This window comes from Streptomyces sp. NPDC058257 (assembly GCF_042881845.1).
Taxonomy (GTDB): Bacteria; Actinomycetota; Actinomycetes; order Streptomycetales; family Streptomycetaceae; genus Streptomyces.
Window position 1 is genome coordinate 54536 of sequence record NZ_JBHVXJ010000012.1, and the last position, 56953, is coordinate 111488.

46 protein-coding genes (2 of these 46 cut by a window edge) are annotated in these 56953 nt (G+C 70.4%); 19 read left to right on the forward strand and 27 right to left on the reverse strand.

Features of this window, described 5'->3' with window-relative positions; genetic code table 11:
* Together ACFVXC_RS26560 and ACFVXC_RS26565 are read left to right on the forward strand one after the other, a co-directional pair.
* Positions 1 to 691, forward strand: partial view of an endonuclease/exonuclease/phosphatase family protein gene (locus ACFVXC_RS26560; protein ID WP_389909559.1) — the 3' portion only. The gene continues 332 nt to the left of window position 1, outside the view; the window shows 691 of its 1023 coding nt (coding positions 333-1023); the start codon falls outside the window, past its left edge; the stop codon is at positions 689 to 691.
* Between the two features lie 331 nt (positions 692 to 1022).
* The gene (locus tag ACFVXC_RS26565; protein WP_389909562.1) at positions 1023 to 2240 is read left to right on the forward strand and encodes an MFS transporter; all 1218 of its coding nucleotides are present in this window, start codon (positions 1023 to 1025) and stop codon (positions 2238 to 2240) included.
* A gap of 99 nt (positions 2241 to 2339) precedes the next feature.
* Here the strand turns inward: ACFVXC_RS26565 and ACFVXC_RS26570 are convergent, their stop codons facing one another.
* The 3 genes from ACFVXC_RS26570 to ACFVXC_RS26580 all read right to left on the reverse strand — a co-directional run bounded on the left by ACFVXC_RS26570 (position 2340) and on the right by ACFVXC_RS26580 (position 6528).
* Positions 2340 to 4094, reverse strand: a complete 1755-nt coding sequence (locus tag ACFVXC_RS26570) for an NAD+ synthase (protein ID WP_389909564.1) — start codon at positions 4092 to 4094, stop codon at positions 2340 to 2342.
* Between the two features lie 91 nt (positions 4095 to 4185).
* Positions 4186 to 5877, reverse strand: coding sequence for a multicopper oxidase family protein (locus tag ACFVXC_RS26575; RefSeq protein ID WP_389909566.1), 1692 nt, complete (start codon positions 5875 to 5877; stop codon positions 4186 to 4188).
* Between the two features lie 153 nt (positions 5878 to 6030).
* A complete protein-coding gene (locus tag ACFVXC_RS26580; RefSeq protein WP_389909568.1) occupies positions 6031 to 6528 on the reverse strand; it encodes a hypothetical protein in 498 nt (165 codons plus the stop codon).
* Between the two features lie 70 nt (positions 6529 to 6598).
* On the opposite strand from ACFVXC_RS26580, the gene ACFVXC_RS26585 reads away from it, so the two are divergent.
* Both ACFVXC_RS26585 and ACFVXC_RS26590 read left to right on the forward strand, forming a co-directional pair.
* Positions 6599 to 7360 carry a DUF998 domain-containing protein gene (locus ACFVXC_RS26585; RefSeq protein WP_389909570.1) on the forward strand — a complete coding sequence of 254 codons (762 nt, stop codon included), beginning with the start codon at positions 6599 to 6601 and terminating at the stop codon, positions 7358 to 7360.
* On the forward strand, positions 7357 to 8196 hold the full coding sequence (locus ACFVXC_RS26590; RefSeq protein WP_389909572.1) for an alpha/beta fold hydrolase: 840 nt from the start codon (positions 7357 to 7359) through the stop codon (positions 8194 to 8196). Before ACFVXC_RS26585 ends, ACFVXC_RS26590 begins: the two co-directional genes overlap by 4 nt.
* A 259-nt stretch (positions 8197 to 8455) precedes the next feature.
* Here ACFVXC_RS26590 and ACFVXC_RS26595 read toward each other — a convergent pair whose 3' ends face one another.
* From ACFVXC_RS26595 to ACFVXC_RS26610, 4 genes are all read right to left on the reverse strand, one after another.
* Complete coding sequence (locus ACFVXC_RS26595; RefSeq protein WP_389909574.1) at positions 8456 to 9532, reverse strand: LacI family DNA-binding transcriptional regulator; 1077 nt, start codon at positions 9530 to 9532, stop codon at positions 8456 to 8458.
* A 128-nt stretch (positions 9533 to 9660) separates the two neighbouring features.
* A complete protein-coding gene (locus tag ACFVXC_RS26600) occupies positions 9661 to 11298 on the reverse strand; it encodes a sugar ABC transporter substrate-binding protein (protein WP_389909577.1) in 1638 nt (545 codons plus the stop codon).
* A gap of 67 nt (positions 11299 to 11365) precedes the next feature.
* Positions 11366 to 12229, reverse strand: coding sequence for a carbohydrate ABC transporter permease (locus ACFVXC_RS26605; protein WP_389910018.1), 864 nt, complete (start codon positions 12227 to 12229; stop codon positions 11366 to 11368).
* A 104-nt stretch (positions 12230 to 12333) separates the two neighbouring features.
* On the reverse strand, positions 12334 to 13188 hold the full coding sequence (locus ACFVXC_RS26610) for a sugar ABC transporter permease (protein WP_190081452.1): 855 nt from the start codon (positions 13186 to 13188) through the stop codon (positions 12334 to 12336).
* 431 nt (positions 13189 to 13619) lie between these two features.
* On the opposite strand from ACFVXC_RS26610, the gene ACFVXC_RS26615 reads away from it, so the two are divergent.
* Entirely contained in the window at positions 13620 to 14591 is a 972-nt protein-coding gene (locus ACFVXC_RS26615; RefSeq protein ID WP_389910021.1) for a hydroxyacid dehydrogenase, read from the forward strand.
* Between the two features lie 231 nt (positions 14592 to 14822).
* Here the strand turns inward: ACFVXC_RS26615 and ACFVXC_RS26620 are convergent, their stop codons facing one another.
* Positions 14823 to 15446 carry a DUF305 domain-containing protein gene (locus tag ACFVXC_RS26620; RefSeq protein ID WP_389909579.1) on the reverse strand — a complete coding sequence of 208 codons (624 nt, stop codon included), beginning with the start codon at positions 15444 to 15446 and terminating at the stop codon, positions 14823 to 14825.
* The gene (locus tag ACFVXC_RS26625; RefSeq protein WP_389909582.1) at positions 15443 to 16108 is read right to left on the reverse strand and encodes a DUF3105 domain-containing protein; all 666 of its coding nucleotides are present in this window, start codon (positions 16106 to 16108) and stop codon (positions 15443 to 15445) included. Before ACFVXC_RS26625 ends, ACFVXC_RS26620 begins: the two co-directional genes overlap by 4 nt.
* A 315-nt stretch (positions 16109 to 16423) precedes the next feature.
* Between ACFVXC_RS26625 and ACFVXC_RS26630 the strand changes: the two genes are divergently transcribed.
* From ACFVXC_RS26630 to ACFVXC_RS26640, 3 genes are all read left to right on the forward strand, one after another.
* The gene (locus tag ACFVXC_RS26630; RefSeq protein WP_389909585.1) at positions 16424 to 17785 is read left to right on the forward strand and encodes a glutamine synthetase family protein; all 1362 of its coding nucleotides are present in this window, start codon (positions 16424 to 16426) and stop codon (positions 17783 to 17785) included.
* Positions 17786 to 18022: 237 nt separating this feature from the next.
* Positions 18023 to 22531, forward strand: a complete 4509-nt coding sequence (locus ACFVXC_RS26635) for an RHS repeat-associated core domain-containing protein (RefSeq protein WP_389909587.1) — start codon at positions 18023 to 18025, stop codon at positions 22529 to 22531.
* Between the two features lie 10 nt (positions 22532 to 22541).
* Positions 22542 to 23096: a hypothetical protein gene (locus ACFVXC_RS26640; RefSeq protein WP_389909589.1), complete on the forward strand. Its 555-nt coding sequence runs from the start codon at positions 22542 to 22544 to the stop codon at positions 23094 to 23096.
* A 135-nt stretch (positions 23097 to 23231) separates the two neighbouring features.
* Here ACFVXC_RS26640 and ACFVXC_RS26645 read toward each other — a convergent pair whose 3' ends face one another.
* Positions 23232 to 23669 carry a VOC family protein gene (locus ACFVXC_RS26645; protein ID WP_389909592.1) on the reverse strand — a complete coding sequence of 146 codons (438 nt, stop codon included), beginning with the start codon at positions 23667 to 23669 and terminating at the stop codon, positions 23232 to 23234.
* A gap of 99 nt (positions 23670 to 23768) precedes the next feature.
* On the reverse strand, positions 23769 to 24281 hold the full coding sequence (locus ACFVXC_RS26650; protein WP_389909595.1) for a pyridoxamine 5'-phosphate oxidase family protein: 513 nt from the start codon (positions 24279 to 24281) through the stop codon (positions 23769 to 23771).
* 118 nt (positions 24282 to 24399) lie between these two features.
* Between ACFVXC_RS26650 and ACFVXC_RS26655 the strand changes: the two genes are divergently transcribed.
* Complete coding sequence (locus tag ACFVXC_RS26655; RefSeq protein WP_389909598.1) at positions 24400 to 27393, forward strand: bifunctional [glutamine synthetase] adenylyltransferase/[glutamine synthetase]-adenylyl-L-tyrosine phosphorylase; 2994 nt, start codon at positions 24400 to 24402, stop codon at positions 27391 to 27393.
* Positions 27394 to 27413: 20 nt separating this feature from the next.
* On the opposite strand, the gene ACFVXC_RS26660 is transcribed toward ACFVXC_RS26655, so the two are convergent.
* Positions 27414 to 28163 carry an alpha/beta fold hydrolase gene (locus tag ACFVXC_RS26660; protein ID WP_389909601.1) on the reverse strand — a complete coding sequence of 250 codons (750 nt, stop codon included), beginning with the start codon at positions 28161 to 28163 and terminating at the stop codon, positions 27414 to 27416.
* Between the two features lie 112 nt (positions 28164 to 28275).
* On the opposite strand from ACFVXC_RS26660, the gene ACFVXC_RS26665 reads away from it, so the two are divergent.
* Entirely contained in the window at positions 28276 to 28824 is a 549-nt protein-coding gene (locus tag ACFVXC_RS26665; protein ID WP_389909604.1) for a TetR/AcrR family transcriptional regulator, read from the forward strand.
* Between the two features lie 13 nt (positions 28825 to 28837).
* On the opposite strand, the gene ACFVXC_RS26670 is transcribed toward ACFVXC_RS26665, so the two are convergent.
* Entirely contained in the window at positions 28838 to 29314 is a 477-nt protein-coding gene (locus ACFVXC_RS26670; RefSeq protein ID WP_389909607.1) for an ATP-binding protein, read from the reverse strand.
* Between the two features lie 149 nt (positions 29315 to 29463).
* On the opposite strand from ACFVXC_RS26670, the gene ACFVXC_RS26675 reads away from it, so the two are divergent.
* Complete coding sequence (locus tag ACFVXC_RS26675) at positions 29464 to 30333, forward strand: helix-turn-helix domain-containing protein (RefSeq protein WP_389909610.1); 870 nt, start codon at positions 29464 to 29466, stop codon at positions 30331 to 30333.
* Positions 30330 to 30545, forward strand: a complete 216-nt coding sequence (locus tag ACFVXC_RS26680; RefSeq protein ID WP_389909613.1) for a DUF397 domain-containing protein — start codon at positions 30330 to 30332, stop codon at positions 30543 to 30545. Before ACFVXC_RS26675 ends, ACFVXC_RS26680 begins: the two co-directional genes overlap by 4 nt.
* Positions 30546 to 30590: 45 nt before the next feature.
* Here the strand turns inward: ACFVXC_RS26680 and ACFVXC_RS26685 are convergent, their stop codons facing one another.
* From ACFVXC_RS26685 to ACFVXC_RS26695, 3 genes are all read right to left on the reverse strand, one after another.
* Positions 30591 to 31469: a phosphatase PAP2 family protein gene (locus tag ACFVXC_RS26685; RefSeq protein ID WP_389909617.1), complete on the reverse strand. Its 879-nt coding sequence runs from the start codon at positions 31467 to 31469 to the stop codon at positions 30591 to 30593.
* 75 nt (positions 31470 to 31544) lie between these two features.
* On the reverse strand, positions 31545 to 32579 hold the full coding sequence (locus ACFVXC_RS26690) for a LacI family DNA-binding transcriptional regulator (protein WP_389909620.1): 1035 nt from the start codon (positions 32577 to 32579) through the stop codon (positions 31545 to 31547).
* Positions 32580 to 32604: 25 nt separating this feature from the next.
* Positions 32605 to 34254, reverse strand: a complete 1650-nt coding sequence (locus ACFVXC_RS26695) for a glycoside hydrolase family 13 protein (RefSeq protein WP_389909623.1) — start codon at positions 34252 to 34254, stop codon at positions 32605 to 32607.
* A gap of 511 nt (positions 34255 to 34765) precedes the next feature.
* Here ACFVXC_RS26695 and ACFVXC_RS26700 point away from each other — a divergent pair.
* The 5 genes from ACFVXC_RS26700 to ACFVXC_RS26720 all read left to right on the forward strand — a co-directional run bounded on the left by ACFVXC_RS26700 (position 34766) and on the right by ACFVXC_RS26720 (position 39881).
* On the forward strand, positions 34766 to 36391 hold the full coding sequence (locus tag ACFVXC_RS26700) for a SpoIIE family protein phosphatase (RefSeq protein WP_389909626.1): 1626 nt from the start codon (positions 34766 to 34768) through the stop codon (positions 36389 to 36391).
* 179 nt (positions 36392 to 36570) lie between these two features.
* Positions 36571 to 37497, forward strand: coding sequence for a metal-dependent hydrolase (locus ACFVXC_RS26705; protein WP_389910024.1), 927 nt, complete (start codon positions 36571 to 36573; stop codon positions 37495 to 37497).
* 1 nt (position 37498) lies between these two features.
* A complete protein-coding gene (locus ACFVXC_RS26710) occupies positions 37499 to 38569 on the forward strand; it encodes a PDR/VanB family oxidoreductase (RefSeq protein ID WP_389909629.1) in 1071 nt (356 codons plus the stop codon).
* 65 nt (positions 38570 to 38634) lie between these two features.
* On the forward strand, positions 38635 to 39339 hold the full coding sequence (locus tag ACFVXC_RS26715) for a TetR/AcrR family transcriptional regulator (RefSeq protein ID WP_389909632.1): 705 nt from the start codon (positions 38635 to 38637) through the stop codon (positions 39337 to 39339).
* Positions 39336 to 39881 (forward strand): GNAT family N-acetyltransferase, encoded by a 546-nt coding sequence (locus ACFVXC_RS26720; protein ID WP_389909635.1) that lies wholly within the window; start codon positions 39336 to 39338, stop codon positions 39879 to 39881. Before ACFVXC_RS26715 ends, ACFVXC_RS26720 begins: the two co-directional genes overlap by 4 nt.
* Before the next feature lie 4 nt (positions 39882 to 39885).
* Here ACFVXC_RS26720 and ACFVXC_RS26725 read toward each other — a convergent pair whose 3' ends face one another.
* The 3 genes from ACFVXC_RS26725 to ACFVXC_RS26735 all read right to left on the reverse strand — a co-directional run bounded on the left by ACFVXC_RS26725 (position 39886) and on the right by ACFVXC_RS26735 (position 45836).
* A complete protein-coding gene (locus ACFVXC_RS26725) occupies positions 39886 to 41781 on the reverse strand; it encodes a hypothetical protein (protein ID WP_389909638.1) in 1896 nt (631 codons plus the stop codon).
* Positions 41782 to 41823: 42 nt separating this feature from the next.
* Positions 41824 to 42318, reverse strand: coding sequence for a tetratricopeptide repeat protein (locus ACFVXC_RS26730; RefSeq protein WP_389909641.1), 495 nt, complete (start codon positions 42316 to 42318; stop codon positions 41824 to 41826).
* Positions 42319 to 42710: 392 nt separating this feature from the next.
* The gene (locus ACFVXC_RS26735; RefSeq protein WP_389909644.1) at positions 42711 to 45836 is read right to left on the reverse strand and encodes an alpha-N-acetylglucosaminidase; all 3126 of its coding nucleotides are present in this window, start codon (positions 45834 to 45836) and stop codon (positions 42711 to 42713) included.
* Between the two features lie 188 nt (positions 45837 to 46024).
* On the opposite strand from ACFVXC_RS26735, the gene ACFVXC_RS26740 reads away from it, so the two are divergent.
* On the forward strand, positions 46025 to 46453 hold the full coding sequence (locus ACFVXC_RS26740) for a hypothetical protein (protein WP_389909647.1): 429 nt from the start codon (positions 46025 to 46027) through the stop codon (positions 46451 to 46453).
* A gap of 118 nt (positions 46454 to 46571) precedes the next feature.
* Here ACFVXC_RS26740 and ACFVXC_RS26745 read toward each other — a convergent pair whose 3' ends face one another.
* From ACFVXC_RS26745 to ACFVXC_RS26755, 3 genes are all read right to left on the reverse strand, one after another.
* Entirely contained in the window at positions 46572 to 48086 is a 1515-nt protein-coding gene (locus ACFVXC_RS26745; protein WP_389909649.1) for a DUF1996 domain-containing protein, read from the reverse strand.
* A 77-nt stretch (positions 48087 to 48163) separates the two neighbouring features.
* Complete coding sequence (locus ACFVXC_RS26750) at positions 48164 to 48814, reverse strand: LuxR C-terminal-related transcriptional regulator (protein WP_389909652.1); 651 nt, start codon at positions 48812 to 48814, stop codon at positions 48164 to 48166.
* Positions 48799 to 50070: a sensor histidine kinase gene (locus ACFVXC_RS26755; RefSeq protein WP_389909655.1), complete on the reverse strand. Its 1272-nt coding sequence runs from the start codon at positions 50068 to 50070 to the stop codon at positions 48799 to 48801. Before ACFVXC_RS26755 ends, ACFVXC_RS26750 begins: the two co-directional genes overlap by 16 nt.
* Positions 50071 to 50302: 232 nt before the next feature.
* On the opposite strand from ACFVXC_RS26755, the gene ACFVXC_RS26760 reads away from it, so the two are divergent.
* Positions 50303 to 52510 (forward strand): MMPL family transporter, encoded by a 2208-nt coding sequence (locus ACFVXC_RS26760; protein WP_389909658.1) that lies wholly within the window; start codon positions 50303 to 50305, stop codon positions 52508 to 52510.
* A 153-nt stretch (positions 52511 to 52663) separates the two neighbouring features.
* Here the strand turns inward: ACFVXC_RS26760 and ACFVXC_RS26765 are convergent, their stop codons facing one another.
* The 5 genes from ACFVXC_RS26765 to ACFVXC_RS26785 form a co-directional block, all read right to left on the reverse strand.
* Entirely contained in the window at positions 52664 to 53659 is a 996-nt protein-coding gene (locus ACFVXC_RS26765; protein ID WP_389909661.1) for an NAD-dependent epimerase/dehydratase family protein, read from the reverse strand.
* Positions 53660 to 53759: 100 nt separating this feature from the next.
* On the reverse strand, positions 53760 to 54365 hold the full coding sequence (locus ACFVXC_RS26770; protein WP_389909664.1) for a winged helix-turn-helix domain-containing protein: 606 nt from the start codon (positions 54363 to 54365) through the stop codon (positions 53760 to 53762).
* Between the two features lie 432 nt (positions 54366 to 54797).
* Positions 54798 to 55817, reverse strand: a complete 1020-nt coding sequence (gene glnII / locus ACFVXC_RS26775) for a glutamine synthetase (RefSeq protein ID WP_389909667.1) — start codon at positions 55815 to 55817, stop codon at positions 54798 to 54800.
* A 178-nt stretch (positions 55818 to 55995) separates the two neighbouring features.
* Positions 55996 to 56466, reverse strand: a complete 471-nt coding sequence (locus tag ACFVXC_RS26780) for a hypothetical protein (RefSeq protein ID WP_389909670.1) — start codon at positions 56464 to 56466, stop codon at positions 55996 to 55998.
* Positions 56467 to 56615: 149 nt separating this feature from the next.
* Positions 56616 to 56953 carry the 3' portion of an ArsC/Spx/MgsR family protein gene (locus tag ACFVXC_RS26785; RefSeq protein ID WP_389909673.1) on the reverse strand. Its footprint extends 31 nt past the window's final position, so 338 of the gene's 369 nt are visible here — the last part of the coding sequence; its start codon lies beyond the right edge, outside the window — the gene reads right to left on this strand; its stop codon occupies positions 56616 to 56618.

Below are 56953 nucleotides of genomic sequence, written 5' to 3' on the forward strand. Positions count from 1 at the left end.
TTTCGGTGGCCTGATCTACGACAAGTCCGGTACGGGCGGCGATCTGACGGTCGCCACGCACAACGTGAACGCGGAGAACGGCGACCCGGCGGGCACCGCCCGTGACGTCGCCGCCTCCGGTGCCGACATCGTGGCCCTCGAGGAGCTCACGGCGAGCGCCGTCCCGACGTACGAGAAGGCTCTGGCGGGCACCTACAAGTACCACTCGGTGCAGGGCACGGTCGGCCTGTGGAGCAAGTACCCGCTGACCCGCACCAAGTCCGTCGACATCAAGCTGGGCTGGACGCGCGCGATGCGCACGACGGTCGAGAGCCCCAAGGGCCGGATCGCCGTGTACGTCGCCCACCTGCCGTCGGTACGGGTCAAGCTGGACGCGGGTTTCACCGCCAACCAGCGTGACGCCAGCGCCGACGCGCTGGGCGAGGCGATCGCCGACGAGAAGCTCTCCAAGGTCGTGCTGCTCGGTGACCTGAACGGCACGATGAACGACCGCGCCCTGAACGTGGTGACCTCGCAGATGCGGTCCACGCAGGGCGCGGCGGGCGACGGCTTCGGGTTCAGCTGGCCGGCGTCGTTCCCGATGGCGCGGATCGACCAGATCATGGTCAAGGGCGTCGAGCCGCTGTCGTCGTGGACGCTGCCGCAGACGGGCAGTGATCACTTGCCGATCGCGGCACGCCTTGAGCTCTAGCCGCTGACAGGCTGGCCGAGCTCCGGCCTCTGACCGGCTGGGGAGCGGCGGCCCCGGGTCGACGGGGCGACGGGGGGGGCAGGGGCGTGGCGGTTCCCGCCCGCGGGCCCGTCGTGGCTGCTCGCGCGGTTCCCCGCGCCCGGCCCCTTCGGACGCTCCTGTCACACAACGCACATCCGTTCCTGCCACACAACGCACATCCGTTCTTAACCTCACGGAATACTGGGCCTGAGAGACTTTGTTCCGCTAGTAAACTTACGGAACACCCGTCCCCCTCGCGGCTCTCCCGCTGCTCCCCCGCATTCCTCTCGCGCTCCCCGGAAGGTTCTTCATGCCCCTGGCCCTGCTCGCCCTAGCTGTGGGCGCCTTCGGCATCGGCACGACCGAGTTCGTGATGATGGGCCTGCTGCCCAATGTCGCCGACGACCTGGGCATATCCATCCCCACCGCCGGTCACCTGGTCTCCGCGTATGCCCTGGGCGTCGTCATCGGTGCCCCGCTGCTCGCCGCCGTCACCGCACGCATGCCGCGCCGCCGGGTCCTCATCGGCCTGATGGTGCTCTTCGTCGCGGGCAACGCGCTCTCGGCCGCGGCCCCCGACTACCACTGGCTGATGGCGGCCCGCTTCCTGAGCGGTCTCCCGCACGGCGCGTTCTTCGGCGTCGGCGCGGTGGTCGCCACCGGCCTGGTGGCTCCCGAGCGCAAGGCGCGCTCGGTCTCGCTCATGTTCCTCGGCCTGACCGTCGCCAACATCGTGGGCGTGCCCGTGGCCACGGCGATGGGGCAGCAGCTCGGGTGGCGCGCGACGTTCCTCGCGGTCAGCGCGATCGGCCTGGTGGCGATAGCGGCGCTCGCCTTCCTCGTCCCCGCCGATCACGGCCACGGCGAGAGCGGCGGCCTGCGCGGCGAGATCCGGGCGCTCGGCAGCGTTCCGGTGTGGCTCGCGCTCGGTACGACCGTCGCCGGTTTCGGGGCGCTGTTCTCCGCGTACAGCTATGTGACGCCCATGCTCACGGACGCGGCGGGCTACGCCGAATCCAGCGTTACGCTGCTGCTCGCGCTGTTCGGCGTCGGCGCGACGGCGGGCAACCTGCTCGGCGGCCGACTCGCCGACCACTCCCTGCGGGGCACGCTCTTCGGCGGTCTCACGGCGCTTGTCGTGGTCCTCGCCCTGTTCCCGCTCCTGATGGCAACGGCGTGGAGCGCCGCGATCGCGGTGACGCTGCTCGGCATGGCGGCGTTCACGACGGGTTCGCCCCTGCAGCTGATGGTCATGGAGAAGGCGTCCGCGGCCCCGTCCCTCGCCTCGTCCGCGAACCAGGCGGCGTTCAACCTCGCCAACGCGGGTGGAGCCTGGATCGGCGGCCTCGCACTGGCCGCGGGCTTCGGCGTGACGTCACCGGCGGTGGCGGGCGCGGTCCTCGCGGTGCTCGGCCTCGCCGTGGCCGCGGTGGCGTATCTGGTGGACCTGCGGTCGCCCGCGCCCGTGGTGGGCGGCGAGCGGCTCGTGGCTTCGGGGGAGCCCCTGCGGGAGCCGTCCCGCCGGTAGTGCTCCTCGTCCTCGGTTACTCGTCCTTGGGTGACGCGTGGGTGGGCGGCTGACCCGCCGCATCGCGGCGGATCTTCCCCGCCCGCCCACCCGGCACCGTCAGACGGACTCCCGCCACCGATTGGTGATCGGCAGCCGCCGGTCCTTGCCGAACCCCTTCGCGGAGATCTTCGTGCCCGGCGGGTACTGCCGCCGCTTGTACTCGGCGGTGTCCACCATCCGCAGCGTCTTGACGACCAGCTCCCGGTCGTACCCGGCGGCCACGATCGCGTCCGCGCCCTGGTCGCGGTCCACGTACATCTCCAGGATCGCGTCGAGGACGGGATAGTCCGGCAGCGAGTCCGTGTCCACCTGGTCGGGCCGCAGCTCCGCGCTCGGCGGCTTGCTGATGGAGTTCTCCGGGATCGGCGGGGTCTGCCCCCGGTCGACGGCCGCGCGGTTGCGCCACTCGGAGAGCCGGAAGATCAGGGACTTGTAGACGTCCTTGATCGGCCCGTACGCCCCGACCGAGTCGCCGTACAGCGTCGAGTACCCCACCGCGAGCTCGGACTTGTTGCCCGGCGCGAGGACGATGTGACCCTCCTGGTTGGAGAGGGCCATCAGCATTGTGCCGCGCAGCCGTGACTGGAGGTTCTCCTCGGCGAGCCCGGTCAGGCCGAGCGACCCCATGTACGCGTCGAACATCGGGCCGATCGGCACGGTCCGGAAGTTCAGCCCCGTCCGCCTGGCCAGGTCTTCCGCGTCGCTGATGGAGTGGTCCGACGAGTAGCGGGACGGCATGGCGACGCCGTACACGTTCTGTGCGCCGAGCGCGTCGCAGGCGATCGCGGCGGTGAGCGCGGAGTCGATGCCTCCGGAGAGACCGATCAGAACGCTGCTGAACCCATTCTTCGCGGCGTACGCACGCAGCCCGACGACCAGTGCCGAGTACACCTCTTCGTCGTCGTCGAGCCGCTCGGCGTACCCGCCGGTGAGCTCGGGATCGTACGCGGCGAGGGGTTCCTGCGAGACGGTGACGTGCTCGATCCGCAGACCGTCGTCCACGACGCCCGACGGCGGCTCGGCAGCGGCTGCGGGCAGCTCCAGATCGAGGACCACACAGCCCTCGGAGAACTGCGGCGCCCGCGCGATGACTTCGCCGTCCCGGTCCACGACGACCGAGTCGCCGTCGAAGACGATCTCGTCCTGGCCGCCGATCATGGCGAGGTAGGCGGTGGTGCAGCCGGCTTCCTGCGCGCGCTTGCGCACCAGCTCAAGGCGCTGGTCGTCCTTGTTCCGCTCGTACGGCGACGCGTTGATGGAGAGCAGGAGACCCGCCCCCGCGGTGCGCGTCGCCGGGACGCGGCCGCCGTCCTGCCAGAGGTCCTCGCAGATGGCGAGCGCCACGTCGACGCCGTGCACGCGCACGATCGGCAGGGTCTCGCCCGGCACGAAGTAGCGGAACTCGTCGAAGACGCCGTAGTTCGGCAGGTGGTGCTTGGAGTACGTCAGGATCGCCTCGCCGCGGTGCAGCACGGCCGCGGCGTCACGCGGGGCGCCCGCGGGCTGGCCGTACTTCGGCTTGGCCTCCTCGGTGCGGTCGAGATAGCCGACGACGACCGGCAGCTCGCCGTACCCCTCGTCGTTCAGCCGCGCGGCGAGCGTGCGAAGCGCCTCCCGCGACGCGTCGACGAAGGACGACCGCAGGGCGAGGTCTTCGACGGGATAGCCGGTCAGCGCCATCTCGGGAAACGCGACGAGGTGCGCTCCCTGCTCGGCGGAGTGCCGGGTCCAATGGACGATCGCCTCGACGTTCCCGGCGAGATCGCCGACGGTCGAGTCGATCTGATTCAGGGCGAGGCGTAGTTGAGGCACGCGGCCCAGTGTAATCGTCAGAGCGACGCGATGCCCCCCGGGGCGGGTGTGGGGCGCCCCACTGAAAGGGGGCGCCCCACCGGGGCGTCGGTCAGCCGCGGTAGCCGAGGACCGTCATCATTCCCGCCTCCGAGTGGTAGACGTTGTGGCAGTGGATCATCCACAGGCCCGGGTTGTCGGCGTCGAAGTCCACCGTCAGGGTGCCGTTCGGCAGGATGACCGCGGTGTCCTTGCGGGGGCCGCCCGCCACGTTCGCCAGGCTGAACGTGTGGCCGTGCAGATGGACCGGGTGCCACATCGCCGTCGAGTTGGCGAAGACCAGACGGACGCGTTCGCCCGCGCGGACGGGGTGGCGCCGGTCGGGGGAGTAGGGCTTCTTGTCGAAGGCCCAGTCGTACTTCGCCATCCCGCCGGTCAGCTGGATCCTGATCGTCCGGTCGGGCTTGCGGGACCGGAGGGCCACCGACCGGGCCGCCCGCAGCTTGTCCGCCGTCAGGAGGCGGCCCTTCAGCTCCTTGGGCCGGGTCGAGGCGGAGGGCGCCGCGCCGCCGCCCGTGCGCAGGACCGCGAGGCCGGACGCCTTCTTGCCCTCGGCCGCCGCGATGAGCGGGAACGCGCCGTCCTTGGCGGTGACCAGGACGTCGTAGCGCTCGCCCATGCCGAGCAGCAGCGCGTCCGTCTTCGCGTGCTCCACCGGGAAGCCGTCCGTGTGCGTCACCGTCATCTCGTGGCCGCCGAGCGCCACCCGGAAGGCCGTGTCGCCGCCCGCGTTGATGATGCGCAGGCGGATGCGGTCGCCGGGGCGGGCCTTGAAGGAGGAAGGGGCGTCCGGTGTGCGGCCGTTGATCAGGTAGTGCGGATACGCCACGTCGCCCGCGTCCCCGCCCAGGAGGTCGCTCTTGGCGCCCATCATCATGCGGGAAGGCCCTGAGGGCTTGGTGCTGGGCTTGGTGCTGGGCTTGGTGCCGGGCTTGGTATCGGGCTCGGGTGTCGCGTCGGTCCGCAGCGACATGTTGGACATGTCGTGGCCGCCCATGTCGTGACCGCTGTCGTGACCGCCCGTGTCGTGGTCGCTCATGCCCTTGCTCAGCTCGGCGAGTACGCCGTCCGGTGTCGAACCGTCCACCCCGTCGACCCAGTCGTCAAGGACGACGACCCACTCCTTGTCGTACTTCAAGGGCTCCTTGGGGTCCTCGACGATCAGTGGTGCGTACAGACCGCGGTCCTGCTGGGTGCCCGAATGGGGGTGGAACCAGTACGTCCCCGGGTGCGGCACCGCGAAGCGGTAGGCGAATTCCGCGCCCGGCCTGACGGCCTTCTGGGTGAGACCGGGGACGCCGTCCATGTCGTTGCGCAGGGCGAGGCCGTGCCAGTGCAGGGACGTGGCCTGGGGGAGGTGGTTGGCGAGCGTGAGGGCGAGGGTGTCGCCCGCGGTGACCCGGACCTCCTTGCCGGGCAGCTGGTCGCCGTAGGCCCACGTACTGACCGTGCGGCCGCCGATGTCGAGCTTGGCCGACATGGCCATGAGCTGCACCTCGCGGACCGTGCCGCCGCCGGCTCGCTTCTTCTCCGCGTCGGCGACTTCCTTGCCGGAGGGGTCGACATAACCCTCGGGACGCGCCTCGGGCTCGGAGCCGCCGCCGTGCCCGGCGTGGCCGGAGTCCTGACCGGAGCCGGAACAGGCCGTCAGGATTCCCGAACCGGCGACGGCGGTCGCGGCGCCGAGCAGGGTGCGCCGCGAAGGGGTTCGATTCGAAGGGGTGCGCAGGGGTTGAGTGCGCATGGCTGAGTACACCTCGTCGTGATGGTGCGTGCGGATGGGCGCATCTGCTGCTTCTGACACGCGGCCCGCTCGGCACCCGGAGGCTCCCGCCAATGAACTGATGACCAAGGACCACACCGGGGGCGGGCAGCGCGAAGCAGCCGGTGCGTCGGCCTAGATGCGCAGCACCGAGAGGCGGGAGAGGAGTATGCGGGGCGGCGGCGGATTGGGCCGAAGCCCGTCGAGCAGCCGGGCGAGCGGACGCGCGGGAGCGGTGAAGCCGCCGGGGCGCAGCAGTCCTGCCTTGAGGAGCAGGACGAGGGTGAGCGCGGCAAGGACGGCCAGGCACACGGAGAGCGGGTCCATCCCGCCCATTCCGGCGGGCGCGGATGCGGCGGCCACGTGAGCCGGAGTCGCTTCGGGCGTGCCTGCCGTCATCTCTGACGCCGTGCCGCCCGCGGTCATCTCATGCCGACCGGCCGCTTGTTCGTATCGGTGTTCGATCCGCCCACTTGTGCTTGTGCTTGCGCTCGCGCTTCCGCTGCCGTGGTCGGCCGAGTGGCCTGTCGGGTGGCCCAGCGTATGCATCGTCACGATGCCGAAGAGCAGCGCGGCGAGCAGCAGGAGCTGTCCGCCGTTCGCCGATCTCTTCGATCTCTTCGTGACCGCCATGGGCGGCACCTTACCCCCGGCGGGTATTCGGCGACATGCGGGCCCCGGGTACTCCACTGATCATGACCCCATGACGATTACTGACAAACCGTCACAAAAGCCCGAGCGGATCCACCCCGACCGCAACCCCCACCCCGCCTCTGTCGCCCCCGCCTCCATCGCTCGCGCCACCATCGCCGTCCCGCTCCTGCTGGCGCTCGGCGCGGTCGCCTACAGCGCGTGGGTCCTCGAACCGTTCCTCGGGACGGGGCTCTCGCCGGTGAGTTCGTACGTGAGTGAACTCGCCGCCCGCGACCAGCCGTACAGCACGCTGTTCCGCACGACCGACCTGACCGCGGGCCTGCTGATCCTCGCGGGCGCGGTGGGCGCGCTGCTGTGGCTGCCGCGCCGGTGGGGCACGGTCGTGGGATGGGCGGGGATCGCGCTCTTCGGGGCGGCCACCGTTGTCGACTCCCGGCTGCCGATGAGCTGCGCGCCGACCGCCGACGCGGTGTGCGAGGCGAGGGAGCGGGCGGGGCTCGTGCCCGCGGCGCACGCGGCGCACGTGGTGAGCAGCAGTGTCGCGGTGACGGGGGCGCTTGTGGGGATGGTGGTGCTGACGCTCGCGGCACGCAGGCATGGGGTCGTGCCCTGCCTCGCGGGCCCCCTGGGTCACCTTCTCGTACTCCTCGAACTGGCCGCGACCACTTGGACCTTGGCGGCCATCGCCGCCTTCGACGCGGGGTACGGCACGTGGGGGATGGGGGTGGGGCAGCGGCTCCAGGTCCTGCTGATCGCGCTCTGGCTTGGGCTGCTCGCGCGTGCGGTGGGCGCGGCGGCGCGGCGAGGATGAGTTTCGTACGGATCGGGGCCGGGGCCGGGGCCGGGGTGCCGCACCACGTGGAGGTGACGGGGAGCGGGCCGGTGTGCGTGCTGAGCGCGGGGCTCGGGCTCGCGTGGTTCGACTGGGACGCGGTGGTGGAGCGGCTCGCCCCGTGGCGCACGGTCGTCCGCTTCGACCGGCCGGGGGCGGGGCTGAGCGGGCACGCGCGCGTGGCGCCCACGCTTGTCGGCGAGGCCGGGCGGATCGCGCGGATCCTGGACGCGGTGGGCCTCCCCGGCCCGGCCACGGTGGTCGGACACTCGCTCGCCGGCTTCCACTGCGAGGCGTTCGCCCGCCTCTTTCCGGCGCGCGCGTCGGGCCTGGTCCTGGCCGACTCCAGCGTCGAGGAGCGGCCGGGGGCGCGGGTGCCGCGCGGGGTGCGGGTGGGGGCGGCGCGGGTGTGCGGGGCGGTGCTCGGCGGGGTGGGGCTGCCGCGGGCGGTGGGGCCTGTCCTGCGGAGGGTGGCGGTGCGGGGTGACTTGGCGGGTGACTTGGCGTCGGCGGACGCGGTGAGGCGGGTCTACGGGGCGAGTCGCGTGTGGCGGGGGTCGCTCCTGGAGTACGCGACGTACGGCGACATGGCGGCCGAACTTTCCGCCCTCCGCGGCGAGTTGCCCCTCACCGGGCGCCTTCCGGTGACGGTGCTCGCCGCGTACTCGGGGAGTGGGACGAGATGGCTCGACCGCCAGCGAGCCCTGGCCGCCTCGCTCGACGCGGACTTCCGCGTCGCGGCCCCATCGGGCCACCTGCTGATGCGGGACGCCCCGGGACGCGTGGCGGAGGCGGTGCTGGCCACACCGCGGTAGGGGCCACCGCCCCTGAGTCACCGCCCCTGAGCCACCGCCCCTGAGTCACCGCCCCTGAGCCACCGCCCCCGCGATGACTCTCCCCCCCCCGGAACGTTCGCTGCCCGGGACCCCTGGGCCACCACTCCGCGGGCGGATCTTGCGGATCTTCCCCCACACGCCCACCCGATTACCCGGCGTCAACCGATCGGGCGGGCGCGGACTCTCCGCCGCGGGGCGGTGCATTGAGGTGGCGCCCCGCGGACGCCCCCCGGGGCCACTAAGAAGCCCCGTCCTCCCGGCGGCCCCGGCTCCCCCGGAGCCCCCGTACGCTCTCCCGGATCACGATGTGCGTGCCCAGCAGGTGCCTCTCCTGGCCGGAGCGAGGCGCGCCCGCCAGCGCGAGGCGGACCGCCGTTCGGCCCATTTCCTCCGCGGGGATGTGCACGGTCGTGAGGCGGGGAGTGATGTCCGAGGCCACCGGGTCGTCGTTGTAGCCGACCACCGAGACGTCCTCCGGCACCCGGAGCCCGTACTCCCGCAGCGCGATCATCGTGGCCGCGGCCACCCGGTCGTCGCCCGCGAAGACCGCCGTGAAGTCCGGCCGGCCGTCCGCCTTCTTGAGGAGGTCCATGATCGCCTCGTACCCGTGGTTCTGCCCGAAGCCGATGCCGTGCAGGATCGCCTCCTCGCGCGGCACCCCGTGGTCGGCCAGGGCGCGCAGGTAACCGGCGACCCGGGCGTCGCCCGTGGTGTGTCCGGGCTGGTAGCCGATCAGGGCTATCTTGCGGTGGCCCGCGCCGAGCAGGTGGCTCGTGATCGCGTACGCGCCCGCCTCGTTGTCGTACTCGACGACCAGCGCGGGGACGTCCGGTGCCGGCGCCGGACGTCCGCACAGGATCAGCCGGGAGCCCGCCGCCGCGAGCGCCTCCGCGTACCGCGCCATCCGCTCGCGGTACTCGTCGTCCTCGATGACACCGCCCACGAGCACCACCGCCTCGGCTGCCTGTTCGCGCATCATCTGCACCAGGGCCAGCTCACGGGCCGGATCACTGCCCGTCGACGCGACAAGCGTGAGCCTGCCCCGCTGGGCGGCCTCCATCTCCACACCCTGCGCGACATGGGCGTAGAAGGAGCTCACCAGCTCGAACATGAGCACCGCGATCGTCTTGCGGCCCGCGCCCGCCAGGGCACGCGCGTGCGCGTTGGCGACGTAGTCGAGGTCCTTGACGGCCCGCAGCACCTTCGCGCGCGACGCCGTGGACGTCGGGTAGTTGCCCGCGAGGACCCGCGAGACGGTCGCGACCGAGACGCCCGCCCGCGCCGCCACATCGCGAATGGTGACCCGCTCACCCACTGTGTCTCCTCAAGTCCTCAAGTCCTCACGCCGTCAAGTAGCAGAATCCGGAGCCGGGTTGCCCCCCCACGGCAGCCCGCCCCCGGACCATCATCCCGCGCCCGCACGCATCACGCGCCCGCCCGGAATCAGTGCGCCGCTTCGTACTCCTTCGCGAACTCCTCGCGAGCCTTCGCGCCGCCCTGCGTCTCCCACTTCTGGTAGACGGCCTCCCAGTCGGACAGCTTCTTGCGGCCCGAGACGATCGCCGTGACGCCGTCCTCGATGACCTGCTGCATGGACGCGCCCTGCCGGTTGTACGTGTCCGACATCAGACCCCAGTGGTCGTCGCGCACGAGCTGCGGCACCACCGCCTTCTCCCATGTGTGCAGCCGCTCGGTGAGATCGGCGAAGCCGGGGAAGTACAGCGGCTGCGGTGCGTCCATGAGGTAGGCGAACGGGAGGTTCGTCCTGTTCTCCACCAGGCCAAGGGAGTTGGCGATCGGGTCGCCGTTCTTGTCGTACTCGAAGTGTGTGCCCTCGACGCCCGAGTGCATCAGCTCGTACTCCTTGGAGCCGAACGGCGACGCCAGCCAGTCCAGGACCCGCAGCATCAGCTTGACGCGGTCCTTGGAGGCCTTCTTGATGACGGTGTAGCCGAAACAGCCGCGGTTCTGCTGGTAGACGGGCGTCGCGCCGTCGACGACGTACGGCACGGCGGCGTCGAGGCTGAACTCGTCCTTGATGCCCTGCGCGTTGGAGATGACCGCGCCCCAGCCGTCCGTCATCGAGCGGACCGTGCCGTTCTGGAACTGGGTCTTGAGGTCGACCTGGGAGATCGAGGTGGCGTCGGAGTTGTACGAGCCCGCCTTGCGCATCTTGGACATGTACTCAAGGGCGGCCTTGAACTCGTCGGTCCCGTACATGTCGGCGACCTTGCCGTTCTTGATCTGCCACTGGTTCGGCGCCCCGTGCCACATCGCGTGGTAGAGGTAGCCGAAGAAGCCGACCGAGGAGGCGCCGAGCGCGTACTTCTTGTTCTGCGAGGCATCCCGGGCCATCGTCTGGAAGTCGGCCGCCGACATGCCCGGCTTGTAGCCCGCCTTGTGGAAGGCCTCGCGGTTGATGAACATCGCGCCCTGCACCTTGGCGCGCTCGACCGGAAGGCCGTAGATGCCACCGGAGACGCGGCCCATGCCCTCCCACGCGTACGTGGGGATGTTGGCGAGGTTCGGGTAGTCGTTCACCGCGTCGCCCGACAGGTGCTCCGAGAGGTCCGCGCACCGCGACTTCACGAACTGCGACTCCCGCGGCAGGACGTAGCCGCCACCGAAGTTGATCATGTCGGGCAGGTCGTCACCGGACATCAGGGTGGACATCTTGGAGCGGAAGTCCGCGTCCGGCACGACCGAGAACTCGACCTCGACACCCAGGGCCTCGTTCATCGCCTGCCAGAACTTGTTCGATCCGACCGGCTTCGGCGGGGTGCCGTAGGTGATGGTCATGACCTTGATCTTCTGCTTGCCGTTGCCCGGCTTCTCGGCCGTCGCGGTGACCAGCTTCTCGGGGTACTTGGTGAAGCCCGGCTGTACGCCCTCGGCGCTGGGCGCGAGGTCCGGCTTCGGGCCCTTGGCGGGCGTATACGTCGGCCAGGGCGTCGCCTTCTTGTTCGCGTTGCTGACCGAACCGCCGCCGCTCGAATCCGTGGAGCAGGCGGTGAGCAGGGAGGGGGCCGCGACCGCGGCCCCGCCGACGGCTATGGAGCGCAGCAGCGTACGGCGCGACATCGAGGAACCGGACACAGTGTCAACCTTTCGGACATGCTCGGACATGCGGAGTCTTGAGAGGGGTGGCTCAGCTCTTGATGGCGCCGGTGAGCACGCCCTTGGTGAAGTACTTCTGGAGGAAGGGGTAGACGATCAGGATCGGCACGGTGGCGATCACCAGGACGGCCATCTGCATCGTCTGCGGGGCCGAGACGTTCGACGCGTCGCTCAGTCCGGTGTCCGCGATCTGCGAGCCGCCCATGACGTACGTACGCAGGACCTGCTGGAGCGGCCAGTGGTCGGACTCCAGATAGATCGAGGCATGGAACCAGGCGTTCCAGTAGCTCACCGCGTAGAAGAGGCCGACCACCGCGAGGGCCGCCTTCGAGAGCGGGAGCACGACCCGCCACAGGATCTGCCAGTCGTTCGCGCCGTCGAGCCGCGCCGCCTCGTACAACTCCTCGGGCACGCCCTGGAAGAAGCCGCGCAGGACGACCAGATTGAAGACGTTGATGAGGAGGGGCACGATCAGAGAGCTATAGCTCTCCAGCATTCCCATGCCCTTGACCAGCAGGAACGCCGGGATCATGCCGGGCGGGAAGAGGAACGTGAAGAGGACGACCAGAAGGATCGGCTTTCCGCCGTAGACCTTGGGGCGGCTCAGCGCGTACGCGAGGAACGTCGTGCACGCCAGCGAGGCGAGGGTGCCGATGATCGTGACGGCGGCGCTGACCCCCAGCGCCTTGGTGACGACGCCGCCCTCGAAGACCTGCTCGTAGGCGCGCAGGGTCGGGTGCGTGGGCCACAGGACCCAGCCGCCGTTGGCGATGACCTCGCGGTTCGAGGCGAACGACGTCGAGACGATGACCAGGAACGGCACGAAGACCATGACCAGGATGGTGACGATCGCCAGGGCCTTGGCCACCTGGGTGACCGGCTTCGGCTTCTCCATCCAGGATGGGCGGGCGGGACGGGCGGGACGCGCCGGGCGTGCGGTGCGTGCGGTGCGTGCGGTGCGTATGGGGCGCGCGGGGCGTGCCTCGGCGGTTTTCGTGCTCACTTGTAAACCCCCTGCTCGCCGAGGCGATGGGCGACCTTGTTGGCCGCGAAGACGAGAATCGCGCCGACCACGCCCTTGAACAGGCCCGCCGCCGCGGCGTATCCGGTGTCGCCGCCGACGATGCCCTGCCAGAAGACGAAGGTGTCGAGCACCTCACCCGCCTCGGGCCCCACCGACTGCCGTTGCAGCAGCATCTGCTCGAAGCCGACGGAGAGGATGTCGCCGAGCCGCATGATCAGCAGCAGGATGACGACCGGCCGGATGGACGGCAGCGTCACGTGCCAGAAGCGGCGCCAGGGGCCCGCACCGTCGATGGCGGCGGCCTCGTACTGCTGCTCGTCCACCTGCATCAGCGCGGCGAGGAAGATGATCGTGCCCCAGCCCGCGTCCTTCCAGACGACCTGTGCGACGACGAGCGCGGGGTACGCGTCCGGGTTGCCGATGATGTCGACGGAGTGCAGACCCGCCTGCCCGAGCACGGAGTTGAGCAGGCCGGTGTCGGCGAGTACCTGCTGGAACAGGGCGACGACGATCACCCACGACAGGAAGTGCGGCAGATAGACCACCGACTGCACGAAGCGCCGCGTCAGGTCCGAGGTCAGGCTGTGCAGGAGCAGGGCGAGGCCGAGCGGGACCGGGAAGAAGAAGACCAGTTGGAGCACCGCGAGGAAGAGCGTGTTCCAGGTCGCGTGCCAGAAGTCCGGGTCGCCGAACATCCGGTCGAAGTTCTCGAAGCCGACCCAGGGGCTGGCCCAGAGGCCGTCGAAGGGGACGTACTCCTTGAAGGCGACGGCGTTCCCGATGAACGCGCCGTAGTGGAACACCAGGAAGTACGCGACTCCCGGCACCATGAGCAGCAGCAGGACTCGCGAGGAGCGAAACCGTTTCCATCGCTCATCACGCCTGATTTTGTTGCCATTTGGCCTGTTACTGCGCTTGCCGGGCGGCTTCACCGCCTCGGTTTCCGTCCGGTCCTTCATCACCGCTGACACGGCAGCCCCTCCGTCGTCGGAACAAGGTGACCGGAATCTAAAGCGGTTACTAAGCCTGGTCAACCCCCTTGACCCCGTGATCTCTTGACCACGGTCCTGACTTCGGCCTAGCCTCCAGGCGCTGATGAGTAACCGGTTACTACGAGGGATGGTCACGCGTGGCAGACCAGGCAGAGTTGAAGGCTCCACCGATCAGTCCGGTGATCAGCCCGGCGGCCGATTCGACGGCCGATTCGACGGCCGGTTCGACGGCCGGTCCGGCGGCCAGACCGGCGATCACCGCACTCGCCATGAGCGCGGACGTGGCGGAGCGGGTGTTCGCCCCCGACATCCGCGAACGGCTCTCCCGTAGCGTGGAGTTGGCGCCCGCCCTGCTCGCCGGGTCGCTCACCGGAGTCGACGCGCGGGCTGTGCTCGCCGACGCGGAGATCCTGGTCACGGGCTGGAACTGCCCGCCGGTCACAGCCGAGGTCCTGGCGCACGCGCCTCGGCTGCGGGCCCTCGTGCATGCGGCGGGGTCGGTGAAACCCGTGGTGACCGACGCGCTGTGGGACCGGGGCGTGGTGGTCTCGTCGGCGGCCGACGCGAACGCGGGGCCCGTCGTGGCCTACACGCTCGCCGCGATCACTTTCGCCTCGAAGGGCGCGCTTTCGACCGCGGCGGGCTACTCCGCCGGGTGGCCGCCCTTCACGGAGCGGACCGGCGCGGACGCCCGCACCATCGGCGTCATCGGTGCGTCCCGCATCGGCCGCGGTGTCATCGCGGCACTGCGTGCCTCCGACGCGGGTTGGCGGGTGCTGCTCACCGATCCGTACGTCACGCGGGAGAAGGCGGCCGGGCTCGGCGTGGAGCTCGTCGATCTCCCGGAGCTGTGCCGAAGGAGCTCGATCGTCAGCGTCCACGCGCCCCAACTTCCCCAGACGCTGGGCATGGTGAGCGAGGAGATGCTGAAGCTGATCCCGGACGGCGGCACCGTCATCAACACGGCACGGGGCTCACTGGTCGACACGGAGGCGCTGGCCAGGGAGTGCGCGTCGGGGCGCCTCGACGCTTTCCTGGATGTGACGGACCCCGAGCCGCTGCCTGCGGGCCATCCCTTGCTGGTGCTGCCGAACGTACTTGTCACCCCGCATGTCGCCGGGGCGCAGGGGAGCGAGGTGCGCAGGCTCGGGGAGTACGCGGTGGGGGAGGTCGAGCGGTTCGTGCGGGGGGAGGAGCTGCGGGGGCGGTTGCTGAGGGAGGACCTGTCGCGGATGGCTTGAGGGGGGAAGCAGGCTTGAGGGGGGAAGCAGGTCAGACCGGATGCCGAACGGGCTGGATGCCGAACGGGCTGGACGCCGAACGGGCTGGACGCCGAACGGGCTGGACGTCGGACGGGCCGGATGCCGGACGGGCTGGATGCCGGACGGGCCGGACGTCGGACGGGCTGGACGTCGGACAGGCCGGACGCCGGACGGGCTGGACATTTCAGTCCGTCCGGCGACCGGGGAAGGTCACGGCTTCGCGCCCCGCGCCTTCAGCAGATCCGCCATCAGCTCGATCTCCGACTCCTGCGAGTCCACCATCCCCTGCGCGAGCCGGAGTTCGACCCCCACCTCGCACCGGTCCACGCACCCCTCGGCCATGTGGATCCCGCCCTTGTGGTGCCTGGTCATCAGCTGGAGATACCGCACCTCGGCGGCCCGCCCACTCAGCTTGCCGAGGCCCTTGAGCTCGGTATTGGTCGCCATCCCGGGCATCAGGGCACCGTCCTCGCCCGGCGGCATGTCTCCCATCCCCATCCACTCCATCGGAGCGCCCTGGGGCACCTTCGGCAGCTCCCACAGATCGAGCCAGCCGAGCAGCATGCCCCGCTGGTTCGCCTGCGTCTGGGCGATGTCGTACGCGAGGCGCCGGATCTCCTCGTCCTTCGTGCGGTCGCGCACGATGTACGACATCTCCACGGCCTGCTGGTGATGCGTCGCCATGTCCCGGGCGAAGCCCGCGTCGGCGGACTCCGTGGACGGGGCGGACGTGCCGGACGAGCCGTGCGAGGAGGCTACGGCGACCGTGATCCCGCCGCCGGCCACGAGCACCGCCGCGGCGGCCCCCACGGCCCAGCGGGTGCGCCGCCTCACTTGGCCTTGCCACCCGTGCAGGCGGCCCCCGGCTCGGGGGTCTGCTTCCCCTGTACGTAGGTGGAGAAGAAGGAGCCGACCTTCGGATCCGCCGCGCCGGTCACCGTGCGCTGGTGGCCCCAGGCCGACAGCATGACCGGGTCCTTCTGGTCCTTGACCGGACTCATCAGGGAGTAAGGCGTCTGCTTGACCTTCTGCTCCAGCTTCTTCAGGTCTGCGGCCTTCGCCTTGTCGTTGTACGTCACCCAGACAGCGCCGTGCTCCAGGGAGTGCACGGCGTTGCGCTCGGGGAGCTCGTCCTTGTAGACGTCGCCGTTGCAGTTCATCCAGACCTGGTCGTGGTCGCCGCCCACCGGCGGGGTCATCGCGTAGCTGACGTCCTTGGTGACGTGGGTGCGGCCCAGCTTCTTCGCGTCCCAGACCTTCTCGCCGTCCGCGGTCGTCTTGAACGTCGGCGCGGACTTCCCGTCGGAGGCCGCCGTGTCGGAATCATCGGCCTTCTGGAAGAGGACGACACCGCCCACGGCGAGCGCGGCGACCACCACCGCGCTCAGAGTGATCGTGATGACGCGGCCACGGCGATCACGTGCGCGCTCGGCCTTGCGCATCTCCTCTATTCGGGCTTTGCGGGCTGCGGTGCTCGTGTTCTTGGCGGAACCCATGATGTGTCCTTCGGCGGAAACGACGGAAAGGGCGGGACGCGCGTGGCGGAACATGCGGCTCATGCGGAACGTGCGGAACATGGTGGAGCGGTTCGCTGATCGTAATGGGCGAGCCCGGCGGGCTGTAGGGGCAGTCCGGGCCGCCCGCTGTTACGGGCGCGCCGATCAGCAGGCACTATGGGCACAGGGCGGCACATGGCCCGCAACGCGCCTGAAACCGTGTGGTGGGATGCTCGAGTGCCCCGATGTGTCCTGAGGTGTGAGAACGGCACGGACACAGGCGGCCTGACCAGCAAGGATGGGTGGAAGCGGAAGATGGACAAGCAGCAGGAATTCGTGCTCCGGACTCTGGAGGAGCGCGACATCCGGTTCGTACGCCTGTGGTTCACGGATGTTCTCGGCTTCCTGAAATCGGTCGCGGTGGCTCCCGCCGAGCTGGAGCAGGCCTTCGACGAGGGCATCGGCTTCGACGGCTCGGCGATCGAGGGATTCGCCCGGGTGTACGAGTCGGACATGATCGCCAAGCCGGACCCGTCGACGTTCCAGGTCCTGCCCTGGCGCGCGGAGGCCCCCGGCACCGCCCGTATGTTCTGCGACATCCTCATGCCGGACGGCTCCCCGTCCTTCGCGGACCCGCGCTACGTGCTCAAGCGGGCCCTCGCGAAGACCTCCGACCTCGGGTTCACCTTCTACACCCACCCCGAGATCGAGTTCTTCCTCCTGAAGGACAAGCCCCTCGACGGGTCGCGGCCCACCCCCGCCGACAACTCCGGCTACTTCGACCACACCCCGCAGAACGTCGGGATGGACTTCCGCCGCCAGGCGATCACGATACTCGAATCCATGGGCATCTCGGTCGAGTTCAGCCACCACGAGGGCGCGCCGGGCCAGCAGGAGATCGATCTGCGTTACGCGGACGCGCTCTCCACAGCTGACAACATCATGACGTTCCGCCTGGTCATGAAGCAGGTCGCCCTGGAGCAGGGGGTCAATGCGACCTTCATGCCGAAGCCGTTCTCCGAGCACCCGGGCTCGGGCATGCACACGCACCTCTCCCTCTTCGAGGGCGACCGCAACGCGTTCTACGAGTCCGGCTCCGAGTACCAGCTCTCCAAGGTGGGCCGCTCCTTCATCGCGGGCCTCCTGAAGCACGCCGCCGAGATCTCCGCGGTCACCAACCAGTGGGTGAACTCCTACAAGCGCATCTGGGGAGGCTCGGAGCGCACGGCGGGCGCGGGCGGCGAAGCCCCCTCGTACATCTGCTGGGGCCACAACAACCGCTCCGCGCTGATCCGCGTCCCGATGTACAAGCCCGGCAAGACGGGCTCGGCGCGCGTGGAGGTCCGCTCGATCGACTCGGGCGCGAACCCCTACCTGACGTACGCGGTCCTGCTCGCCGCCGGCCTCAAGGGCATCGAGGAGGGCTACGAACTCCCGCCGGGCGCCGACGACGACGTATGGGCCCTGAGCGACGCGGAACGCCGCGCGATGGGCATCGAGCCGCTCCCGCAGAACCTGGGCGAGGCGATCGCGCTGATGGAGCGCAGCGAACTCGTGGCCGAGACCCTGGGTGAGCACGTGTACGACTTCTTCCTGCGCAACAAGAAGCAGGAGTGGGAGGAGTACCGCTCGGAGGTCACGGCCTTCGAGCTGCGGAAGAACCTGCCGGTGCTGTAGACGCAGGTCAGGTCGGTTTCTCACCGCATCAAGCCTTTGGGGCCGCCGGTTCTACTCCGGCGGCCCCAAAGCGTTGGGTGGGGTCTTGGGCCTCTGGGGCCGTAGGCGCCGAATCGGGGCGCCAACGTCCGCATCTGGTAACCGATCAGCCTCCGCATCCCCTCCCCACCAGCGAACCTAGTAACTTTGCACCCCGCACAGGGTGGCTTGTGGGGAACGCGTGACGGGGGTTGGGGCATGGCGGGGAATCGTCCGGCGGATTGGCATGTCCTGGACTTGGACAAGGATCCGACGCCCGGGGACCCGGACCGGGTGCGCAACCTGGCGAAGAATCTGCACGATTTCGCCGACGACGTCTCCAAGGTGTTGCGTGACATCAAGGGGATGGCGGGTGAGGACGCGATCCTGACCTGGGCGGGCAAGACCGCCGAGTCGTTCACGGCGGAGTTCGAGGACGCGCCGGGCAAGCTGAAGAAGCTCAAGAAGAGCTACGAGATGGCCGGCGACGCGCTGTCCGCGTACTGGCCGGAGCTGGAACGCTCCCAGGCCCTGGCCGACAAGGCCCTGGTCAAGGCCCGCGAGGCCCAGGGCAGCCTGTCCTCCGCCCAGACGCGTCTCACCTCGGCGGATTCCTGGGTGGACAAGGCGGGCAAGGAAGCCGACAAGTACAAGGACGACGGCGGGTCCAAAGACAAGGACGTGCCTAAGCCCGACCCCGACAAGGTCAAGGCCGCCACCCGCAACGCGACCTCCGCCGAGAAGGCCCAGAGCGACGCCAAGTCGGACGTCACCGCCGCGCAGAACAACCTGGACGCGGCGAAGAAGATGGCCGAGGACGCGCGCAAGATGCGCGAGGACGCCGCGGGCACGGCGAAGAAGAAGCTGGAGGACGCCTCCGACGCGGGTATCAAGAACCGCAAGTGGTGGGAGGAGGTCGGCGACTGGGTCACCGACAACTGGGACACCATCGTCGCCGTCTGCAAAGTCGTCGTCGCCGTACTGGGCGTCATCGCCATGATCATCGGCGGACCCATCCTCGCCGCCATCGTCCTCGTCGCCGCCCTGGTGGTCCTGGCCGACACCCTCAACAAATACGCCAAGGGGGAAGCAGGCCTTCTCGACGTGGCCTTCGCCGCCCTGGACTGCATCCCCGGCATGAAGGGCCTCACCTCCCTACGCGGCCTCGCCAAGGGCATGAAGGGCCTCAAGGCCGGGCTCAAGGGTCTTGGCAAGGGTCTTAAGGGCGGGCTGCGCAAGGGCGCCGACGACGTCGTCGCCAAGGGCAAGCCCGCCAAGGGACGTTGCAAGAACGGCGACCCCATCGACATGGTCTCCGGCGAAATGCTCATGGAGCAGACCGACATCGCCCTGCCGGGCCTGCTGCCACTCGTCCTCGAGCGCACGCACCTGTCCACGTACGGCTGGGGTCACTGGTACGGCGACTCGTGGGCCTCGACGCTGGACGAGCGGGTCGAGATCGACGACGAAGGTCTGATCTACGTCACCGAGGACGGCCAGCTCCTTTCCTACCCCCACCCCGAACCCGGCGGCGAGCCGGTGCTGCCCGCCCACGGTCCCCGCTGGCCGCTGAGCATCGACGACGCGGGCACGGTCACGGCCACCGACCCGCACACCGGCCGCGTCCGCCACTTCCTCCCGGTCGCACCCGACGCGGCGGACTTGGTGGACAAGAAGCCCACTGCCGGGGACCGGACGAACCCCCCTGCCGGAGAACGGCACGAAACCCTGCCGCTGCGAGCCATCACCGACCGCAACGGCAACCGCATCGACATCGACCGCGACCCCACCGGCACGCCCACGGCGGTACGCCACACCGGCGGCTACCACCTGAAGGTGGAGACCGACGACGACCGCATCACCGCGCTGCGTCTACTCGCCCCCGGCAACAGCACCCCTGACACCCCCGGCAGCACGCTGGTGGCCGCGTACGGCTACGACGAGGTCGGCAATCTGGCCGAGGTCCACAACTCGGCCGGGCCGAGGATGCGTCTGGACTACGACGACCGGGCCCGCATCACGTCCTGGACCGACAGCAACGACTCCTGGTACCGCTTCACCTACGACGGCGAAGACCGCTGCGTCCGTGGCGAGAGCACCGCCGATCACCTGGCCTGCACCATCGAGTACCGCCCCGATGAGCAGGAGACCCGCTACACCGACGCCCTCGGCCAGACCACCGTCTACCGCTACAACGACCTCCGCCAGCTCCTGTCCGAGACGGACCCCCTGGGCGGCACCGTCCACACCGAGTGGGACAGCTGGAACAACCTGCTCGCCCGCACCGACGCACTGGGGCGCCGCACCGAGAACACCTGGGACGAGCACGGCAATCTGACCGCGACACGTGCTCCGGACGGCACGTGCGCCAGTGCGGTGTACAACGACCTCAACCTGATGGTCGAGATCGTCGGCCCGGACGGCGCCGTCCAGCGCCAGACCTGGGACGAGCACGGCAACCGCACCGGCGTGACCGCCCCCGACGGCATGACGCACCACTTCTCCCATGACGCCACCGGAGCCGTGTCCACCATCACGGACCCCCTCTGCCACATCACCGAGCTGCGCTGCAACGCGGCGGGCCTGCCGCTGGAAGTCAGGGACCCGCTGGGCGCGGTAACCCGCTACGACCTCGACGCTTTCGGCCGCGCGCACACGATCACGGACCCGATGGGCGCGACCACGCGACTTGAGTGGACGGTGGAGGGCAAGCCGGCGCGGCGCACGGAGGCGGACGGTTCGTCGGAGTCGTGGACGTACGACGGCGAGGGCAACTGCGTCTCGCACACGGACGCGATGGGCGCGACCACGACACACGAGTACACGCACTTCGACCTGATCGCCGCCCGCACGGACCCCGACGGCGCCCGCTACGAGTTCGTCCACGACACTCAGCTCCAGCTCCGAAAGGTCACCAACCCGCAGGGCTTGACCTGGAGTTACGAGTACGACCCGGCAGGCCGCCTGGTGGCGGAGACGGACTTCGACGACCGCACACTGACGTACACCTACGACGCGGCGGGCCAGTTGGCGACCCGTACGACGGCCATGGGCGACGAGATCACCTTCGAACGGGACGTGCTGGGCCGGACGGTCACGCAGAACGTGGCAGGCTCCGCGATCACGCACTACGCCTACGACGCGACAGACAGCCTCACCGAGGCGGTGAGCCCGGACGTGACACTGACCCTGGAGAGGGACAGATCGGGCCGCCTGATCTCGGAAACGGTCAACGGCCGCACCCTGACCCACACCTACGACGCGCTGGGCCGCCGCACCGGCCGCACCACACCGTCCGGCGCGACGAGCACCTGGACGTACGACGCGGCAGGCCATCGCACCGAACTGACCACGTCCGGGAAAAGGCTGGCGTTCACGCACGACGGGGCGGGCCGGGAACTCACCCGCACGGTCGGCGAGACCCTGACACTGACGAACGTGTACGACGTCGCGGGCCGCCTGTCGAAACAGGAACTGATGGGCCCGGCCCACACACGTATCCAGCACCGTGCGTACACCTACCGTGCGGACGACCATCTGACCGGCATGGAGGACCAACTGGGCGGCACGCGACGCTTCGACCTGGACGCGGCAGGCCGAGTCACAGCGGTCCACGCGGCAGGCTGGACGGAGACCTACGCCTACGACGAGGCGGGCAACCAGACCAACGCCTCCTGGCCGGCCCGCATGCCGGGCCAAGCGGCAACAGGCCCCCGCGCGTACACCGGCACCCGGATCACCGCAGCAGGGAACGTCCGCTACGAATACGACGCGGCAGGCCGCACCACCCTGCGCCAGAAGACCCGCCTGTCCCGCAAGCCCGACACCTGGCACTACGAATGGGACGCGGAAGACCGCCTCATATCCGTGGTGACCCCCGACGGCACAAGGTGGCGCTACCTCTACGACCCCCTGGGCCGCCGAATATCCAAACAGCGCATGACGGAGCAGGGGGTGGCAGAACAGACCGACTTCACCTGGGACGACATGACCCTCTGCGAACAGACGAGCCACACCCCGGGCGCACCGGAATCAGTAAGCCTCACCTGGGACCATGACGGCCTGCTCCCCCTGGCCCAGACAGAGCGCAAACACCTCACCGACGAAGAAGTGGACGCCCGTTTCTACGCCATCGTCACCGACCTCGTCGGCACCCCGACGGAACTCCTCGACGAACATGGCGACATCGCCTGGCGCACCAGAACCACCCTCTGGGGCACCACGGTCTGGAACCGGGGCGCCACCGCCTACACACCACTGCGTTTCCCCGGCCAGTACTACGACCCCGAGACGGGGCTGCACTACAACTACTTCCGGCACTACGACCCCGAAACCGCCCGCTACCTCACCCCGGACCCGATCGGTCTCGCCGGTGGCTTCACGCCGCACAATTACGTTCCCAACCCGTTCATGTGGATCGACCCTCTCGGCCTTTCCCTCCTCGACGTCGGCAAGCACGGCGTGCAGATCGTCGTGCACGAGTACGACGTCGACTGGCCGGCGCACGCTCATGTCACCGGTGGCGGGGGCCGCGAGGTGAGAATCGGGCAGAACGGCACACCCCTCAAAAACCAACCAGAGCTCTCGCGCGCACAGCGGCAAGCGGTGGAGCATTTCAAGCCGCAGATCAGGACCGCCGTCAGGAAGCTCGGCTGGCGAAATCAGCGGGATATGCAGGAAGCAGATCGGATCAAGGCCGAGAAGGACGCCGCGAAGGGCTGCAAGTAGGGATGAAGCGATGACATTGCACTCTGATGTGGCCGAGTTGCTGGCGGAGGCCGGCATCATCGACGTGGACGTCGACGAAGCCGTCGCGGACGACCACTCCCGAACGTCCGCGTACCTACGCGTCGTCTCGGTGATCGCTTCCTCGCGGAGCCGTGACCGAGACCGCGCGATCGTGGCCACGATCCTGCGCGACCCCAACGAAATGGGGTCCAAGACGGCGGTGGTCGCCCTCGTGGACGAGATCGCGTGGAAGGTGACCGGTCCTGCCGAGTACCGGCAGTGGTCGGCGGAACTACTGCCGGAGATCGACCAGCTCCCGGTGGAGGGGTACCGCGAGTTCATCCGCCGCCGCATCGACGACTGGCTGTTCTTCCTGTCCGTCAAGGACGGCCATGTACCGACACCGGCCGAGCTGGCGGAGGTCACGGACTGGATGCAGCGCCACCTCGCCGACTGGTCGAGGTCACCGGCGGTACTCGCCGTGGTCGCCGAGTCGGCCCGCACCAGGAAGACACGGAACATCGCGAAGAACCGGGCCGGGAGCCGCGAGCTGAGAACGGAATGAGCCGGTGGCGCCGAGGGGCGGCCCGCCCATGAGCCGCGGACGCGTCCCCCGGGCCATCCGGCCGACACGTCCGCAGCTTTTCGTCGGCTGAGCGCGCCCCGCGGCGGAGCCACTGGTCGATACGGCCCCGCGCCCCTACGGCGCGCCGACGATCGCCTCGCGCAGCGGAGTCGTCGCCCGTACCCGGTACTCCTGGATCGCCCACCCATTGCCGTCCGGGTCCTTGAAGTACATGAACGTGCCGCCGTCCTGCGGTGCGTGCGCCACCGGCTCCGAGATCTCCAGGCCCCGCGCGGTCAGCTCGGCGTGCGCGGCCTTCGCGTCGGCGACGCAGAGCTGGAGGCCCTGGTAGGAACCGGGGGCCGGGGTGGGGCCTTCCACCATCGTGTCCCAGAGGGTGTCGGTGAGGGCGATGGAACAGCCGGAGCCCGGCGGGGTCAGCTGGACGATGCGCATGCCCGGCATGACCTCCTGGTCGATGTCGACGTGGAAGCCGAGCTTGTCCCGGTAGAAATCCTTCGCCCGGTCGACGTCGCTGACGGGGAGCGGGATCACCTCAAGTGTGTATTCCATGGGGCCGAGTACATCAGGGCGCCGGGCCCCTGTCAGTGTGAACGGCGGCGTCCGCTCCGGGTTCCCCGCACGCCCGCACGCCCGCACGCCCGCACGCCCTCATACGAAGCGCCACCGCGTCTGGCTGAACGGTTCGCCCTTGCCGAAGCCGAAGGCGGTGCGGGGGGCCACCTCGAAGACGTACGCGTGGCCGGGGCCGTGGTGGAAGCAGCCGTCCCGCACCTCGTAGTGCCAGAAGCTGCCGTACTTCTCCTCCCACGCCACCGCCAGGCGCCGCAGCCTGTCCTCGTCGGTGATCCGGACCGCGGCGCCCTCGACGACCAGGTCGTAGCCCTTGTCCCAGAGGTTGACGCCCGTGGTCAGCACGGTCTCGGGGTTGGCCGCCACGTTCCGTGCCTTGCGCTCCTCGGGTCCCGTGCAGAAGTGCAGCGCGCCGTCCAGCCAGACCGCGGGCAGCGGTGTGACGTGCGGACGGCCGTCGGGGCGTACGGTCGAGATCCAGAAGAGCTCGGCACCCTTGAGCTGCCGCAGCGCGTCGGTCCACGGAGTCGCGACGGCTCCCGCACTGCTGTACCGGGCATCCAGTTCTGTGCGAGGTTCCTTGCTCGGCATGGCCCGCCTCCAGGCGTCGACAGTGGTGCTCCCGTCCAAGGACGGACCGCGCACGCGGGCAGAACTCATCGGTCAGGCCGTAGGCTCGAGCCAGGAGTGATCGAACGGAGGCGCGAGGATGACGGTGCCGCAAGGGCGCAGAAGCAGTACGTTCACGCGGCTGCTGCGGCATGGTTTCACTGATCCGTCCGCCGCCGAGCGGCTGCTCGACGCTCCCGAGCTGTCCTCGGTGCGCACCGATCCGGTGCTCCTTGATGCCCTGAGCGCCGCCGCCGACCCGGACCTGGCCCTTCTCGGCCTCCTGCGTCTGGTCGAGGGCCAGCCCGACGACACCAGCCGCCGGGAGCTGCTCGACACCCTGGTCAGCGCCAAGCCGCTGCGTGACCGGCTGCTCGGCGTGCTCGGCGCGTCCGAGGCCCTGGCCGACCACCTGGCCCGGCACCCCGGCGACTGGCGGGCCCTGGCCACGTACGAGCTGGCCGACCTGCACCCCGGCGTCGAGGAGTTCGAGCGCGGCCTCGAGGATGCCACCGACCCGGACTTGCTCCGCGTCTCCTACCGTCGCTGCCTGCTCGCCATAGCGGCACGTGACGTCTGCGGCACGACGGACGTCGCCGAGGCGGCGGCCGAGCTCGCGGACCTCGCGACGGCCACCCTGCGCGCCGCGCTCACCATGGCCGAGACGGCGGCCCCGGCGGACGCCGCGCAGTGCAGGCTCGCGGTCATCGCGATGGGCAAGTGCGGTGGCCACGAGCTGAATTACGTGTCGGACGTCGACGTCATCTTCGTCGGTGAGGCGGTGGAGGGCGCCGAGGAGGGCGAGGCGGTCCAGGCCGCCACCCGGCTCGCCTCGCACATGATGCGGATCTGCTCGGAGACCACGGTCGAGGGCACCATCTGGCCGGTCGACGCCAACCTCCGCCCGGAGGGCCGCAACGGCCCCCTGGTGCGCACCCTCAGCAGCCACCTCGCCTACTACCAGCGCTGGGCCAAGACCTGGGAGTTCCAGGCGCTGCTCAAGGCCCGCCCGGTCGCCGGGGACCTGACACTCGGCGAGGAGTACGTCGCCACGCTCGCGCCCCTCGTCTGGCACGCGGCCGAGCGCGACAACTTCGTGCCCGACGTGCAGAAGATGCGCCGCCGGGTGGTGGAGAACATCCCGGCGGGCGAGGTCGACCGCGAGGTGAAGCTGGGCCCGGGTGGTCTGCGGGACGTCGAATTCGCCGTACAGCTGCTGCAGTTGGTGCACGGCCGCGGTGACACCTCGATCCGCAGCGGCTCGACCCTGGTGGCCCTGGAGGCGCTCGCGGCCGGCGGTTACGTGGGACGCGTGGACGCGGTGCAGCTCGACGACGCGTACCGCTTCCTGCGTTCTCTGGAGCACCGCATCCAGCTGTTCAAGATGCGGCGCACCCACCTGATCCCCGAGGACGACGCGAACCTGCGGCGCATCGGCCGTTCCCTGGGCATGCGGACGGAGCCGATCACGGAGCTGAACCGTGCGTGGAAGCGGCACACCTCGGTCGTACGCCGCCTGCACGAGAAGCTCTTCTACCGTCCGCTCCTGGACGCCGTTGCCCAACTTGCGCCCGTAGAGACCCGGTTGAGCACGGAGGCGGCCCGCGCACGCCTGGTGGCCCTCGGCTACCACGACCCCGCCGCCGCCCTGCGCCACCTGGAGGCGCTGGCTTCGGGCGTCACGCGCAAGGCGGCGATCCAGCGCACCCTGCTCCCCGTACTGCTCGGCTGGTTCGCGGACTCGGCGGACCCCGACGCGGGACTCCTGAACTTCCGCAAGGTGTCCGACGCGCTCGGCAAGACCCCCTGGTATCTGAGGCTCCTGCGGGACGAGGGCGCGGCGGCCGAGAACCTGGCCCGCGTCCTGTCCGCCGGACGTCTGGCCCCCGACCTCCTCCTGCGCGCCCCCGAAGCGGTGGCCCTCCTCGGCGACCTGCGAGGCCTCGAACCGCGCGACCACGCCCACCTGGAACAGGAGACCCTGGCAGCGGTGGGCCGCGCGGACGGCGCCGAGAAGGCGGTGACGGCGGCACGAGGCGTCCGCCGCCGCGAACTGTTCCGCACGACGGCGGCGGACATCATCGGCTCGTACGGCACGGAGGAGAGCCCCGCGGCGGCCGACCCCGGCGCGCTCCTCGACCGGGTGGGCGACGCGGTCTCCGACCTCACGGCGGTGACGATCGCGGGCACGTTGCGCGCGGTGGTCCGCGAAGGCTGGGGCGACACGCTGCCGGTGCGGTTCGCGGTGATCGGCATGGGCCGCTTCGGCGGCCACGAACTGGGCTACGGCTCGGACGCGGACGTCCTCTTCGTCCACGAGCCGCGCGAGGGCGTCGGGGACCACGAGGCGGCGAAAGCGGCGGCCCAGGTGGTCTCGGAGATGCGCAGGCTCCTCCAACTCCCGAGCGCCGACCCGCCGTTGCTGATAGACACGGACCTGCGTCCGGAGGGCAAGAGCGGCCCGCTGGTGCGGACTCTCGCCTCGTACGAGGCCTACTACCGCCGCTGGTCCCTCGTCTGGGAGTCCCAGGCGCTGCTACGGGCCGAACCGGTCGCGGGCGACGCGGAGCTGGGGCGTGCCTTCATCGAACTTGTGGACCCGCTGCGCTATCCGGCGGAGGGCCTCGGCGAGGACGCGGTCCGCGAGATCCGCCGCCTGAAGGCCCGCATGGAGGCGGAACGCATGCCGCGCGGCGCCGACCCGACCCTCCACACCAAACTGGGCCGCGGCGGCCTCTCGGACGTCGAATGGACCGTCCAGCTCATGCAGCTGACCCACGGCTGGGCCGAACCGGGCCTGCGCACGACCCGCACCCGCCGGGCCCTCGCGGCGGCCTGCGCGGCGGAGCTGATCCCGACCGAGGACGCGGCGATCCTGGACGAGGCGTGGGTGCTGGCCGCCCGGGTGCGCAACGCGGTGATGCTGGTGCGCGGTCGGGCGGGCGACACGTTCCCCTCGGATGGGCGTGAACTGGCGGCGGTGGGACGGTACTTGGGGTACGACCCCGGGCACGTGGGGGACATGCTCGACGACTACCGGCGGACCACGCGCAGGGCGCGGGCCGTGATGGAGGAGCGGTTCTACGGGGCGTAGGCCTTGGGCGCGGGCGGTCCTCAGTCGGGGAGCGACGCCCAGAAGCGGCGCAGCACGTCTGCTCCCCGTCCGGGGTCCTGGAGCATCCAGTAGTGGGTGAGGCCGTCCAGTTCCGTCAGCCGCGCCCCGAGCCGTTCGGCCATGTCCCGGTCCTGCGCGGGCTGCGCCATGGGGTCGCCGGTCGGGGCCAGTATCAGTCCCCGGGCGGCGGCGGGGCGGTCGAAGTCCTTGCCCCAGTCGGCGTGGAAGTTGGGCCAGGCCGAGCGGTAGAGCGCCAGGATGGCGGCGCTCATCTCCTCGTCGTGGACCTCGTCGATCTCCTTCGCGAGGTCGGCGCCCAGACCCCGTGGGCGAAGGAGGTCGCCGAAGGTGGGGCCGCTGCTCGTGGGTGACTTGCGCAGTCCGGCGAGCGACTCCTCGCCCTGCGGGCTCTTCTGCCAGTAGGTGGCCGCCTCGTGCCACCGGTAGTCGGGGTGCCAGCCGTGGGCGACGTCGGACACCCAGCTGCGTACCGGCACGTCGTAGGCGGAGACGACCCGCATCGCGAGGTGGGCGCCCCAGTCATGGCCGACGACATCAACTGGCCCTTCAACGGAGCGCAGTTCGTCGGCCAGCCAGGCCGCGTACGTCTCCTTGTCCCGCACGTGGGGCGGGCGGGTGCTGCCGAAGCCGGGCAGGCGGAGGGCCACGGTGGGCTGCTCGATCCGTTGCCGGAGGTCATTCCAGATGGTCGGTGTCTCCGGCACTCCGTGCACGAATACGACAGTCATGGCTGCTCCCGGGTACGGCGAAGTGGATTAGCTATCCACTTGACCGTAGCATCAACCTGATAACCTATCCACCTAGGATCGTGAGGGACGAGGAAGAACGTGAGGGAGGAAGATGAGGGCCGACGCCGTACGGAACAGGCAGCGGATCTTCGACGAGGCTCACACTGCCGTCACGGCCGGGGAGATCACGCTCACCCTCAACGAGCTCGCACACCGGTCCGGGGTAGGGGTCGGGACGGTCTACCGGCTCTTCCCGACCCAGCGGGCGATGCTGGAGGCCATCCTGGAGGACTCGGTACGCGCCCTCGTCGGCGTGGCGACCGAGGCGGAGCGGCAGCCGGAGCCTGTCCAGGCCCTCATCGGTTTCCTCCATGCCGCACTCTCGGCGGCCCTCGCCCAGCCCGGCCTCATCGACATCCTGATCACCGAGACCGATGAGACCGACTCCCTGCGCCAGGCCAAGGGCGAACTGGGCGCAGCCGCTTCCCGCCTGCTCGCACGTATTGACCCGGAGCCCGCACTCACCGGCGAGAACCTGCTCAAGCTCCTGTGCGGACTGATCCACGCCGTCAACGAGCACCCGGCGGACCGGCGGCCCGCCGCGACCGACGCCTACCTCCGCATCCTCCAGGCGGGCCTCACGTCAAGCCCTGCCCCGTAGACGCCCTGCGTGCTCAATACCCGTCGTGCGGCAGCAGGCACCGCACCTGCTTGCCGATGGGCGTCCGTGTCACGTCCCAGCCGGGCGCCAGTAGGTCCATGAGCGGCAGGCCCCGCCCCGATTCGGCGCCGGGATCGTCCAGTCGTGCGCCGGTGTGGTGGGGGAGGCGCCTTCGGTCCGGGTCGTGCAGGCGGACCCAGATTCCGGCGGGGCGCGCCTCCACCTCCGCCACGAGTGGCACGAAGTCGCCGCAGGCCTGGACGGCGTTGCCGTACAGCTCGGCGAGGACCAACTGGGCGCTGTCGACCGCGTCGGGCTCGACGCCCGCGCCGCACAGCACGTCCTGGGTGAGGCCGCGTGCCGCGCGGAGATTGCGCGGCGATGCGGACATGTGGAGGACGAAGCCGGTGGGGGTGCGGGTGAGGTAGTGGCCCAGGTGGGCGGTGGTGGTGATGCCGGGGCTGGTCTCCCGGTGAGGGGTGAGGGTCAAGGTGACCTCCGCTCAACAGCCGCTCAGTTGCGGCGCGTTGAACTAACAGTGGCGCCCTTTCACAGCAACACGCAAGTTTGTCACCTCAATTGATTACTAGCTACTTTGTTCCAGTCGATTTCCACTCAGGGTGATGTGACACTCGGTGCATGCCAAACGTGCGCCCCGTACCCACTGTTCGACGCCGTCGCCTGGGTGAAGCCCTGCGCCGGTACCGCAATGCCGCAGGGATGACCCTCGAATCGGCGTCCGCCGGAGTCGGCTGGCTCGGTCCGAAGCTGTCCCGGATCGAGACGGCCCAGGCGCACATCAAGCCCACCGAAGTCGCTGAACTGCTCAAGCTGTACGGGGTCGGCGACCCCGAAGTCGTGGTGGCATTGGGAGGGCTGGCTAAGGACTCCCGCAAGAAAGGGTGGTGGCAGACCTATAGCGGGGTCGTCTCACCTGCCTACGCGGACTACATCTCCCTGGAGTCGGATGCGGAGAGTGTGCGCGCCTATGCGCCGCTGCTGATCCCGGGGCTGCTCCAAACTGCCGCGTACGCACGGGAGACCATCGCCGCCAACGCCACGACGCGTTCAGCGGAGGAAGTGGCGGCTCTCGCGGAGGTCCGGCAGGCACGCCAGGCCGTGCTGACGCGACCCGGCGGCCCGTTGAAGCTGTGGGCGGTCATTCACGAAGCCGTGCTCCATCAGCGGTTCGCGGCGCGTCCGGCCATCATGCGGGAGCAGCTGCAGCGTTTGCTCGACGTCGCGGAGTTGCCCAACGTAACTCTCCAGGTCATGCCGCTGGCCGCCACTCCGCACCCAGGGGGAGCGGGCGGCTTCAGCCTCGCGGGGTTTCCCGGTCCGATGCCGGATGTCGTCACGCTGGAGAACCTGATCGGGGCGACCTACGTGGAGGGGAGCGATGAGGTTCGGGTCTTCGCGGACGCCTTCGAACGCATTGTCGCAGCGGCGCTTTCGATGGACGATACGTTGGCACTCGTCGCCCAGTTGGAGGAGAGAAGCCGCAAGTGAACACCTCGAAGGCGGAGCAGTCAGGCCACGACCTCTCCGCCGTCACCTGGCGCAAGTCATCCGCGAGCGCGGGCGAACATGAATGCGTCGAGGTCGCCGACCTCCCCGACGGCGCCCGCGCCGTTCGTGACTCCAAGGTTCCCGAAGGCCCCGCCTTCATCGTGGGGCCCGGAGCCTGGAGTGAGTTCGTCGGCGGGGTGGCCGGGGTCTGACGTACGCGCCCACCGCCACCCGTGACAGCCGGAGCGGCGCTCCGCTCAGGCCTCGGCCTTGGTCGACCGCGGCGGAGCCTCGCCCTCCCGCAGCGCCACCTCGCGCGCCAGCCGGTACGGCATCGCCCCGTACCAGAGCCGCGCCACCGCGAATCCGAACGCCAGGCAGATCATGCCGCCCACCGCGTCCAGCCAGAAGTGGTTGGCGGTGGCCACGATCACGATCAGGGTCGCCGTGGGGTAGAGCAGGCCGAGCACCTTCACCCACGGCACCGAGGCCAGGGCGAAGATCGTCAGGCCGCACCACAGGGACCAGCCGATGTGCATCGACGGCATCGCCGCGTACTGGTTCGACATGTGCTTGAGGTCGCCGGAGGCCATGGAGCCCCAGGTCTGGTGGACGAGGACCGTGTCGATGAAGTCGTGGCCGTTCATCAGGCGCGGGGGAGCGAGGGGGTACAGGTAGTAGCCGAGCAGGGCCACGGCCGTCGTCGCGAAGAGTGCCGTGCGCGTCGCCGCGTAGCGTCCCGGATGCTTGCGGAACAGCCAGATCAGGACGCCGAGCGTCACCACGAAGTGCAGTGTCGCGTAGTAGTAGTTCATTCCGACGATCAGCCAAGTCACCGAGTCCAGCGCGTGGTTGACGCTCTGCTCCACGGCGATCCCGAGGTGCTGCTCGACCTTCCAGAGCCAGTCGGCGTTGTGCAGGGCCTGTGACTTCTGTTCCGGCACCGCGTTGCGGATCAGGGAGTACGTCCAGTAACTGACCGCGATCAGCAGGATCTCGAACCAGAGCCGGGGGCGGCGTGGCGCGCGAAGGCGACGCAGGAGATTGCGCCCATTGCGGTCATCCTGCTCGCCCGCGATGGGTGATGCGGTGGGCCGCTGCTGGCCTTCCAGTGTGGTCACAGTCATCTCACCCATAGGCACAGAGTCTGCCAGATATCGGCGTTCCGACCGATCATCCCAAGGTCTGGTTCAGGCCGCATTCTCTACGCCCTACGGACGAGTGCGTCCCCGAGGGGAAGAAGCTGTTGAACCTCGAACCACCAGCTCCGGCATGAAGACGAATTCGCTGTGCGGGGCGGGCGTGCCGCCGATCTCCTCAAGGAGCGTGCGTACCGCTGCCTGCCCCATCGAAGGCACAGGCTTACGCACCGTGGTCAGGGGCGGATCGGTGAACGCGATCAGGGGGGAGTCGTCGAATCCCACCACCGAGATGTCGTCGGGGACCTCGAATCCGCGCTCACGCGCCGTCCGTATCGCCCCCAGGGCCATCATGTCGCTCGCGCACACGATGGCCGTACAGCCGCGGTCCATCAGTGCGGACGCCGCGGCCTGCCCGCCCTCCAGGGTGTACAGCGAATGCTGGACCAGATCGGCCTCGATCTCCTCGGGAGTGAGCGACAGGAGGTCCTGCAGCGTGCGTACGAAGCCCTCGATCTTCCGCTGTACGGGTACGAACCGCTTGGGGCCCAGCGCGAGGCCGATCCGTGTATGCCCCAGGGAGACCAGATGGGTGACCGCGAGGCGCATCGCCGCCCGGTCGTCCGGCGAGATGAAGGGCGCCCGTACCTTGGGGGAGAAGCCGTCGACGAGCACGAACGGCACGCCTTGCGCGCGCAGCTGTTCATAGCGCTGCATGTCGGCGGAGGTGTCCGCGTGCAGCCCCGAGACGAAGATGATGCCGCAGACGCCGCGGTCCACCAGCATCTCCGTCAGCTCGTCCTCCGTGGAGCCGCCCGGCGTCTGGGTGGCGAGCACCGGCGTATACCCCTGCCGGGTCAGCGCCTGCCCGATGACCTGGGCGAGCGCCGGGAATATCGGGTTCTCCAGCTCCGGCGTGATCAGCCCGATCAGACCCGCGCTGCGCCGGCGAAGGCGCACCGGGCGTTCGTAGCCCAGCACGTCGAGTGCGGCAAGCACTGACTGGCGGGTGGCCCCGGCGACGCCGGGCTTGCCGTTGAGCACTCGGCTGACCGTCGCTTCGCTGACCCCCGCCTGCGCTGCGATGTCGGCCAGTCGCGCGGTCACAGGATTGGACTGTACCGGTCACATCTCAGGCTGCCCACCAGACCGTTGAATCTGCCGGGAGGTTCGTTCCGGTGGCGCCGGGCGTCGTGTCCGCGCTGGACAGGAGCACGGTGCCGGGGGTGGGGACCGTGGCGGGTGCGGAGCCCAGGTTCACCGTGCAGACGAACGTGCCCCCTGCCGTGGCGCGGCGGAACGACAGCACGCCCGCAGGAGCGTCGAGCCACTCCACGTCGCGGCCCGCGCCGAGCGCCGGGTGCTCCCGGCGTACGGCGAGCGCACGACGGTAGAACTCCAGGGTCGAGGAGGGGTCGCCCTCCTGGGCCTCGACCGTGAGGTCCTTCCACCCCGCGGGCTGCGGCAGCCAGCTCGGGCCGCCCTCGACCGGCCCGAAGCCGAACGGCGCCCGCTGCCCGGACCACGGCAGCGGCACCCGGCACCCGTCCCGCGTCCCGTCCTGCCCGGTGCTGCGGAAGAACGCCGGATCCTGACGCACCTCGTCCGGCAGCTCGGTCACCTCGGGCAGGCCCAGCTCCTCGCCCTGGTAGATGTACGCCGATCCGGGCAGCGCCAGCATGAGCAGAGTGGCCGCCTTCGCCCGACGCAGGCCGCGCGCCGCGTCGCCGTCGGCGAAGCGGGTGCGGTGGCGTACGACGTCGTGGTTGGAGAGCACCCACGTGGCGGGCGCCTGAACGGCGTTCATCGCGGCGAGGGAGCGGTCGATGACGGCGCGCAGCGCAGCCGCGTCCCAACCGGTCGTCAGATACTCGAAGTTGAAGGCCTGGTGCAGCTCGTCCGGGCGCAGATACCGCGCGCTGCGCTCCACCGTGGGCGTCCACGCCTCGGCGACGGCGATCCGCTCTCCCGCGTACTCCTGAAGGATCCGCCGCCAGGCGCGGTAGATCTCGTGCACGCCGTCCTGGTCGAAGTAGGGGACGGCCTGTCCGCCGAGCAGCTTCACCTGCTTCTCGTGGCCGATGTCGGGCAGGTTCGCCGCCTTGACCAGGCCGTGGGCCACGTCGATGCGGAAGCCGTCGACGCCGAGGTCGAGCCAGAAGCGCAGGATGGAGTGGAACTCCTCGTGCACCGCCGGGTGTTCCCAGTTGAAGTCGGGCTGCTCGGGCGCGAAGAGGTGGAGATACCACTGGCCGTCAGCGACTCGCGTCCAGGCCGGGCCGCCGAAGATGGACTCCCAGTCGTTGGGCGGCAGTTCACCGTCCGCGCCCTTCCCCGGACGGAAGTGGAAGCGTTCGCGCGGCGCCGACCCCGGGCCCTCGTGCAGCGCCCGCTTGAACCACTCGTGCTGGTCCGAGCAGTGGTTGGGCACCACGTCGACGATCACGCGAAGGCCGAGCGCGTGGGCTTCCCGTACGAGCCCGGTGGCGTCCGGCAGGGTGCCGAACATCGGGTCCACCGCGCGGTAGTCGGCCACGTCGTACCCGGCGTCGGCCTGCGGGGACGCGTAGAAGGGGGAGAGCCAGACGGCATCCACGCCGAGCCGCTTCAGATGGGGGAGGCGGGCCGTGACGCCCGGCAGGTCGCCCATGCCGTCGCCGTTCAGGTCGGCGAAGCTGCGCGGATAGACCTGATAGATGACGGCGTCGCGCCACCACTCGCGGCGCGCGGAGTCGTCGGACGAGGCGTCGGCGGCGGGGGCGGCGGTGACGTGCTGGGTCATGAAGTCCCTCAGTGGTCGGGGGATGTGCGGCACTGGGGTGAACGTCCCGCGCCGGGGGAAGGTCACGAAGACCGCGTACCGCGATGTGCTGAGGGTCTGTGCGAACGGCGCCGCATTCGCCTCCGTACGGAGGGCGAGGCGCGGTGGACGAGGCCTCTCCCGCCGCGGGGGACGTGAGGGGGTGCCGGGGGGCCGCAGCCATGCGGCGCGCGGACTCCCGCCGTCCACCTCGGCGCCACTCCTCAGGAGTCGAAGCAGGAGTCGAAGCAGGAGTCGAAGCAGGTCACGGACGTGCCGAGCGCTTGCCCCGGGCAGGCCGAATCAAGGGATTGTACGGGCAGGCGGGTCGTGGACGCGGCGACTTCGGTGACCTTTACCGTTCCGGGTCGAGCTGCCGCCGTCTTCTCCCGGGGCGAGCGGCGGGACGCTAACTTGATGGGGCAGGCACCAGTCGGCCTGCCCCGTTCCGCGCCGATGGGTCCCGCGTGAGCGTCAAGGGCAAGCAGGTGGGGTGGTCACGGTCAGCACGGTCCTGGTGGTCGACGATGTGCCCGCCAGCAGGTACGCGCTCAGCGCGGTCCTGCGCAGGGCCGGGCACCGTGTGCTGCTCGCCGCGAGCGCGAGCGAGGCACTGATCGAACTCGACGTACGGATGCGGGCGGGGGACCTGCCCGACGTGGCGCTCGTGGACGTCGGCCTGCCCGACATGAGCGGCTACGAACTCTGCCGCCGCATGAAGCAGCTGCCCCCCATCGCCGCCCTGCCCGTCGTCCACTTCTCGGCGGCCCCCCGCCCGCCCGCCGACCGGTGCCGGGGGCTCGACGCGGGAGGCGAGTCCTATCTGACGGTGCCCGCCGAACCGGAGGAGATCCAGGCGGTCGTACGGGCCGCCGCGCGCGGTGCCCGTGGCCGCAGTGACGCGCAGTTGCGCGTCGGGCGGCTTGCGTTGCTCGCCGCCGCGATCCTGGACGTGCAGTCGGCGCGCTGCCTCGACGAGCTGGCCGACGCGGGGGCCACGGGTGCCGCGCGGCTGGCCGACGGTCCGGCCGCGGTGTTCGTGCTGGGCGAGGGCGGCGAGATCCACCGGGGGCTCTCGCGGCGCAGGGCCCCCGCTTCGCTGCCGGACCCCGGGGCGCACGAGGCGGTGGCCAGGCTGATGCGGCGCATCATGTCGGGGCGCACGGGCGTGCGCCACACCGTAGTGCCGTCTCCGCTGTGGCCGGCGGGGTTCTTCCGTCCGGTGCGGTCCGTCGGGCAGTGGCGCGACGCGGCCCTGGAGGAGGCCGACCTCGTCCTGGCCCGCCTGAGCGAAGGGCGCATGCTGGTGTGCCTCGCGACACCCGCGTACCACGAGGGCCCTTCCGGCGAGACGGGGCACCTCGTCGAGCGGCTCGCCCACGCCACCGCGCTGGCCGCTGAGCCCCTGCTGATGTACGAGGAGGAGCGCCACGTCGCGCTGACCCTGCAACGCAGCTTCCTGCCCTCGCAGTTGCCGGAGCTGCCCGGCACGGACGTCGTCGTCCGCTACGAACCGGCTTCGCGCCAGGCGGAGATCGGCGGGGACTTCTACGCGGCGCTTCCCACGCCCGCCGGTGTCCTGGCCGGCATCGGTGATGTCGTCGGGCACTCTCTCGACGCGGCCACCGTGATGGTCGAGATCCGGCACGCCCTGCGCGCGTACTGCGTCGAGGACCCCGACCCCCGCGTGCTCGCGCTGCGCCTGGACCGGATGCTGCAGCACTACCACCCGGGCGTGACCGCCACGATGTGCCTGACCCTGGTCGACCCGGCCACCGGGCGCACCCGGATCGCCAACGCGGGCCACATCCCGCCGCTCGTGGTGCGCGACGAGGGCACGGCCGCGTACGTCGACGCGAGCGGGCCGCTCATGGGCCTCGGCCTGGAGAGGCCGCGGCCGAGCGAGGTGGTCCTCGCGCCGTGTGACCGCCTGCTGATGGTCACGGACGGGCTCATCGAGACGCGCGGTACGGATCTGGCGGTGTCGATGGAGCAGCTGCGGGCGGCGGCCGAGGGCGCGCCGCGAGGCGTCGCCGACCTGTGCGACACGCTCCTCACGTGCTTCGGGCGCGACCGGGAGGACGACATCGCGCTCCTTGCGCTGCGCAGGACGGGTTGAAGCGCGGGGCAGGACGGGCTGAAGCGCTGCGCAGGACGGGTTGAAGCACGGGGCGGATCGGGGCTGAAGCGCTGGGCGGGACGTGCTGAAGCGTGCGGGACGGGCTGAAAGAAACAGCCGCACACACCTGTACCCACGGGCCTACCCGTCAGTACATTGACGCCATGTCTAATACGGCGATGTCGAATCCGCAGAGCCGGGAGCCGAGGCCCGTCGCGTCCGAGCACATACCGCTCAAGGCACGCAAAGTCTCCTTCTCCTGGGAGGACACCCCGCTGCACTGGGTGCCGGGCGATCCCTTCGCCACGCACACGATCAACGTGCTGCACCTGCTTCTCCCCGCGGGCGAACGCTGGTTCGTCCACGTGTACAAGCAGGTCCTGCCGTACATCCGTGACGACCGGCTCCGCGAGGACGTGATCGGCTTCATCGGCCAGGAGGCCATGCACGCGCAGGCCCACGACGAGGTCCTGCCGCACCTCAAGGAGCAGGGCCTGGACCCCACGCCCTACACCGCCCAGGTCGACTGGCTCTTCGAGAAGATGCTCGGCGACCGGACGCTGCCGCCAGGCAAGGCCCGCAAGTGGTGGCTCATGGAGCGCGTCGCGATGATCGCCGCCATCGAGCACTACACCGCCTTCCTCGGCAACTGGGTCCTGAACGCGGACGAGCTTGACCGCAGGGGCGCCGACCCGACGATGCTCGACCTGCTGCGCTGGCACGGCGCGGAGGAGGTCGAGCACCGCTCCGTCGCCTTCGACCTCTTCATGCACGTCGACGGCAGCTACCGCCGCCGCGCCCGCACCTGGGCCACCGCCTTCACCGCCCTGGTCTTCCTCTGGCAGCGCGGCGCGCGCTTCTTCATGGAGAACGACCCGACGCTGATCGGCGCCAAGGCGTCCTTCAAGGACTTCTACCAGGGCGGAAAGAAGGGCACGCTGCCCACCACGCCGGACATGATCCGCTCCATCCCCCGCTATCTGAGCCGCGCCTACCACCCCTCCCACGAGGGCAGCACCGCACAGGCCGTCGCCTACCTCGCCTCCTCCCCGGCGGCCACCGCCGCCGAGACCGCGACGGAATCGCTGCCGAAGGGAGCGCACTGACATGCCGCGCATCCGCACCGTCCTGCTCGTCACGGGCGCGGCCCTGCTCGCCAAGCGGGCCATGCGGCGCCGCATCGACGCATCCCCGCTCTGGCCGCTGCCCGCCCTGGAGGAACCGGTCTCGGGCCGCCCGCGCTCGCGCGCCCTTCGCCTGGTCGTCACCCGGCACGAGACGGTCGCCGACGGCGTCGTACAACTGCGCCTGGAGGGTGACCACTTGCCCGCCTGGGAGCCGGGCGCCCATCTGGACCTGGTCCTGCCCTCGGGCCTCGTCCGCCAGTACTCGCTGTGCGGGGACCCGGAGGACACCTCCTCGTACACCGTCGCGACCCGTCTGATCGGCGAGGAGCAGGGCGGCCGGGGCGGTTCGCGCGAGGTGCACGAGCAGCTTCGGGCGGGCGCGGAGGTGGAGGTGCGCGGCCCGCGCAACCGCTTCCCGCTGGCCGACGCCGAGGTCTACGTCTTCGTGGCGGGCGGCATCGGCATCACCCCGATCCTGCCCATGCTGCGGGCGGTCGAGGCCGCGGGCCGTGAGTGGCGGCTGCTGTACGGGGGACGCTCCCGCGCCTCGATGCCGTTCCTGGAGGACGTGGAGAAACTGGCGGGCGCGAGGGCGGGTCGGCTCACGGTCGTCGCGCAGGACGAGGGCGGCCGCCCGGACCTCGCCGCGTTCCTCGCGGACCTGGACCCCTCCACCGCCGTCCACGTCTGCGGCCCCGAAGGCCTGATGGAGGCGGTGGCGGCGGCGCTGCCCGCAGGAGCCGACCTGCACCTGGAGCGTTTCACGCCCCACACGTCGACGGACGGCAACGCCGCCTTCGAGGTGGAACTGCGCCGCAGCGGGCGGATTCTCTCCGTGGCCGCCGACACCACGGTGCTCTCCGCGGTGCGCGCGGAGCTGCCCGACACCGCTTACTCCTGCGAGCAGGGTTTCTGCGGAACCTGCCAACAGCGGGTCCTGGAAGGGGAGATCGACCACCGGGACGAACTGCTCACGGATGCCGAGCGTGCCGACTCGATGCTGATCTGTGTGTCGAGGGCGAGCGGCGGCCGGATCGTGCTCGACATGTGAGAGGTGTGAACAGTTGGGGCCCACCGGCCCCTTGGACGGCCGGATCTGCTCGGTAAGGTGTTCGCATGACTACCGGGGTGCGCCGCAGAATGGGTGTCGATGAGCGGCGGCAGCAGTTGATCGGGGTCGCGCTCGACCTGTTCAGCCACCGCTCGCCAGACGACGTGTCCATCGACGAGATAGCAGCGGCCGCGGGCATCTCGCGCCCGCTGGTCTACCACTATTTCCCGGGGAAGCTCAGCCTGTACGAAGCGGCGCTGCAGCGGGCCGCCGACGACCTGGCCGACCGCTTCGTGGAACCGAGGGAAGGTCCGCTCGGCGCGCGCCTGCTGCGCGTGATGGGCCGCTTCCTCGACTTCGTTGACGGGCACGGCCCAGGCTTCTCCGCGCTGATGCGCGGCGGCCCCGCGGTCGGCTCGTCCACCACCAACGCGCTCATCGACTCGGTGCGGCAGGCCGCGTACGTCCAGATCCTCGCGCACCTGGACGTCACGGACCCGCCGGCCAGGCTCGAATTGGTGATCCGCTCCTGGATCTCGCTCGCCGAGTCCACGGCGCTCATCTGGCTCGACGGACGCCGCATTCCGCGCGCCGAGCTCGAACTGCAACTGGTGCACGACTTCGCGGCGCTCTCCGCGGTGAGCGCCGCGTACGACGAGGAGATGGCCGCGATCCTGCGCCGCATCCTCGCCGCGGAGCCACCGGAAGGCCCGTTCACCGAGCTGATCACCCGCCTGATCGAACTGGTACCGCAGGAGCAGAGCAGTTGACCCACCGCCTGGCCGACGAAGAGGACATCCCCACCCTCGTCACCCTCTACGACGGTGCCGCACGCTGGATGCTGAACCGGGGGATCGACCAGTGGAAGCCCGGCGACAAGGGCGCGGAGCACTTCCGCGGGCGGATCGCGTCGGACGAGGACGAGGTCTGGCTCGCGTACGACGGCGAGATCGTCACCGGGGCGTACGAGGTGTGGTGGGCGGACGAGCCCGCCTGGGGCGAACAACCACCCGTCGCGGGTTATGTGCACCGCCTGATGACACGGCGCGGCGCCCCGGCCGGAACGGGCCGCGCGATGCTGGAACGCGCGGAACGGCGGATAGCCGATGCGGGCCGGGACCGCTGCCGCCTGGACTGCGTGTCGTCCAACCCGCGCCTGCGGGAGTACTACGAGGCGGCGGGTTACGTGGTGGTGGGTGAGCTGCCGGGGAAGGTGGCGGCGGACGGGAGCACGTACGGCGTGACGCTCCTGGAGAAGGACCTGAAGGACCTGACCTGCGAGGTCCGGCCCCGTCCGACGCCTGACGGCTGACGGCTCAGCGCAGTGTCGACACCTTCTTGCCGTCCGCGAGCCGCCCGGTGAGCCCGGCGCGAGCGCCCCGCTCCACGGGCGCGCTCAGGGTGTTGCCGGGAGTCTGCGACCCTCCGGCGGCCCCGACCGAGACGACGTCCTTGCTGCCGCCGCCCAGCAGGTACCAGGTACCGGCCCGGGACTTCCACCGCACTCCCGCGAGCACCGAGGGCTCCCGCCCTCCGCACGCCGCGGAGTCCTCCGCCTTCGCCGCCACGGCCGCCGCGCCCGCCGCCTGGAACTGCGCGAGGGCCCGGCCTCCGTCGCCCCGCCAGGTGTCGGCCCGGGTGCAGATCCAGGCCGCCGCGCCGTTCGCCTCGGGCAGCACCTGACGCGCGTACTGCCAGGAGTTCACCGAGCGCACGCCGTTCGAGCGCGCGTCGGTGAGCGAGCAGGCCGTCGATGACCAGTTCGCGGCCGTGGCCTCACGAGGTGCCTGCGGGCGGCCCGCGGTGAGATGGGCGGGGACGAGTTCGCCGAGGTCGGTGGAGAGCCGGTTCACGCCCGTGTTGTCCCGCAGTTGCAGCGCGTCCCAGGACGTGCACGAGCGGGCCTGCGCCGGACTGGCGAACGGCTCGGTCACGCCCTCGGCGTCCCGCTTGAGAGGGCTGGCGTTCGCCTGCGGCTTCAGCAGATCACGTACGGCGACACCGTCCACCCAAGGCGCGGTCAGATAGCGCACGTTGCCGTCGACACGGTTGACCACCACGGCGCCCGCCTCGGCGCTCGTCGCGCCGTCCGCGCGCGCGAAGTCGAGTGCGGCTCCGCCGGTGCCGTCCTTGGGCTCGGCGTACCGCACGATGCGCAGTCCGTCGTAGAGGAGCACGACCCGCGCCGCGTCGACCTCGCCCGCGAAGAGCAGTTGCGCGGGCCCGGGAGGAGCGCCCGCCGCCGTGCCGGGCGTGGCGGAGACCTGCACCGACTCGCCGGGGCGTGCCCATACGGCCAGGGCCCGCCGCAGCAGGGCGTCGTCACCGATGAGCGCGCCCCTGGCGGGCCACACGGAGAAGTCGGCACGGGCGGAGCTCTTCCAGGTGCCTGCCGCGACCTTCGTCAGCTGCCCCGGGTCGAGCGCGGCCTGCCCGGCCGGGTTCTTCGCGTACGCGGGCGCGGCGGCGCCGTCGGGCCCCCACCCGTCGCCCGGGAGCCCGAGCAGCGCCCCGCACACCAGGGTGGCCACGAGCGCGACGCCGGCGGCCTTCATGTGCTGCCTGCGGCGCATCAGATCGGTGGGCCGCGCCTGCAGCGAGCAGGGGTCGAACTCGGGGGACTTGAGCAGGTCGAACGCCGCGTCCACGCTGTCCGACTCGGTCAGCGCGGCACCCGGCTCGTCGACTCCGACCGCGGCGAGCACCTTGAGTACGTCACTGTCGGGGAGCCGCTCAAGACCGCGCAGGACGTACGCGGCCCGGGCGGGGCCCGAGAGCGCCGCGAGCCGCTGGTCCAGTGCGAGTTCGTCGGCTCCGCCCGAGCGGGGGAAGAGCCGCAGGCCCCACACCTGCGGCAGCAGCGGCGGCAACTGCGAGCGCTTGGGCCAGGCGCCGCGCCGCAGCGGCAGCCCGGCGTCGAGCGCGGTGCGCAGGACGCGCAGCCGTACGTAGGCGTACCCGGGGTCGCCGCCGCGTGCGTCCCCCGAACGCTGCAGCGGAATGGCCTCGTCATCGCCGGACCTGCGGCTGCGGGGGAGCGCACGCTGGGTGAGCGCGTGGGCGGTCAGGACCCTCCGGTTGCGCCCGAGACTGGGCGGCAGGACCAGATAGGCGAGCCGCACCAGGCGTGGGTAGTGCTCCACGAGGGCGGCCTCGGCCTGCTCGACATCGACGGCACCGGAGAGATCCCGGGACGGGGAGGGGGACTTCACATTCGACGACACGTTCAGCAAAACGAGCGAATCGTCGGATGGTCACCTCTCGGTGAGCTGTCGCGCGTAGTTGCCCATGGACCGCTGATAGCGAGGCAGATGGGGAGCGAGGGCGCCGAGAACCAAGGCCAGACCTTCACGCTCACGTCCGAGACTGGCGTAACAGAGGGCGAGGGTCGCGCGGACCGCGTCGTCCAGCTCGTCGTGCGGGCCTTCCAGTTCGGGCGTGAGAAGTGCTACGCCTTCTTCCGGCTCTCCGATGTTCCGCAGCGAGCTGGAGAGCTGGATGAGGGTGCGGCGCCGCCGATATCCGTCCAGACCACGCTCCAGCGCCTCCCTGTACAAGGGCACGGCGCGGTCCGAGTGCCCCGTGGAGTCGAACGCGCAGGCTCGCTCGAAGGGGGCGAGGGGACTGCCGTCGGGCAACTCGGCGACGAGGGCGTCGATGACACTCCGGAACTCGCCGCCCCGCTCATCGTCGTACGTCTCCACCGTGGCCCACGCTTCGGCCAGACGCTGCTCCCACGCAATATCCATGGCCGTACTGTCGCACGGCGTGCCACCAGCAGAACAAGGCTTTTCCCCACCGACCCGCCCGGCACCCCGCATCCACCCCTGACCGAACAAGCTCCTCCCCCCCCAGCCACCGGGGGACCGGCCCGACGCACCCGCAGTCGGCGACGCTCGCGAGGGGACGTGCCGGTATTTCCGCCCGGAGCACGGTTCGCTTCACTCCGGAACCGAAGTGGCGAGGCGCCCACCGGCGGATGGCGAGGACGGACATACCGGCGCGGCCCCGCCCCCAGACGAAGCCGCCCCGCACCGCCGGCCCCCGGCCCCCGGCACCCGGCCCCAGCCCCCAGCCCTAGCCCCAGCCCCCAGCCCCCAGCCCCCAGCCCCGGCGCCCCGCGCCCCCCGCGCCCCCCGCCTCAGCCGACCCCCCAGTCGCTGAACTCCACCGTGCCCCGCCCCCCGTCACCCCCGTTCGTCGCGCTCATGAACAGCCCCACATCCTGCGCCCCCGCGACCTTGGGCACGGACACACTCGCCACCACCCGCCAGTTGGCCCCGCCATCCGTCGAGCACGACCCCGTCAGGACGTCCCCGGCCCGCCCGAGCCGCAGCAGCACCGGCGTCCTGACCCCCGTGATCCGCTTGTACGTGTCCAGCGTGCCGTCGCCGTTCGTGTCGTACGAGAGGACCACGCCGTTCGCCGGAGTGACCGCGAGGTCGACGAACCCCGGCGACCCCGCCACACCCATCGCGTTGCGCGCGATGATGCCCGCCCTGGCCCACGGCCCCGTGACCGTCTGGGTGTCGACCCGGACCGTCACCGAGACGCCGTCCCGCAGGGCGCCCTCGCGGTACAGCGCCCCGAACTCCGTCGTGCCCTTCCACAGGTCCGCGCCCGCTCCGTTGATCGCGTAGCGGCCGTCCAACTCACCGAAGACCGCTGCGTTGTTCGTGTACTTCCTCCAGCCAGGACCCACCGGGCCCGCCTCGAACAGCACGCCCTCGTGGACGGCCCGCACCCGCCGCTCGCCGGCGGGGCCGTACTGCACGGCGATCTCGTACGGGAGCGGACGCAGCGGATGGTCGAGCGGTGTTCCCGGTGCGCTCGCCTGCCAGGCGACCTTGCCCGTGCCCGCCGCGGCGACCCGCGGCAGAGAGACCGGGCCCGACGGCTCCGCGTCGATCCCGCTCAGCTCGAAGTCGACACGGCCCGTGGCCCGGAGCCCGTTGACGTTGCGGAAGACGGCCTCGACCCGCGCGTGCCCGCCGGGCGGGAGCGAGGCGGGGGCGGCGACGACCTCCAGAGACCCCTGGTACGGCGCACGGGCCAGCACGTCCCGTACCCGTGAGGCCGTCCGGTACGCGTCGCCGATGCCCCGCAGGGGATAGTCCTTGCGCTCCCGGGTCCACGGCTCCTCCACCGCGAACCAGTCCACCTCGCGCGGCGCACGCCCCGCGGCAAGCGCGTCGGCCAGTTCGTCGAGCCACTTCTGCCACCGGGGCACGTAGAAGTCGGCCATGAGACCGGCCCATTCACGGTTGCCGTACTCGTGCAGGGCTCCGCCGTCGGACGTCGCCCGGCCGCCCCACGTCGTGATCAGGACCTTGGCGGTCCGCTCGAACTCCGCCCGCTCGGCCTCGTTCGTCCCCATCCGCCGCGCCGACTCCACCCAAGGGCCGAGCAGGAACGCCGCATTGGTGGCCGTCAACTCGTCCGAGAGCCGCATCAGCTTCAGCCACAGCGTGGACAGCGTGCGGAAGGTGTCCGCGTCCTTCTGCCGGTACGCGGCCCGAAGCTGCGGCAGCAGCTGCCGGCTCCGGTGCGCGAGCGCCTGCCGGGCCACGTCCACGACGTCGTACCGGTACGCAGCGCTGTCCCGTAGTGCGCCACGGACCCCGAGCAGTCCGGTCAGTGCCGCGTCGAAGCGGCCCGGGTCGTAGGTGAGCGCGCGCGGCGAGTACTCGGCGGCGCGGTTCGCCGCCAGGTCGGGGCGGGCCGCGAACAGCGAGTCGTGCGGGTCGCTCCGCTCGACGGCGGTGTGCTGGTAGGCGGTGTCGTGCAGCGCCCGCCACGCGTGCAGGGCGTCGGCGTCGCGCCCGCCGTAGCGGAACCGGGCATAGCCGTCGAACCAGACCCCCAGGTCGAGCTTCTCCTGCGTCCAGGCAAGCTCGGAGAAGAGCTCGAAGGTGGCCGGGTCCCGGTCCGTCGCCTCCGGCATGAACGCCGTGCCCACGAGGGCGCTGCCGCTCTTGTCCCGCCACGCGAAGAACTTCTCGTTCCAGATGTGGGCCCGGGCGCCGATCGTCGTACGGCCGCCGAAGTTCGGAATGGTCCCGAACGTGTACGGCGTGCCGCCCCAGTCCTTCTCGCGGTCGGTGACGCTCTTGAACCGGTCGGAGACCCCGTCCACGATCAGCATCCGCCGCCGGTCGATCGCGTCGAGCAGCGCGGGCAGCGGGTTGGCCTCCCAGCCGAGGATCACCCAGGTCGCACCGGGACGCGCCTTCCGCAGGGCCGCCTCCACCCCGCGCGCGGCGTCCGGCACCGGGACGTCCCCCGCGGTGCCGCCCTCGTGCAGCAGGTCCATCTTGAAGTTCTCGGCGGCCCCGAAGAGCCGCTCCTGGTGCTTGTAGAAGGATGCGGCGACCTTCCCGAAGGACGCGGTCCGCGGGTCGAGCCAGTCGGGTCTCTTGAACCCGTGCCAGGTGCCCTGCGGCACCACCTTCGCGTCCCCGCCGTTGCGTGCCACGAACCCGTCGGGGACGTGGCCGTAGTAGCCGGGGAGTACGGGCGCCATCCCGAGCGAGCGCAGCCGGTCCACGATCCTGCGCCCGAGGTCGGCGCGGTCCTTGATGACTTCGGGCGACAGCGGCCCCCCGTACCCCGACAGGTTCTGCAGCAGCCACCACGCCTGGTGCGAGGGCGCGGGCAGCCACGCACGCGCCTCGGCGTCGCTGTAGCCGAAGTCCTGGAGCACCCGGTGGTAGACGGCCTCCGCCCCCGCGATCACCAGGACCTCGTTGCAGCCGTGCAGGGCGAGCACGTCGATCATGCGTTCCCAGTACGCCCAGTCGGCGTGCGGCGCGGTGTACCCGTCGTTCGTGTCGTTCAGGGCGAACCGGTGCGGAAGCGAGGTGGACCGCTGAAGCGGGCGCGAGGGCGCGGGAAGTCTGCTCGGCAGGTCGAGCTGGTCGCCGTTCCAGGCGACGTGGGCCCCGCAGACGTACTTCAGATACCAGTGGACCCCGGTGAGCAGCACGGCGGGCGTCGTACCCGACACCTCGATCCGCCCCGTCGTACCGGTAACCCGGAAACGGTCCGTGCCGCCCTTCGCGGGGACGAGTCTGAGACGGAACTGTTCCGCGTGATGCGGCAGGAGTCTGTTGAGTGCCGAGCGCGCGGAATCCGTATCGAAGGCGTAGACGGGGCCCTGGACGGGCCCCTCGGCGGCGTGGGCCGGGACCGCCACCCCGCCGACGGCGGCAGCGAGGCCGATGGCCCCGGCTGTGCCGAGCAGGGAACGTCGGGATGGATCGCTCATGTGTACCCCCTGGGTCGGATGGTGCGGCGCACGGTATCCGTGCGGCGTCCTGCGCTCAACGGCGCATACGGAGATGGCGAGTTCACCTCGCCTGAAGGGACTGGTGGACGATGAAGGCAGCGCGAAGGACGCTTGGGGGCGCGAGCAAGGGCATGCGCGGACGCATGCGGACGGGCATGGGTGTGGGCATGGGTGTAGGACTGCTGATGATGCTCGTGGCGTGCGGCTCTGACGGCGACGACGCGCCGCCGGACATGGCGAGCGGCAGCCTGGAGCAGCTGGCGGCCAAGGCGCGGTGCACGCCCGACATCCAGACGGACGCGGCCGAACTGCGGCAGGCCACCTGTGACAAAGGTGCCCGCCGCTACGTCCTAGTAACCTTTACAAATGCCCGTGGCCAGGCCGAATGGTTCGACGAAGCCACCGATTACGGCGGCACGTACCTCGTCGGAAAGAAGTGGATCGCGGTCGGCGAGGAGAAAGTGGTCATGCGGCTGCGCGGCCGGCTCGGTGGGACGGTGGAGAAGTCCTCGCACCACTCGGGGAGTAGCGGTGGTGGGGATCACGAGGACGGAGGCCCGGGGCACTCGGGCCACTCCGGTCACCACACGGGCTGACCGCGCAGCGGTTCACGGGGGGGGCAGCTTGCGCACTGAGCCGATCGGCTCGGCTCAGTCGCAACGCTCAATCGGAACGCTCATCGGAACGCTCGGCCGTGGCACTCGGTCGCGGTACTCAGTTGCAGCGCTGACCACTGTTGATGCACTTGGCCATGCGTTTCATCAGCTTTTCGTCGAACACGTTGATGAAGTCACCGTGATCGGTGACCGGTTTGTGCAGCTGCTCGGGGAACGAGTCGACGGCGAATCCCGGCCCCGGCGGCACGTCGTACACGATGCGCTGCACCAGCTGCGGAATGGCCTTGAACCCTTGCGGGCAGGCACCGCTTCCCTTGTCGGCGAAGGCCACATGCGTGCGGTGGTTGGCGCTGTCGGTGTTCTGGCCGTCCCAGCAGCTCTGGAAGTTGAAGGTCCGCACGACCTTGCTGCCGTCGGGGCAGATCGGATACTTGTCCTTCAGCTGCCGGTTCTCGAAGCCCGTGCAGCTCCAGGACGCGTTGGCGTTCGTGTCACCATTGGTGAGGGCCTTGGCATCACCGGTGATGACGCGCAGGAAGCGCGGCATCGCGACGACCTTGCTCGTCGGATTCCCGGCGAACTTCAGCGTGACCGAGGCCGGGGTCTGGATCTGGCCGACGTTCTGGTCCTTGCCGCCGCCGTCCGCTCCGGCGTCGTTCTCGTCCTCTCCGTTCTGCAGCCGCAGGACGGGCCAGTAGTAGGTGGACTTGTCCCCCTGGTTCCGGCACGTGGTGGCGCCGTTCGCGAGATCGTCGTCGCTGGAGAAGGCGTCCGTCGCCTGATTTCCGATGTAGTCGTGCATATGGTGAGCGCCATTGCTCACGCCCGGCGCGGCGATGACATTGTCCGGATTGAACTTGCCGTTCTCGTTCTTCCCGCATTTCGTGGTGAAGGTGCCGCGCGACGCGCCGCGCTGTTTGCCGGGGCGGTCGACGTTGGGCTGGACGGAGTTGATGTCGGCGAAGTCGCCGGCCTCGGGGCCGTTGCCGTTCTGCTGGTCCGGCGGCTGCCCGGCACCGTCACCCGGTGGCTGCTGCCCGCCGTCGCCCCCGTCAGCGGGCGGCTGTTCGCCGCCGTTGCCGTCCTGGGGCGGCTGCTGTCCGCCGTTCCCGTCCTGGGGCGGCTGCCCGGCGTTGTCATCGGCCCGCATGGTGCACGGCGCCATGCCGTCGATCCCCCGGGGCGCCTTGCCGCCCGCCCGGCCGATCGACGAGCCGATGCCCTCGATGGTCGGCCGCCGCTGCTCCTCCAGGGGTCCGAGCACGGCCCGTGCCTGGCCGGTGTCCTTGGCCCCGGCGAACTTCTCGTACGCGGCGGTGATCTGGGTGTCCAGCTCCGCGAGCCGCCGGTCGACGTCCTCGCGGGCGCCGTCCGGCACGTCCGACAGCTGGGTGCCCACGTCCGGGCAGCTGATGGTCGCAAGGCCCATATTGCCGCCCTGCTCGCCGGACCGGTTCCTGGCGGACGGCGATTCGGAGCTCTGCCCGGCGTTCGCGTAGACATTCACCGCGACCATTCCGCCGCCGCCCAGGATTAGCGCCGCCGAGGCGGCGATGGCGCGCCCGGCGAGTTTCGATCGTTTGCGTGATGTGCGTCGTGGTGTGCGTCCCATGGGACTACGTACGCAACAGGAGGCGGCGCCGTTCAATCACGCGTGTAATTCCCCCGGCGCTCTCTCGGGCGATCTCCTCAGCGCCCTTGATCCAGATAGGCGAGTACGGCGAGAACCCGCCGGTTGTCGTCGTCCGAGACCGAGAGGTCCAGCTTCCCGAAGATGTTGGACGTGTGCTTGGCGATCGCGCGTTCCGTCACCACGAGTTCCCCCGCGATCGCCGCGTTCGACCGCCCCTGCGCCATGAGTTCGAGCACCTCGCGCTCGCGCGGCGTCAGTTTGCCGAGCGGCCGGTCCGCCGAGCGCCGCGAAAGGAGCTGCTGGATCACCTGCGGGTCCATCGCGGTGCCGCCCGACGCGACCCGGCGCACGGCGTCGATGAACTGATCGGCGTCGAAGACCCGGTCCTTGAGGAGGTAGCCGACCCCGCCGTTCCCGTCGGCGAGCAGCTCGCGCGCGTACAGCTGCTCCACGTGCTGGGAGAGCACGAGCACGGGAAGACCCGGCCGTTCCCGCCGCGCGGCGAGCGCGCACTGCAGTCCTTCGTCCGTGTGGGACGGCGGAAGCCGGACGTCGACGACTGCGACGTCCGGCTCCAACTCGGCCAGGGCCTTGGTGAGTTCGGGCCCGGTCTCGACTGCGGCGGCGATCTCGAAGTCGAATGCCTCCAGCATCCGGACCAGACCGTCACGCAGCAGGAAGAGATCTTCGGCTAGGACAACTCGCAAGGGATCTCCATGGTCACCATGGTCGGGCCGCCCGCGGGACTGCTGACGGCCAGTACGCCGTCGAATGTACCGAGTCGGCGTTCGATCCCGCTCAGCCCGGACCCCGCCCCGATGGACGCGCCGCCCTTGCCGTTGTCGGTGACCGCGACGCGCAGCATGCCGTCCGTGTGGTGGATGTCCACCCAGACGTGGTCCGCGCCCGCGTGCTTGATGGTGTTCGTCAGGGCCTCGCTCACCGCGAAGTACGCCGCCGACTCCACCGGCTCGTCGGCCCGGCCGAACAATTCCACGTCCACGTCCGTCTGTACCGGAAGCCGCAGCGCAAGGGCCTTCACCGCGTCGCCGAGGCCGCGCTCGGCGAGCACCGGCGGGTGGATCCCGCGGACCAGGTCGCGCAGCTCGGTCAGCGCCTCACCGGAGTTCTGCCGGGCCTTGGCGATCATCTCCTTGGCCTTTTCCGGGTTCTTCTCGATCATCGCCTCGATGGTGCCGAGGTCCATGCCCATCGCGACGAGTCGGGCCTGTGCGCCGTCGTGCAGATCCCGCTCGATACGGCGGAGTTCGGCGGCGGAGGAGTCCACGGCGTCGTGCCGGGTCTCGGTCAACCGGTCGACGCGCTGGGCCAGTTGGCGCTCCCGCATGGAGACGGTGGGCGCCAGCAGGGAGCGGGTCAGGAGGAAGTGGGCGCGCAGGATGGCGGGGCTGGTGAAGATGCCGATGACGCCGAGCGCGGTGCCGAGCAGGGCGGCCATGTTGGCGTCGCTCTGCGAGGTGACGTGGATGAAGCCGTACCACTCGCCGCCGCCCGCGTCGTAGATCGGCTTCCAGACGCCGAGGGCGAGGACGTACCCGTACAGCGGGTAGAGCAGCAGCGCCGGTGCGAAGATCACCGTCACATAGCCGGCGGTCATGTCGACGAGAAGCCACTGCAGGTCGCGCCAGGTCGCCGGGTCCTTCAGCATCAGCGAGGTGCGCTCCACCTGCCCGGTGACGCCACGGCGCAGGTCCGCGGGGAAGGGGCGGTAGGGACGCGGGATGTGGACGTCCGACCACGCGCCGGCCTGGGCGCGGCGCAGGTCGGCCCACTTGCGTACGCCGGTCAGCACCACCGGAGTCGTGAAGACGCCGATCCCCAGCGTGATGAAGGCGATGGACAGGACCGACAGTACGAAGAGGGTGATCGAACCGGCGAGCATGATGACCGACAGGAAGAGCCCCCGGGCTCCCGCGATCACGGATTCACGGACCCTCGTCATTTTCTGTTCCCCATCTCTACTGGCGGCATGAGCACATTCTCGCCGCTGGGACCGGCTCCGGTCATTGGGTCCGGCACCCGAGCAGGGGGTGTACCTGACGACACCCCCCTATGTCGCCCTGTGCTTCCGACAGTGGGGGCTTCGGCGGCTGGGTGCGCGGGCCCCGGATTTCTAGCGTTGTCCCCGTCGACAACCGACTTATCCAACGCTTATCTATGGGGGCGAAAACGCCATGAGGCCAAACCTCGCGGCACGACTCGGTGTGTGGAGCGCCCACCACCGCAAGACGGCCATCCTCGGCTGGCTGCTCTTCGTCGTGCTCGCCACGACCATCGGCGGGGCCTCGGGCATGGTCACCGCGTCCGACGACGAGATGGGGGTCGGCGACTCGGGCCGGGCCGCGGCGATCCTCAAGGACGCGGGCGTGGAAGAGCCCGCGGGCGAGCTCGTCATGGTCAGTTCCAAGACGCCGGACGGCTGGCGGGACGCGGCGGGAGACCTCTCCAAGGCGCTGTCCGCGACCGGCGACACCAGGAACATCCAGGCGCCGCTGCCCTCCAGGGACGGCAAGGACGCGCTCCTCCGCTTCCAGATGAAGGGCAAGTCCGACGAGGCCGCCGACCGAGTCCAGCCGGTGCTCGACGCGGTGCAGAAGGCGAAGGACAAGGGCGCCGATGACGGTCTGGCCGTCTACCAGTTCGGCGACGCCAGCTCCGAGAAGCATCTCGGTGACCTGCTCTCGGACGACTTCACCAAGGCCGAGTTCACCGCGGTGCCACTTGCGCTCGGCATTCTCCTGGTCGCGTTCGGGGCCGTGGTCGCGGCACTGCTCCCGGTCGGGCTCGCGCTGACCGCGTGCGTGGCGGCCTTCGGCCTGCTCTCGCTCGCCAGCCACCAGCTGCACCTCTTCGAGACGACGTACTCGGTGATGTTCCTGATGGGGCTCGCGGTCGGCGTCGACTACTGCCTGTTCTATCTGCGGCGCGAGCGGGACGAGCGGGCGGCCGGACACGACGCCGATACCGCGCTGCGGATCGCGGCGGCCACCAGCGGGCGTGCCGTGCTGGTCTCGGGCCTGACGGTGATGGTCGCGATGGCGGGCATGTTCCTGTCGGGGCTGCTGCTCTTCAAGGGCTTCGCGGTCGCCACGATCCTGGTGGTGTGCGTGGCGATGCTGGGCTCGGTGACGGTGCTTCCCGCGCTGCTCTCCGCGCTCGGCGACCGGATCAACGCGGGGCGCATCCCCTTCCTCAGCCGCAAGGCAACGAAGGGGGAGCAGGGCAAGAAGGGCGCGCACGCCAGTGGAGGCATCGCGGGCAAGCTGCTCCACCCCGTTCTCGCCAGGCCGAAGTTCTTCGCCGTCGGCTCGGTGGTCCTGCTCCTGGCGCTCGCGGCGCCCGCGCTCGGCATGAAGACCGAACAGCTGGGCCTGGAGAAGCAGTTCGGCTCGGACGCCCCGCTCTCGGTGTCCTTCCGGGAGATCACCAAGGAGTTCCCGGGCGGCCCGGCGCCGGCCCAGATCGTCGTCAAGGCGGACGACGCGGCCGGCATCGGGTCGAAGGAGATGCGCGACGCGCTGGCGGCGGTGGTGCGGGACGCGGGCAAGGGTGCCGAACTCACCGTCCACAAGAGCGCGGGCGTGGCCGAGATCGACGTACCCCTGCCCGGCGACGGCAGTGACGCGCGGTCGAAGGAGGCGCTCGGCGAGCTCCGGGACGACGTGGTGCCCGCGGCCTTCGACGGTCTGGACGCGGACGCGTACGTCGGCGGGGACCTCGCGTCGTCCGAGGACTTCAGCGACCAGCTCAGCAAGGGCATCATCCCGGTGTTCGCCTTCATCGCGGCGGTGACGTTCCTGCTGATGCTCTTCAGCTTCCGTTCCGTGGTGATCGCGGTGACGTCCATCGCCCTCAACCTGCTCTCGGTGGGCGCGGCCTACGGTGTGATGGCCGCGGTCTTCCAGCACGGCTGGGGCGCTGAGCTGATCGGCTCGGAGCAGGTGGGAGCGGTCGAGAACTGGATACCGCTGTTCGTCCTCGTGGTCCTCTTCGGCCTGTCGATGGACTACCACGTGTTCGTGGTCTCGCGGATCAGCGAGGCACGGGACAGCGGCCTGGACAACCGCGCGGCGATCCGCGAGGGCATCACGCGGACCGCGGGCGCGGTGACGGGGGCGGCCGTGATCATGGTGGCGGTCTTCGGGGTCTTCGGCACCTTGTCCATGCAGGACATGCAGCAGATGGGCGTGGGCCTCGGCGTGGCGGTCCTGCTTGACGCGACGGTCGTACGGATGGTGCTCCTGCCGTCCCTGATGACGCTCCTGGGAGAGCGCAACTGGCGTACACCGCGCGGGCTTTCATGGCTCCCTAGGGTCTCGCACGGGGAGGCATCGGCGCCCCGGCGGCCTGCCACGAAGCCGGTGCCGTCGGCAACGGTGTAGGTGCGCTCCGTCGGGGCGCGTGCGGTGATCTGCGGGCCCGGTGGGGGCTGGTCGCGCCCACGCGGCGGAGCCGCACATGTCACAGTCCCACGTTCCTGAAGGGGCGGTGGTCAGGGCCGGAAATCCGGCCCTGACCACCGCCCCTTCCCCCCGTCACAGGCCCAGCGCCTTCGCTTCCTTCTCCGGGGCCAGACCCACCACCGGACGGTCGGGGCGTTGCGGGGCCCGGCCGCCGATCGAACGGAGCCAGGCCCAGGTGTCCGCGACCGTCTCCGCCACGGGCCGCGCCCGCAGCCCCGTGGCCTCCGCCATCTTCGTCGATGTGCGGTGCATGGAGTCATGCATTTCCCCCGGAGGCGCCCATACCGGGAGTTCCGTCCATGGCCCGATGTCGTGCTCGGCGATCACCGAGGGTTCGGTCCAGCGCAGTTCGGTATCGGCCGCACCGGCCACCGCGACGCACGCCTCCAAGAGCTCCCCCATCGTGGTGTGCGCGATGGGGGAGACGATGTTGTACGGGCCGTGCAGACCCACGAGAGCCGCGTCGAGAACCCACTCCGCGAGGTCGCGCGCATCGATGTACTGGAGGCCCAACTCCCTTGGCCCCGGGGCCAGTACGGGACCGCCCCGGGCGACGCGGTTCAGCCACCACGGCAGCCGCCCGATGTTCTCGTGCGGACCGAGGATCAGCCCCGCACGGGCGAGCACGGTGCGCTGGGCCCCGAACTCCGCGACGGCCGCGAGCTCCCCGCCCCGCTTGTCCTCGGCGTACGCCACCGCGTCCGCGTCGGGATCTCCCCCGACGAGCAAGTGGCTCTCGTCGGAACCCGCCGCGATCGGCCACTCGTACACGGAGACGCTCGACACGTACGCGTACCGCCCGGCCCGCCCCGCGAGCAGCCGCGCCGCATCGCGCACGGCACTCGGCGCCCCCGACCAGGTGTCGACGACCAGGTCCCAGTCCCCGTCGAAGGCGGCGAGCGCGTCAAGACCGCCCTCCGCCGTACGGTCGCCGAGCAGCGACACCGCGCCCGCGGGTGCCTCATGGCGCCCGCGATGGAGGAGCGTCACCTCCCAGTCACGCGCGAGGGCCGCCTCGACTACGGCCCGCCCCACGAACTCCGTACCACCCAGCATCAGAAGTCTCATGCCGACGACTCTGCACGCCCCGCCCGGCCGGTGGGAACCGGTTTCTGCTGGTGGCAGAGCCCGGCCCCACCGGGAACCCGAGCGTCCGGCAACCCTCAGGTCAGCGCGGCGTCGGCGGCGCGTACTTGTAACCCACCCGCCGCACCGTCTGGATCGTCTGACGGTGGTCGGCGCCCAGCTTGCGCCGCAGCCGCGCGATGTGGACGTCGACGGTGCGCCCGTCGCCCACGTGCCCGTACCCCCACACCGTGGTCACCAGCTGATCGCGCGTGTGCACCCGGTGCGGGTGGGCGACGAGATGCGCGAGCAGCTCGAACTCCAGGTAGGTGAGGTCGAGTTGCTTGCCGTCGACCTGCGCCGCGCGCTGCGCGGAGTCGATCCGGACGGGCCCGGTGGACGCCTGCTCCTGGCCGCGCCCCTGCCCGGCAGGACGCAGCGGCTCGGGCTCGGCGGCGTGGGGCTCCTGCCCGGCCGGTACGAGGACGAGGTAGCCGACCATCGGCGGCTGGCCCGGCAGGGTGGGCAGCGTGTGCTGGGGCGCGGGCAGCCAGGTCGCGCCCGGCGGCAGGAAGTCGGTGATCTGCGCCACCTCGTCCGGGGCGACGGCTCGCAGCCGCCCCCGGCCGGGGCCGGGCAGCGGTGTGGCGGGGGCGGTAGCCGTGGCGGTGGAAGCGGTGGACGCCGAGAAGGAACGGGAGTTCGCCATGGAGGTCAGCTCTTTCGCGCGGAGGAGTCGTCAGTCAACGAGGACGTACGTACGTCGTGCGCGTCAGGCGAAGGCCGGGTGAACGGCTTTAGAGGGCCTGCGCGTTCGTCGCGCGGCAACACACCCGGTCGAAATCATGGTGCTGACGGGAAGGCCAGAACGGCTCAAGGTCGTGGTGCCGACCCGTCGCGATGTTCCCGTAGCTGCCCATGCCCCCATTGAAGCAGATGGGAGGGGCGGCGGTCGTTCCCTCTCGCACGCTGATACGGCTCCTTGGCGAACCCTTGGCTTGAAATGGACCCTCAAGGCAGTCCTTCAGACGGCCGTGCAAGCGGCGATGCGGGCGGCGATGCGGGCGGCCATGCCGAAGGGGGCGCCCACCGATCCGGCGGGCGCCCCCTTCAGGAACGTACGAGGGAGGCACGTACGGGATCAGACCTGGCCGGCCTTCTCCAGGGCGGTGCAGCAGGTGTCGACGAGCAGGCGCGTCACGACGTACGGGTCGACGTTCGCGTTGGGGCGGCGGTCCTCGATGTAGCCCTTCTGCTCCACCTCGACCTGCCACGGGATGCGGACCGAGGCGCCGCGGTCGGAGACGCCGTACTTGTACTCGTCCCAGGGAGCGGTCTCGTGCAGACCGGTCAGGCGGTCGTCGATGCCCGCGCCGTAGTTCTTGACGTGGTCGAGCGGCTTCGAGCCCTCGCCGAGGGACTCGCAGGCGGTGATGATCGGCGCGTAGCCCTCGCGCATCGACCTGGTCGAGAAGTTCGTGTGCGCGCCTGCGCCGTTCCAGTCGCCCTTCACCGGCTTCGGGTCGAGCGTGGCCGACACCTTGAAGTCCTCGGCGGTGCGGTAGAGCAGCCAACGGGCGATCCACAGCTGGTCGGAGACCTCCAGGGGCGCCAGCGGGCCGACCTGGAACTCCCACTGTCCCGGCATGACCTCGGCGTTGATGCCGGAGATGCCCAGGCCCGCCTTGAGGCAGTTCTCCAGGTGCGCCTCCACGACGTCACGGCCGAAGATCTCGTCCGAGCCGACGCCGCAGTAGTAGCCGCCCTGCGCGGCCGGGAAGCCGCCGACGGGGAAGCCGAGCGGGCGGTCGCCCTCGAAGAAGGTGTACTCCTGCTCGATGCCGAAGATCGGCTCCTGCGAGCCGAACCGCTCCTCGACCTCGGCGAGCGCGGCACGAGTGTTGGACTCGTGCGGCGTCATGTCCGTGTTGAGGACCTCGCACAGGACGAGTACGTCGTCGCCGCCGCGGATCGGGTCGGGGCAGGTGAAGACCGGCTTCAGCACGCGGTCGGACGCGTGACCCTCGGCCTGATTGGTGCTGGATCCGTCGAAGCCCCAGGTGGGGAGCTCCGCGCCGTCCGTCATTATCTTCGTCTTCGAACGGAGCTTGGCGGTCGGCTCGGTGCCGTCGATCCAGATGTACTCAGCCTTGAAGGTCACGGGGCCATCCTTAAACGCTCGGTACGGCGCAGAACGTGCGGGTGCTGCGGTGCCGTGGTGATGCCGCGGAGCATGCCAACGGGCGGTTTCCCGTCCGTTGCCCGAATGTGAACCCGGTGTTACCCGCGGTGTATGTGGCTCACTTCACTCCTTCACTCCGCTCCCCGCGTCACGCGCGTCACTTGATGACGGCGTTGGCCGCCGCGATCAGCAGCCCGATCGCCGCGTCCGCCATGCCGAGCAGCACGGCCGAACGCCGCCGGTAGCCCGCACGGAGCGCGGCGAAGGTGCCGAGGGCGAGCAGGAGCGCCGCGTTCATCAGGAGCGCGGAGCAGGTGACGGGCGCCTCGGGCCAGTCGAAGGTCCCGGCGAGCACGAGCACTGCCACGGTGGGCCAGCAGGCGACGATCAGCGGCCACTCGTCCATGAGCGCACGGGCCGACTGCCGCCACCGGCGCAGGCCCGATCCCGGCCGGTGCGTGGACATGTGGTGCGCGTATCCGTGCGCCAGGGCCGCGGTGCCCGCGGTCACCATGATCCAGGCCGCGTCGTAGTACGGCGTGTACGCCTGCTTCTCCGAGTGCAGTGCCGCGATCAGCGCGCTCGCGAGGATGGTGCCGTATACGCCTTGAAACTTCAGGCTCCGCACGGCGCACTCCTTTCCGCTTTCCGCATCCCGGATCCGTTGTCCGGTCGGCGGCGTGTGGAGTGCTCAACGCTATGGAGGCATATGTAACGGTTTGACGGATATCGCTCATCGGTCGGGGGTCATCTGCGGTGCGCCCGTGGGCGAAGTGACTACCGGGACAGCGCGTCCCGTACCGCCTCCTCCGTGCGTCCCACCACCGCGGTGCCGTCGTCGGCGGTGATGATGGGCCGCTGGATGAGCCTGGGGTGCCCGGCGAGCGCCGTGATCCAGCGGTCGCGGCCCGACGCGTCGCGCGGCCAGGCCTCGCGGTCCTTCAGGTCCAGCTCCTTGGCGGCGTCCTCCTGGGTGCGCGTGATGTCCCACGGCTCCAGGCCGAGCCGGTCGAGGACGGCACGGATCTCGTCCTCGCCGGGTACGTCGTCGAGGTAGTGGCGGACGGTGTAGTCGGCACCCTCCGCGTCGAGCAGGGTGAGCGCGCCGCGGCACT

What these genes read in the sequence shown, in the direction of transcription:
- ACFVXC_RS26760 (WP_389909658.1), top strand. Translation starts at nt 50,303, where the DNA reads ATGAGGCCAAACCTCGCGGCACGACTCGGTGTGTGGAGCGCCCACCAC.
- ACFVXC_RS26630 (WP_389909585.1), top strand. Translation starts at nt 16,424, where the DNA reads ATGGACAAGCAGCAGGAATTCGTGCTCCGGACTCTGGAGGAGCGCGAC.
- ACFVXC_RS26610 (WP_190081452.1), bottom strand. Translation starts at nt 13,188, where the DNA reads ATGGTGCCGGGAGTCGCGTACTTCCTGGTGTTCCACTACGGCGCGTTC.
- ACFVXC_RS26565 (WP_389909562.1), top strand. Translation starts at nt 1,023, where the DNA reads ATGCCCCTGGCCCTGCTCGCCCTAGCTGTGGGCGCCTTCGGCATCGGC.
- ACFVXC_RS26590 (WP_389909572.1), top strand. Translation starts at nt 7,357, where the DNA reads ATGAGTTTCGTACGGATCGGGGCCGGGGCCGGGGCCGGGGTGCCGCAC.
- ACFVXC_RS26710 (WP_389909629.1), top strand. Translation starts at nt 37,499, where the DNA reads ATGCCGCGCATCCGCACCGTCCTGCTCGTCACGGGCGCGGCCCTGCTC.
- ACFVXC_RS26640 (WP_389909589.1), top strand. Translation starts at nt 22,542, where the DNA reads ATGACATTGCACTCTGATGTGGCCGAGTTGCTGGCGGAGGCCGGCATC.
- ACFVXC_RS26705 (WP_389910024.1), top strand. Translation starts at nt 36,571, where the DNA reads ATGTCGAATCCGCAGAGCCGGGAGCCGAGGCCCGTCGCGTCCGAGCAC.
- ACFVXC_RS26625 (WP_389909582.1), bottom strand. Translation starts at nt 16,108, where the DNA reads ATGGGTTCCGCCAAGAACACGAGCACCGCAGCCCGCAAAGCCCGAATA.
- ACFVXC_RS26685 (WP_389909617.1), bottom strand. Translation starts at nt 31,469, where the DNA reads ATGGGTGAGATGACTGTGACCACACTGGAAGGCCAGCAGCGGCCCACC.
- ACFVXC_RS26660 (WP_389909601.1), bottom strand. Translation starts at nt 28,163, where the DNA reads ATGACTGTCGTATTCGTGCACGGAGTGCCGGAGACACCGACCATCTGG.
- ACFVXC_RS26635 (WP_389909587.1), top strand. Translation starts at nt 18,023, where the DNA reads ATGGCGGGGAATCGTCCGGCGGATTGGCATGTCCTGGACTTGGACAAG.
- ACFVXC_RS26695 (WP_389909623.1), bottom strand. Translation starts at nt 34,254, where the DNA reads ATGACCCAGCACGTCACCGCCGCCCCCGCCGCCGACGCCTCGTCCGAC.
- ACFVXC_RS26650 (WP_389909595.1), bottom strand. Translation starts at nt 24,281, where the DNA reads ATGCCGAGCAAGGAACCTCGCACAGAACTGGATGCCCGGTACAGCAGT.
- ACFVXC_RS26645 (WP_389909592.1), bottom strand. Translation starts at nt 23,669, where the DNA reads ATGGAATACACACTTGAGGTGATCCCGCTCCCCGTCAGCGACGTCGAC.
- ACFVXC_RS26605 (WP_389910018.1), bottom strand. Translation starts at nt 12,229, where the DNA reads ATGGAGAAGCCGAAGCCGGTCACCCAGGTGGCCAAGGCCCTGGCGATC.
- ACFVXC_RS26655 (WP_389909598.1), top strand. Translation starts at nt 24,400, where the DNA reads ATGACGGTGCCGCAAGGGCGCAGAAGCAGTACGTTCACGCGGCTGCTG.
- ACFVXC_RS26675 (WP_389909610.1), top strand. Translation starts at nt 29,464, where the DNA reads ATGCCAAACGTGCGCCCCGTACCCACTGTTCGACGCCGTCGCCTGGGT.
- ACFVXC_RS26575 (WP_389909566.1), bottom strand. Translation starts at nt 5,877, where the DNA reads ATGCGCACTCAACCCCTGCGCACCCCTTCGAATCGAACCCCTTCGCGG.
- ACFVXC_RS26580 (WP_389909568.1), bottom strand. Translation starts at nt 6,528, where the DNA reads ATGGCGGTCACGAAGAGATCGAAGAGATCGGCGAACGGCGGACAGCTC.
- ACFVXC_RS26745 (WP_389909649.1), bottom strand. Translation starts at nt 48,086, where the DNA reads ATGGGACGCACACCACGACGCACATCACGCAAACGATCGAAACTCGCC.
- ACFVXC_RS26755 (WP_389909655.1), bottom strand. Translation starts at nt 50,070, where the DNA reads ATGACGAGGGTCCGTGAATCCGTGATCGCGGGAGCCCGGGGGCTCTTC.
- ACFVXC_RS26615 (WP_389910021.1), top strand. Translation starts at nt 13,620, where the DNA reads ATGAGCGCGGACGTGGCGGAGCGGGTGTTCGCCCCCGACATCCGCGAA.
- ACFVXC_RS26740 (WP_389909647.1), top strand. Translation starts at nt 46,025, where the DNA reads ATGGGTGTAGGACTGCTGATGATGCTCGTGGCGTGCGGCTCTGACGGC.
- ACFVXC_RS26715 (WP_389909632.1), top strand. Translation starts at nt 38,635, where the DNA reads ATGACTACCGGGGTGCGCCGCAGAATGGGTGTCGATGAGCGGCGGCAG.
- ACFVXC_RS26585 (WP_389909570.1), top strand. Translation starts at nt 6,599, where the DNA reads ATGACGATTACTGACAAACCGTCACAAAAGCCCGAGCGGATCCACCCC.
- ACFVXC_RS26730 (WP_389909641.1), bottom strand. Translation starts at nt 42,318, where the DNA reads ATGGATATTGCGTGGGAGCAGCGTCTGGCCGAAGCGTGGGCCACGGTG.
- ACFVXC_RS26735 (WP_389909644.1), bottom strand. Translation starts at nt 45,836, where the DNA reads ATGAGCGATCCATCCCGACGTTCCCTGCTCGGCACAGCCGGGGCCATC.
- ACFVXC_RS26600 (WP_389909577.1), bottom strand. Translation starts at nt 11,298, where the DNA reads ATGTCGCGCCGTACGCTGCTGCGCTCCATAGCCGTCGGCGGGGCCGCG.
- ACFVXC_RS26765 (WP_389909661.1), bottom strand. Translation starts at nt 53,659, where the DNA reads ATGAGACTTCTGATGCTGGGTGGTACGGAGTTCGTGGGGCGGGCCGTA.
- ACFVXC_RS26770 (WP_389909664.1), bottom strand. Translation starts at nt 54,365, where the DNA reads ATGGCGAACTCCCGTTCCTTCTCGGCGTCCACCGCTTCCACCGCCACG.
- ACFVXC_RS26665 (WP_389909604.1), top strand. Translation starts at nt 28,276, where the DNA reads ATGAGGGCCGACGCCGTACGGAACAGGCAGCGGATCTTCGACGAGGCT.